Below are 57,169 nucleotides of genomic sequence, written 5' to 3'. Positions count from 1 at the left end.
GTGCCGTCGAAGTTGCGGTTCTGCGACAGATAGTGGGCTGCACCCAACAGCATCGTTGTGTGACCGTCATGACCGCAAGCATGCATCTTGCCCGCATGGCGCGACGCGTGATCAAATGTGTTGAGTTCCTGCATCGGCAGCGCATCCATGTCGGCACGCAGGCCGATGGCGCGGCCGGAGGTGCCGTTCTTGATGATGCCGACGACGCCCGTCACGCCCAGGCCCCGGACTACGGGGATGCCCCATTCGGTCAGCCTGTCCGCGACGACGTCGGCCGTGCGCTGTTCTTCGTAGCAGAGTTCGGGATGGGCGTGGATGTCGCGCCGGATCGTTTCGAGCTCGGATTGGTAAGCCAGAATAGGTTCTACTAATCTCATTCGTTCTCTCCATATCCTGTGATGCCTGATAGGCATGCATGTTTTGAACTATTGTAGCCCTTCCATCATGTGCAACGCCAGGGTCCCCACGGTTGATGCCGGAATCGTATAAAGTACTGGTTTATCGACGTTTTTCTGGATGCATCCGATGACCAAGACCATCGTCCGCGGCGCCTGCCCGCATGACTGCCCCGATACCTGCGCGCTCCTCGTGACCGTGGAGGATGGCGTGGCCACGGAGGTCAAGGGCGATCCGGATCATCCGACGACGGCCGGCGTGCTGTGCACCAAGGTCGCGCGCTACGTCGAACGCACCTATCACCCCGACCGCCTGCTGTACCCCATGCGCCGCGTGGGCAAGAAGGGCGAAGGCAAGTTCGAACGTATCACGTGGGAGCAGGCGCTCGACGAGATCGCGGCGCGCCTGCAGCCCATCGCCGCGCGCGATCCGCAGGGGATCCTGCCGTACAGCTATTGCGGCACGATGGGCCTCGTGCAGGGCGAGGCGATGGCCATGCGTTTCTTCCACACGCTGGGCGCCTCGCTGCTCGACCGCACCGTGTGCGCGAACGCCGGCGCCACCGGCTATAAATACACGATCGGCGGTTCGATCGGCACGGATACCGAACAGTTCCAGGATGCGAAGCTGATCTTGATCTGGGGCGGCAATCCGATCGCGTCGAACCTGCATATGTGGATGCGGTTGCAGGAAGCGAAGCGCCGCGGCGCGAAGCTGATCGCCATCGATCCCTACCGCTCCCTCACGGCCGAGAAATGTCACCAGCACATCGCGCTGATGCCCGGCACGGATGCCGCGCTGGCGCTGGGCATGATGCACGTGCTGGTGAAGGAGAACCTGCTCGACCACGATTACATCGAAAAATATTCGTTCGGTTTCGCGCAACTGAAGGACCGCGTGGCCGAGTGGACGCCGGAGCGCACCGCGCAAACGTGCGGCATCACGGTCGACGAAGTCGTGGAACTCGCCCGCGAGTACGGCCGCACGGCGCGCGCGGGCGAGCCGGTCGCGATCCGCATGAATTACGGCTTGCAGCGCGTGCACGGCGGCGGCATGGCCGTGCGCACGATCGCCTGCCTGCCGGCCCTCGTGGGCGCATGGCGCCACGCGGCCGGCGGCGTGCAGTTGTCGACGTCGGGCACGTTCCCGGCCGATAAGGTCACCCTGCAACGTCCGGACCTGTTGCGCGGCAAGCAGCCGCGCACGATCAATATGAACACCATCGGCGCGGACCTGCAGAAGGACGCGTCGCCCGCATTCGGCCCGAAGATCGAGGCCGTCATCGTGTACAACTCGAACCCCCTCGCCATCGCGCCGGATTCGGCGCAGGTGCAGCGCGGCTTCGCGCGCGACGATTTATTTACCGTGGTGCTGGAACACTTCCAGACCGATACCGCCGACTACGCGGACATCCTGCTGCCGGCCACCACGCAGCTGGAACACGTCGACGCGCACCTCGCCTACGGTCATTTGTACATGATGGCGAACAACGCGGCGATTTCTCCGCTGGGCGAAGCGAAGCCGAACACGGAAATCTTCCGCCTGATCGCGAAGCGCATGGGTTTTACGGATCCGGCCTTCGACGAGACGGACGACGAACTGGCGGCCAAGGCGTTCGATACCAGGAACGAGCGCGCCGTGCACTTCGACTGGTCGTCGCTGAAACGCACCGGCTGGCAAAAGCTGAACATGCCGGCCGCGCCGTTCGCCGCGGGCGGCTTTCCGACGCCGTCCGGCAAGTGCGAGTTTTATTCCGCTTCGATGCTGGCCGACGGCCTCGATCCATTGCCGACCTATATTCCGAACTACGAATCGGTCGCGTCCAACCCCGAACTGGCAGAGAACTATCCGTTGGCGATGATTTCTCCGCCGGCCAGGAACTTCCTCAACTCAACCTTTGTCAATGTCCAGAGCCTCCGCGCAACGGAAGGTGAACCGCACCTGGACATCCATCCCGACGACGCGGCCTCCCGGGGCATCGCGGACGGCGAGATGGTGCGCATCTTCAACGACCGGGGCGCGTTCGTCGCGCGCGCTCGGGTCACCGCCCGCGCGCGGGCCGGCCTTGTCGTCGGCTTGTCGATCTGGTGGAAGAAGCTCGCCAGCGACGGCAAGAACGCCAACGAAGTGACCAGCCAGCGCCTGACCGATATGGGTAGGGCGCCCACCTTTTACGACACGCTGGTGCAGGTTGAAAAGGCCGCACCATGATCCGGAAAAATGAAACTCATGCGAATCACCCCGTGGTTCCGCACCGTGCTGATCGCAGGCACGGCGGCGGGGCTGCTGGCCAGCTGTTCCACGCTGAACTACTACTCCCAGGCGGCCCAGGGCCAGCTTGAACTCCTGTCGGACGCCCGTCCGATCGATGACTGGATCGCCGACCCCGGCACCAGTACCAAATTGCGCCATCGCCTCGAGACGGCGCGCCAGATCCGCCGCTTCGCAGTTGTCGAAATGGCTTTACCCGACAACAACAGCTACAAGAATTACGCCTCCCTCAAGCGCAAATACGTGCTGTGGAACGTCGTCGCCACGCCCGAGCTGTCGCTGAATCCCCTGCAATGGTGCTTTCCTGTCGCCGGTTGCGTGAACTACCGCGGCTATTACAACAAGGCCGCGGCGGACGCGTATGCGCAGCAACTGCGCGCGGACGGCGACGATGTCGAGGTCGGCGGCGTGGCCGCGTATTCGACGCTCGGCTGGTTCAGCGACCCCTTGATTTCCACGTTCATCAACTACCCGGACGGCGAGCTGGCGCGCATGATCTTCCACGAGCTGGCGCACCAGATCGTGTACGCGCAGGGCGATTCGCAATTCAACGAATCGTTCGCATCGACGGTGGAAGAGGTCGGCGTCGAGCGCTGGATGGACCGCTTCGGCAACCAGCAGATGCGCGACGCCTATGCGCGCTACCGCAGCCGCAAGAAGGATTTCCTCGCGTTGCTGTTGAAGTACCGCAAGGCGCTCGAGCGGAACTACGCTCTCGTCGACCGCAGCGATGCGGAAAAGCGGGCCGTCAAGGCGCGTCTGTTCCAGGAGCTCAAGGACGAGTACCAAGTGCTCAAGGGCAACTGGGGCGGCTATGCGGGCTACGACCGCTTCTTCGACCAGCCGCTGTCGAACGCCCACCTGGCGTCGATCGCGACCTACGAAGACTTCGTGCCGGCGTTCCGCGCCCTGTTGCAGCGTGAAGGCACCTTCCCGAGGTTTTATCAGGCGGTCAAGCAACTGGCCGACATGGACCGCACGGACCGTCACCGGGTGCTGAACGCGATGGTGCCGCCGCTCGTGGCGGCGCCGCTGATGGTACAGCGCAGCGACACCCAGCCATAGGCGGCCTCGATAGAGTCGTTGTTCGAATTTCGCAAAAGTGCTTGCGTCCACGCGCGCTGCCCGATAGCATCTTGCTTATTAATATCAGCACGACCGTGCGATTTTTTGACGGGGTGTCGCGCGCGGCGGCTCGTTGGTAAGATCTTGCCAGACTCAGAACGATAACGACACTGGAGACAGAGGCACGATGGACAAGATTTGGCTCAAGGCTTATCCGCCCGGCGTGCCGGCGGAGATCGATCCCGACCAGTATGGTTCGCTGGTGCAGCTGCTGGAGGAATCGTTCCGCAAGTATGCGGCAAACAACGCTTTCGTCTGCATGGACAAGTTCCTCACGTACGGGGAACTGGACAATATGTCGAAGCGGCTGGGCGCCTGGCTGCAGAGCCGCGGCATGAAGCCGGGCGCGCGCGTGGCCGTCATGATGCCGAACGTGCTGCAATATCCGGTGGCGCTGGCCGCCATCCTGCGCGCGGGTTATGCCGTCGTCAACGTCAATCCGCTGTACACGCCGCGCGAACTGGAGCACCAGCTCAAGGATTCGGGCAGCGAAGCCATCATCGTGCTCGAGAACTTCGCGCACACGGTCGAGCAGGTGCTGCCCAGGACGGCGGTGCGCCACGTCGTCGTCGCGAGCGCGGGCGAACTGCTGGGCGGCGTGAAGGGCATGCTGGTGAATTTCGTCGTCCGCAACATCAAGAAACTGGTGCCGGACTTCACGATCCCGCACATGGTGCGCTTCAAGGACGCGCTGGCGCAGGGCGCCAGGATGCCGTTCCAGGCGGCGCAGCTGAAGAATACGGACGTCGCCTTCCTGCAGTACACCGGCGGCACGACGGGCGTGTCGAAGGGCGCGACGCTCACGCACCGCAACGTCATCGCCAACATCCTGCAGACGGAGGCGTGGTCGAAGCCGGCGATGAGCCAGCCGCCGCTCGCCGAATTCCCGACCATCGTGTGCGCGCTGCCGCTGTACCACATCTTCGCGCTGACGGCGTGCGCGCTGTGGGGCATGCGCGTGGGCGCGTTGAACATCCTGATTCCGAACCCGCGCGACATCGCGGGCTTCATCAAGGAACTCAAGAAGTACCGCATCAACATGCTGCCCGCGGTGAACACGCTGTACAACGCGCTCGTGAACCATCCCGATTTCAAGGACGTCGACTTCAGCGCGCTGAAGGTGTCCAACGGCGGCGGCATGGCCGTGCAGCAGGCCGTCAACGACAAGTGGAAGGCGCTCACGGGCACCAACATCATCGAGGGCTACGGCCTGTCGGAGACGGCCCCCGTGGCCACGTGCAACCGCTGCGACGTGCCGGGCTTCACCGGCACGATCGGGCTGCCGGTGCCGTCGACGGAGATCGCCATCGTCGACGACGACGGCAGGCCGCTGCCGCTGGGCAGCGTGGGCGAGATCGCGATCCGCGGCCCGCAGGTGATGGCCGGCTACTGGAATCGCCCGGACGAGACGGCGAAGGTGATGACGGCGGACGGCTTCTTCAAGTCGGGCGACGTCGGCATCATGGACGAGAACGGGTACGTGAAGATCGTCGACCGCAAGAAGGACATGATCCTCGTGTCGGGCTTCAACGTGTACCCGAACGAACTGGAAGCGGTGATCGCGGCGCATCCGGGCGTGCTGGAATGCGCGGTGGTCGGCGTGCCGGACGAGCACTCCGGCGAAGCGGTGAAGGTGTTCGTCGTGCGCAAGGACGCGCACCTGACGGCCGAGCAGCTGATGGACTACTGCAGGCGCGAGCTCACGGGCTACAAGAAGCCGAAATACATCGAATTCCGCGACGAGCTGCCGAAGACGAACGTCGGCAAGATCCTGCGCCGCGCGCTGCGCGACGAAAAGCAGGCGGCATAGCCGAGGCGGCAGCACGGCACGAACCGCCCGTCTGCCGGGCGGTTTTTTTGCGCACACGATTGAATGATTGAGAACTAGCGAGGCAATGACATGGACAAATTCTGGCTGAAGTCGTACGAGGCGGGCGTGCCCGCGGAGATCGACTGGACGCAGTACCGCTCCCTTACGCACCTGCTGGAGGACGCCTTCCGCAAGTACGCCAACCGCGACGCCTTCGCCTGCATGGGCAAGTCCATGACGTTCGCGGAGCTGGACAGGATGTCCGGCGCGATGGCCGCGTGGCTGCAGCAGAAAGGTCTGGCGCCGGGCGCGCGAGTGGCGATCATGCTGCCGAACGTGCTGCAGTATCCGGTGGCGATGGCCGCCATCCTGCGCGCCGGCTACACCATCGTCAACGTCAACCCGCTGTACACGGCGCGCGAACTGCAGCACCAGCTGAACGACTCGGGCGCCGAGGCCATCGTCGTGCTGGAGAACTTCGCGCACACCGTCGCCGACGTCCTGCCGAACACGAAGGTCAAGCACGTCATCGTGGCCACCATGGGCGACCTGCTGGGCGTGAAGGGACTGCTCGTCAACTTCGTCGTGCGCACGGTGAAAAAGATGGTGCCGGCGTGGTCGCTGCCGGCGGCCGTGCCGTTCAAGCGCATGCTGGCCGAAGGCGCGCGCCTGGCCCGCAAACCCGTCGAGTGCGGCAGCGACGACGTCGCCTTCCTGCAGTACACGGGCGGCACGACGGGCGTGTCGAAGGGCGCCGTGCTGAAGCACCGGAACGTGATCGCGAACATCCTGCAGAACGAAGCCTGGTTCGCGCCCACGCTGGCCAGGATCCCGGCCGGCGCGACACCGCAATTCGTGTGCGCGCTGCCGCTGTACCACATCTATGCGCTGACGGTGTGCGCGCTGCTCGGCATCCGCCTGGGCGGCACCAACCTCCTGATCCCGAACCCGCGCGACATCGGTGGTTTCATCAAGGAGCTGAAGGGCCGCCGCATGAACATCTTCCCGGCCGTGAACACGCTGTACAACGGTCTCCTGAACCATCCGGACTTCGCGAGCCTGGATTTCTCGGACCTGCTCGTGTGCCCGGGCGGCGGCATGGCCGTGCAGAAGGCCGTGGCCGACAAGTGGCTCGCCGTCACGGGCATCCCGATCGTGGAAGGCTACGGCCTGTCGGAGACGTCGCCCGTGGTCGCCGCCAACCGTTGCGACATCAAGGAATTCACGGGGACCATCGGCTACCCGCTGCCGTCGACCGAGCTGCGCATCCTCGACGATGCCGGCAACGACGTCCCGTTCGGCACGCCCGGCGAGATCGCCGTGCGCGGGCCGCAGGTGATGAGCGGCTACTGGCAGCGTCCGGACGAGACGGCGAAGGTCATGACGGCGGACGGCTTTTTCAAGACGGGCGACATCGGCGTGATGAACGAGAGCGGCGCCGTCAAGATCGTCGACCGCAAGAAGGACATGATCCTCGTGTCGGGCTTCAACGTGTATCCGAACGAAGTCGAGGACGTCGTCGCGTCGCACCCGGGCGTGCTGGAAGTGGCGTGCGTGGGCGTGCCGGACGAGCACTCCGGCGAGGCCGTCAAGCTGTACGTCGTCAAGAAGGACAAGGGCCTCACCAAGGACGAGCTGCTGGCTTATTGCAAGGAGCAGCTGACCGGTTATAAACGGCCGAAGTACGTCGAGTTCCGCGACAGCCTGCCCAAGACGAACGTCGGCAAGATCCTGCGGCGCGAGCTGCGGGACGAGAAGCAGCCGGCTTAAATCGCCGTAATCTCCACGCCCGGCTTCCCATCCTCGACCCGGAAGGCCGCCAGCTCGCGCTGGGCGGTCTTCGGGTCGCGCACCTCGTCCAGCCCCAGGAAGCGCGTGCGCGTTTCCGCCGGGGTGATCTCCATCAGCATGTAACCCCGCTTGTCGCTGCGCCCGAACTTGATGTGCGGGTTCATGGCCACGTATTCCGCCGTGCGCTGCTGCGGGCGCGAGTTCGACGTGACGGACGTGCCGACGAATTCCGTCGCGACCACCGGATTCGCCTTCGACACGGGCCGGTCGAAATCGCGCCGCAGCTCCGTCGCGTAGAACGTGTGGACGTCGCCGCCCAGCACGAGCGGATTCGCGGCGCCCGTCCCGGCGAGCGTGTCGAGCAGGCGCCGGCGCGCGATCGGGTAACCGTCCCAGCCATCCGTCCAGAAGCGGCCGCCGTCCGGTGCCGTCACGGGAATCTGCGACGACTGCGCCATCAGCGTCTGCTGCGCGAGGATGTTCCAGCGCGCCCGCGACGATGCCAGCCCGGCCTCGAGCCACGCTTCCTGCTCGAGCCCCAGCATCGAGCGGCGCGGGTCGCGCAGGTCGGGGCAGGCGCGCGGCGTGACGGAATTCGAGCCGCCGCGGCCGGGACGCGGGCAGGCTTCGTAGGCGCGGTACTGGCGGTCGTCCAGCACGAACAAGCGCGCGAGGCGCCCCCAGTCGTAGCGCTGGAACATGCGCACGTTCGCGAAGTTGCGCGGCGGCGGCAGGCGCAGCGGCATGTGCTCGTAAAAGGCCTGGTAGGCGGCCGCGCGCCGCGCCGCGAAGTCGGGGGCCAGCCGCTCGTCGCGGTCGGCCGCGTAGTCGTTCGCCACCTCGTGATCGTCCCAGGTGACGATCCACGGCGCGGCCAGGTGCGCGGCCTGCAGGTCGGGGTCGGTCTTGTACTGGGCGTAGCGGCGGCGGTAGTCGTCCAGCGTGAACGATTCGTCCCGGCGCACGATCCGCTCCCCCGGCGCCGGATGCCGCAGGCGGTAGGCGCCCCATTCGTAGATGTAGTCGCCGAGGAAGGCGACCAGGTCGGGATTCGCCTGCGCGATGTGGCGATGCGCCGCATAGCTGCCGAATTCCCAGTGCTGGCACGAGGCCACCGCGAGCTTGAGCGCGTCCGGCAGGCTGTCCGGCGCGGGGGCCGTGCGCGTGCGCCCGACGGGGCTGACGGCGTCGCCCAGCATGAAGCGATACCAGTACCAGCGCGCGCTCTGCAAGCCGCGCACGTCCACGCGCACGCTGTGCGCCAGCTCGGGCGTGGCGAGCACGCTGCCCTTGGCGACGACGTTGCGGAATGCGGCGTCGTGCGCCATTTCCCATCGCAGCGTCAGCGCGAGCGGCGGCGTCTTCGTCGCGTCGAGCGGATCGGGGGCGACGCGCGTCCACAGGACCACGCCATCCGGCAGCGGCGCGCCGGATGCGACGCCGAGGCTGAACGGATAGCCGGCCGCGTTCGACGGCCGCGCGAGCAGCAGGGAAGTCGACGCCGCCGCGAGCCGCGCGGCGTTCAGCAAAAACAGGCGGCGCGGCCAAGTCATCGATAACGGCGGCTTACTGCGCGATCAGCGCTTCCAGCGGCGGCAACTGGCGCGGCTTGCGGTCCGGGCCCGTGGCGACATAGGTCAGCGTGGCTTCCGTCACCTTGACGACGTCCGTCTGCAGGCGGTTGCGCTCCGCGTACACCTCGACGTAGACGGTGATCGAAGTATTGCCGACCTTGACGATGTCGGCGTAGAACGACAGCAAATCGCCGACGAACACCGGGTTCTTGAACAGGAAGGAATTCACGGCGATGGTGGCGACGCGGCCATTCGCGCGGCGCACGGCCGGCAGCGAGCCGGCCACGTCGACCTGGGCCATGATCCAGCCGCCGAACACGTCCCCGTAGACGTTCGCATCGGACGGGGCGGGCATCATCCGCAGCACGGGCATCTTTCCTTCGGGCAGGCGGCTGATGGACGGGGACTGGTTTTCGGGCTGGGTCATCTTGAAATCTCGGTAAAGGCTACAATCCTCTCGATTGAACCATAAAAGCCGAAGCCCTGCCATGCGACGCTCTTCTCCAAACTCCCTGCCGCCCGCGGCCGACCCGAACGCACGCCGGAACGACTGGGCGACCATCGCCACCTTGCTGCCCTACCTGTGGGTCTATAAATGGCGCGTACTGGCCGCGCTGATCTGCCTCGTCGGCGCCAAGATGGCCAACGTCGGCGTGCCGCTCGTGCTGAAAAAGCTCATCGACGCGCTGACGATCAACCCATCGAACCCGCACGCGCTGCTCGTGCTGCCGCTCGGCGCGCTGATCGCCTACGGCCTGCTGCGCTTTTCCACGACCCTGTTCACCGAGCTGCGCGAATTCCTGTTCGCGCGCGTGACGCAGCGCGCCGTGCGCACGATCGCCCTGAAAGTGTTCCGGCACCTGCACGCGCTGTCGCTGCGCTTCCACCTGAACCGCCAGACCGGCGGCATGACGCGCGACATCGAGCGCGGCACGCGCGGCGTCAGCTCGCTCGTGTCGTACTCGCTGTTCTCGATCCTGCCCACGCTCGTCGAGATCACGCTGGTGCTGGGCTACCTCGGCACGCACTACGACGCCTGGTTCGCGGGCATCACCGTCATCGCCCTCGTCACGTACATCACGTTCACCGTGACCGTGACGGAATGGCGCACGCATTTCCGCCGCACGATGAACGAGCTGGATTCGAAGGCGAACACGAAGGCGATCGACTCGCTGATCAACTACGAGACCGTGAAATACTTCGGCAACGAGGACTACGAGGCGCAGCGCTACGACGAAGGCCTGCAGCGCTACGAGCAGGCGGCCGTGCGTTCGCAGACGTCGCTGTCGTTGCTCAACAGCGGCCAGTCCCTGATCATCGCGGCGGCCGTCACGGCGATCCTGTGGCGCGCGACGCAGGGCGTGATCGACAAGACGATGACGCTGGGCGACCTCGTGCTCGTGAACTCGTTCATGATCCAGCTGTACATCCCGCTGAACTTCCTGGGCGTGATCTACCGCGAGATCAAGCAGAGCCTCGCCGACATGGAGCGCCTGTTCGGCCTTCTCGAGCAGAACCGCGAAGTGGCCGACTCCCCTCATGCGAAGCCGCTCGCGATTCAAGGAACCCCGGGCGCGAAGGTGGAGTTCTCGCACGTGGAATTCAACTACGACCCGAAACGCCAGATCCTGTTCGACGTCGACTTCACGATCGCGCCCGGCACGACGACGGCCGTCGTGGGCCACAGCGGTTCGGGCAAGTCGACCTTGTCGCGCCTGCTGTTCCGCTTCTACGACGTGCAGCAGGGCGCCATCCGCATCGACGGCCAGGACGTGCGCAACGTGACGCAGGATTCGCTGCGCCACGCGATCGGCATCGTCCCGCAGGACACGGTGCTGTTCAACGACACCATCGAATACAACATCGCCTACGGCCGTCCCGGTGCGAGCAAGGCTGACATCGTGGCGGCCGCGCGTGCCGCGTCGATCCACGACTTCATCGAAACCCTGCCCGACGGCTATGCGACAATGGTGGGCGAACGCGGCCTCAAATTGTCCGGCGGCGAAAAGCAGCGGGTGGCCATTGCGCGCACGCTGCTCAAGAACCCAGCGATCCTGATCTTCGACGAAGCGACGTCGGCGCTCGATTCGAAGTCGGAGCAGGCGATCCAGGCGCAGTTGAAGGAAATCGCGAAGCAGCGCACGACGCTCGTCATCGCGCACCGCCTGTCGACCATCGCCGACGCCCACCAGATCCTCGTGCTCGACCACGGCCGCATCGTCGAGCGGGGCACGCACGCTTCCTTGATCGCGGCGGACGGCCTGTACAAGCAGATGTGGGACCGCCAGCAGGCAAGGCAGGACGAGGACCTGGCCTCACCGCCGGTCGAAGTCGTACAAGATTAGGATTGAACAGAATGGAAAAACAGATCGTCGAGATCGACATGGCGGATGTCGGCCACGGCAACCCGGCCTGGATCGCCGCGCTGGAAGCGGGCAAGGTGCTGTACTTCCCGAACTTCGGGCAGCACGGCTTCGCGCCGCAGAAGGAAGAGCTGACGCTGTTCCGCGAAGACATCCGCGACCCCAAGACCCGCAACATCAGCCTGTCCGCGAGCGGCGACCTGAAAGGCGTCACCGGCGACGATGCGACGCGCGCGCTGATGGCCGGGATGATCGGGCGCTTCCGGGCCGAAGCGGAAGGCCTGCTGGCCAACCTGGTGCCGCGCTACGGCGAGCATCTGCGGCGCGGCGCGACGAGCTTCCGGCCAGCAGTCGTGCAGAATCGCGTGCAGTCGTGGCGCGCGGACGACCGCCGCATGCACGTGGACGCGTTCCCGTCGCGCCCGAACTACGGCGAACGCCTGCTGCGCGTGTTCACCAATGTGAACCCGGAAGGCGCGCCGCGCGTGTGGCGCGTGGGCGAACCGTTCGAGGACGTGGCCCGGCGCTTCCTGCCGAAGGTGAAGCCGTATTCGGCCTGGCAGGCCAGGGTGCTGAAGCTGCTCCACGTGACGAAGTCGCTGCGCAGCGAATACGACCACATCATGCTGCAGCTGCACGACGCCATGAAGTCCGACCTCGACTACCAGAAGAACGCGCCGCAGGTCACGTTCGACTTCCCGCCGGGCTGCGCGTGGGTGTGCTTCTCGGACCAGACCTCGCACGCCGTGATGGCGGGGCAGTACATGATGGAGCACACGCTGCAGCTGTCGCCCATGCACCAGTACGACAAGGATGCGAGTCCGCTGGCGATCCTTACGCGCATGAAAGGGCATGCGCTCGTTTGATATCGCGTGCGTCACGGGTAGGGTGGGCACTCCGTGCCCACGCGTTCAACCAGCTTGTGAATGAACGCGCTGATTGAATTCTCGCGGGTCGACCTCCGGATGTGAAAAAGCCGCCCTGGTAGAGCGGCTTTTTCGTCCCGAGCTGGCGCCAATCGAGTGACACCGCAAGGGGGGAGTGGTCGAAGTATGGTCGCAAATCCCGGAGACCAAGTCAAGAAGGCTCGGTCTTCGTCGATCTAAGCAAATCGGCCGTTCGTGCGTTGGTTGACCCCATCCTACCCTAACGCACCCTTCACCTTAATACGTGTAGAACATCCGCTGAATCTCTTTGGTGTCGTGCGTCTTGGTCAGCGCCAGCATCAAGAGGATGCGCGCCTTCTGCGGATTGAGCGTGTCGGCCACCACGAAGTCCAGCTGGTCGTCATTGGCTTCGCCGTTGCGCGCCACGATGCCGTGGCCCACGCGGCTCGCGCGCACGATGATCACGCCCTTCTTGCGCGCGGCCGAGAGGGCCGGGCGCACCTTGATCGGCAGGCTGCCGTCGCCCACGCCCGCGTGGATCAGGCCCTCGTCGCCGGCGGCGACCAGTGCGTTGACGGCCGTCGGGCCCACGTTCGCGTAGGTGTAGGCGATGTCGACTTGCGGCAGCGACGTCAGGTTGCTCACGTCGAACTCCGTGTCGACGGTGTTCTTGCGGGTCGAGGCACGGTAGAAGTGCGGCTTGTTGCCCACCACGTAGCCGAGCAGGCCCAGTTCCGTCGACTTGAAGGTGTCCGTCGTCGTCGTGTTGGTCTTGCTGACGTCGCGCGCGGCGTTGATCTGGTCGTTCATCACGACGAGCACGCCCTTGCCCACGGCTTCCTGGCTGCCGGCGACGAGCACCGCGTTGTACAGGTTGATCGGGCCGTCGGCCGAGATCGCGGTCGACGGACGCATCGCGCCCACCACCACCACCGGCTTGCGGCTCTTGACGACGAGGTCGAGGAAGTACGCCGTTTCCTCGATCGTGTCGGTGCCGTGGGTGATCACGATGCCGTCCACGTCAGGCCGGGCCAGCAGCGTGTTGACGCGCTTGGCCAGGGTCAGCCAATGCTCGTTGCTCATGTTTTCGCTGGCGATCTGGAACACCTGTTCGCCGGTCACGTGCGCGACCTGCTTCAGTTCCGGGACGGCCTTGATCAGGTCATCGACGCCGACCTTGGCGGCCGTGTAGCCGACCGTCGTCGTGCTGGTGGCGCCGGTGCCGGCGATGGTGCCGCCGGTGGCGAGGATCACGACGTTGGGCAGGCGGGCGGCCGTCTGCGCTTGCGCGGCCGCGGCCCACACCGAAAACAGGAACAGTGCGAAGAGTGCGCGTATGGATTTTAAAAACATTGGATCTCCTTTTTTAACAATTTTTGGAAGGCAAAAAAAAGGCTCCTGCGGAAGGAGCCTGGTTTCGGGAGCCGCTCAGCGCAAGGGCGCGGCGGCGATGTCTTTCTCGGCAGGTGTTGGATCGGTGAGGTCCCCCTCCCACTTTGCGACGACCGCGGTGGCGATGCCGTTGCCGATCACGTTCGTGGCCGATCGGCCCATGTCGAGAAAATGGTCGATCCCGAGCAGCAGCAGCAGGCCTGCTTCCGGGATGTGGAACTGGCTCAGGGTGGCGGCGATGACGACGAGCGATGCGCGCGGCACGCCGGCCATGCCCTTCGACGTCAGCATCAGCACGAGCATCATGGTCAGCTGCGTGGACAGCGGCAGCTCCATGCCGTAGGCCTGGGCGATGAAGACGGCGGCGAACGTGCAGTACATCATCGAGCCGTCCAGGTTGAACGAGTAGCCGATCGGCAGCACGAACGCGGCCAGGCGGTTCTTGACGCCGAAGCGCTCCAGGCCTTCCAGCGTTTTCGGGTACGCGGCTTCCGACGAGGCGCAGGTGAATGCGAGGATGGTCGGTTCGCGCAGCAGCCCGAGAAGCTTGAACAGGCGCGGTCCGACGAACAGCACGCCGATCGTGATCAGCACGGCCCACAGCAGCAGGATGCCGAGGTAGAACTCGGCCATGAACTTGCCGTAGGTGCCGAGCACGCCGACGCCGCTCGTCGCGACGACGTCGGCGACGGCCGCGAACACGGCGAACGGCGCGAAGTTCATCACGTAGCCGGTCACCTTCAGCATCACGTGCGCGGCGCCATCGATGGCGGCGATCATCGGCGCGGCGCGCTCGCCCACGGCGGCGGCGCCGGTGCCGAAGAAGATCGAGAAGATCACGATCTGCAGGATTTCGTTCTTGGCCATGCCCTCGAAGATCGAGGTCGGCACGAGGTGGGTGACGAAGTCCTTGAGCGTGAGGCCGGATGCGGTGACGCCCGACGAGGCGCCCGTCGCCGGCAGGCCGCCGGCCAAGGCCATCGCATCGCCCGGACGGAACAGGTTCACGAGAATCAGGCCCAGGGTGAGCGAGAGCAGGGAAGCGACGATGAACCAGCCCAGCGCCTTGACGCCGATGCGGCCGACTTCCGCCGCGTCGCCCATCTTGGCGATGCCGACCACCAGCGTGGAGAACACGAGCGGCGCGATGATCATCTTGATCAGGCGGAGGAACAGGGTCGTCACCAGCGACATGGTGTCGGCGAATCCCTTGGGATCGGCAATATGGGTGTTCGCCACATAGCCGACGGCGACGCCGAGGACCAGGCCCACGAGGATCCAGGTGGTGAGACGGTTTCGTTTGTTCATAAGCTTCCTCTGTGGTGGCGGGACAGGGGGAGATCGTCCGTCCTGTTCCGGCGCCGTGGCACAATCTCGTGCAAGATCAGGTAATTGCCGGGTGCCTGGTGCTGTGATATTGACAAGTCCCGGCAGTATCCTAGGCGTTGATGGTACTGTCAAGCACACTCAAACCCGGCGCAACGAATGATCGACATCGACAACGTCAGCAAGTGGTACGGCACTTTTCAGGTCCTGCGCGACTGCACGACGCGCGTCGCGCGCGGCGACGTCGTCGTCGTGTGCGGGCCGTCCGGCTCCGGCAAGTCGACGCTCATCAAGACCGTCAACGGCCTCGAGCCCTTCCAGCGGGGCGCGATCCGCGTGGACGGCACGTCCGTCGGCGACCCCGCCACGCACCTGCCGGCGCTGCGCGCGCGCATCGGCATGGTATTCCAGAATTTCGAACTGTTCCCGCACCTGACGGTGCGCGACAACCTGAACCTGGCCCAGGTCAAGGTGCTGAATCGCTCGCGCGACGAGGCGACCGTCAACGGCCTGGCCTACCTGGACCGCGTGGGCCTGCTGGCGCACCAGGACAAATTCCCGGCCCAGCTCTCGGGCGGCCAGCAGCAGCGCGTGGCGATCGCGCGGGCGTTGGCGATGGATCCCGTCGCGATGCTGTTCGACGAGCCGACGTCCGCGCTCGACCCGGAAATGGTGGGCGAAGTCCTCGACGTGATGACGGACCTGGCCGGCGACGGCATGACGATGATGGTCGTGACCCACGAGATGGGCTTCGCGCGCCGCGTAGCGGACCGCGTCCTGTTCATGGACGAGGGGCGGATCGTCGAGGACAGCTCGGCGGAGGCGTTCTTCGAGGCGCCGGCATCGGAGCGGGCCAGGGCGTTCCTGGCCAGGATCATCCACTGATCACAGGTTGCGCAACACCAGGCTCGCCCCGCCCGCGATCAGCACGACCCACACCGCCTGCCTGACCTGCTCCGCCGGCATCCACTGGTGCAGGCGGTTGCCCAGGTACAGCCCGCCGAGCGCGAACGGCAGCAGCACGGTGGCCAGCAGCGGCAGCGTCGCCTGGCGATACAGCCCGGCGCCCGTGAACAGCACGAGGCGCGCGACGGCGCTGAAGAGCAGCACGCCGCTGATGGTGGCGCGCAGGGTCAGCTTGTCGTGCAGCCGCCGCGTGAGGAAGATCGTGTAGAACGGGCCGCCCGTCCCGAACAGCGCCGTGAACATGCCGCCGACGACGCCGAACGGCCCGGCCCACGCGCTCGCCAGCGGCCGCGGCTTGCCGTGCACGAGCAGGCTCCAGGCCGAATAGCACAGGATGAACAGGCCGAGCACGAGCAGCAGCAAGTGCTCGGGCGCGCGCACGAGGGCGAGCACGCCGAGCGCCATCCCGGCCAGCATGAAGGGAATCAGGCGCAGCGCTTCCCGTTTTTCGATGAAGCGGCGGTTCCTGAGGCCCAGCAGCAGGCCGGACACGAGATCGAACACGAGCATCAGCGGCACCGCCATGCGCAGCGGGATCAACAGCACGAGCAGCGGCATCGCCGTCACGGACGAGCCGAAACCGGTGAGGCCGTACACCGTGTACCCGAATACGATGATGCACGCCAGCAGGGTGAGCGTGGTCAAATCGAATGCCATGTTTGCGCGGGCCGGTTGACAATATGCCGATTCTAGTCCTAAAGATATTTTTGTTCTGTATTGCAATGTATCGTGCGCAGGCACACGGCCTGCCCGGCGCGGGTGCGTGCGAGTAAAATGTCGGGGTTCGCAATCCGAGATCCGCCATGTCCACCATCGAATCCCCCGACACCCTCACCCTCATCCGCCCCGACGACTGGCACCTGCACCTGCGCGACGGCGCGGCCATGGCCAGCGTGCTGCCGCACAGCGCGCGCCAGTTCGCCCGCGCCATCGTCATGCCGAACCTCAAGCCGCCCGTCACGACGGCCGCGCTCGCTGCCGAATACCGCGCCCGCATCCTCGCCGCGTTGCCGGCTGGCATGAGTTTTGAGCCGCTGATGACCTTGTATCTCACCGACAACACGGAACCTGACGAGATCCGCCGCGCGCGCGACACCGGCTTCATCCACGGCGTCAAGCTGTACCCGGCCGGCGCGACGACCAATTCCGCGGCCGGCGTGACCGACCTGCGCAAGTGCTACAAGACGCTGGAAGTGATGCAGGAGCTGGACATGCCGCTGCTGACGCACGGCGAAGTGACGGACCAGCACATCGACCTGTTCGACCGCGAAGCCGTGTTCATCGAGCGCGTGATGCGCCCGCTGCGCCACGACTTCCCGGAACTGCCGATCGTGTTCGAGCACATCACGACGAAGGACGCGGCCGAGTACGTGGCCGAGGCCGAAGGCCCGATCGCGGCGACGATCACGGCGCATCACCTGCTGTACAACCGCAACGAGATCTTCCGCGGCGGCATCCGCCCGCACTACTACTGCCTGCCGGTCCTGAAGCGCGAGGAACACCGCCTGGCGCTGGTGACGGCTGCGACGAGCGGCGACGAGCGCTTCTTCCTCGGCACCGACTCCGCGCCGCACGCCGTGCACACGAAGGAGACGAGCTGCGGCTGCGCCGGCTGCTACACGGCGCTGCACGCGATGGAGTTGTACGCCACCGCCTTCGAACAGGCCGGCGCCCTCGATAAACTGGAAGCGTTCGCGAGCCTGAACGGCCCGAACTTCTACGGCCTGCCCGTCAACGAGGGCACGATCACCCTGAAGCGCGAAGCGTGGAACCTGCCGGCGACGGTGCCGATGGGCGAGCACGACCTCGTCCCGCTGAACGCGGGCGAACAGATCACCTGGAAGATGCTGTAACGGGGATGTTCGCGGACATCGACTGGACGCGGCCGTGGTTCGACACGGTCCGTCCCGCTTTCGAGAGCCTGGCTGCCGGCCCGTTCATTGACACGTTCAATGCCAATGCGGCGCGGCTCGGGCTTGCGAATGCCGGCGGCCAGCCGATCCGCTTCGTGCCCCAGGCCGAGCTGCCGGAAGGGATGGCGTACGAAGCCTTCATCGGCGCCACGGGCCGCGTGCCCACGCGCGCGAACCTGCACGATTTTTTCAATGGCCTCGTGTGGCAGACCTTCCCGCGCATCAAGCGCGCGCTGAACGCGCTGCAGGCCGCGCAGATCGCGCAGGCGGGCGTCGGCAAATCGCGCGGATCGGCGCGCGACGCCGCCACCATCTTCGACGAGAACGCGGCGCTGCTCGTCGTGCGCGGCGATGCGGAAGGCCGCGCGCTCGTCGACGACCTGCGCGCGCACCGCTGGCGCGACGCGCTGTTCGACAAGCGCGCGATGTTCGGCCGCGACGCCGAGCCGTGGCTGTTCGGGCACGCGCTGATGGAAAAGCTCGTCGCGCCGCGCAAGGCGATCACGGCCCACGTGCGCGTCGTGTTCGCTACTGACGACTTTTTTGCGTTTGAGCGCGACGGGCGCCGCGACTGGATCGACGTCGTGGTGTCCAAGGAGATCGCGGCCGAGGGCCTGTCCACGGCCGGCTTCACGCCGCTGCCCGTGCTGGGCGTGCCGGGCTGGTGGCCGGACCAGGGCGAGGCCTTTTATCTCGACCACACCGTGTTCCGGCCCAAGCGGCCGGCCAGCCAACCTCAAGGAGGACGCCATGACTGACAAGGTACGTTGGGGCATCCTTGGCACGGGCAAGATTGCCAAGGCCTTCGCCACCGCACTCAAGGACACGCCGGACGCGCAGCTCGCCGGCGTCGGTTCGCGCAATCGCGCCAGCGCCGCGGGGTTCGCGCGCGAATTCGGCGGCGCGGCGTACGCATCGTACGAAGACCTCGTGACGGCGGGCGACGTGGATCTCGTCTACGTCGGCACGCCGCATCCCATGCATTACGAGAACGTGCGCCTCGCGCTGGAAGCCGGCAAGGGCGTCCTGTGCGAGAAGGCATTCACGGTCAACCGGGACCAGGCCGAGGAACTGGTGCGGTTCGCGCGCGACAAGAACCTGTTCCTGATGGAGGCGATGTGGACGCGCTTCCTGCCCGCGCTGGCGGAGGTGCGCCGCATCGTCGACTCGGGCGAGATCGGCACCGTGCGCCAGGTGAACGCGGACCTCGGATTCAAGGCCGACGTCGGTCCCGAACACCGCCTGTTCAATCCCGTGCTGGGCGGCGGCGCGCTGCTCGACCTGGGCATCTATCCGCTGTCGATCGCGCTGGCGCTGCTGGGACCCGTGGAGACCGTGCTGGCCCAGGCCGACCTCGGCCCGACCGGCGTCGACGAGCAGACCGGCATCCTGCTGCGCCACGGCGGCGGCGGCATGTCCGTGTGCAGCTGCTCGCTGCGCGCGCGGCTGCCGAGCGAGCTGACGATCGCGGGGGAGCGCGGCCACGTGCGCATGAACACGATGTTCTACCGCACGCAGACGGTGACGGTGGCGCGCGCCGACGGCATCTCGCGCACCGTGCCCACGCCCTACATCGGCAACGGCTACGTGCACGAGGTGATCGAGGCGCAGCGCTGCTGGCGCGCGGGTCTCGTCGAAAGCCCGGGCATGACGCATGCGGACACGTTGGCGCTGATGGGCGTGATGGACGAAATCCGGCGCCAGATCGGCCTGTCGTATGCCGCCGACCATTCATCGACCACCAAGGAGAATCCATGAAACGCGATCCCCGTTCGACCAGCCGCATGCGGCGCCTGAATGCCCGCCAGCGCAAGAAGCTGCGCGTCGGCGAATTCCGCGAGCACTGCTTCGACGTCGAACTCGTGTTCCACAGCCCGATGCGCGGCGCGCCGTATCACGACTTCATCAACGACTTCTTCGGCGCACTGGAAGAACGGGGACTGCTCGGCGGCGGCTTCGGCGGCCGCGAGCCGTTCAGCGAGACGGAAGGCGTGGTCGCCCGCATCGAACGTGGCTCGCCGTCGGAGGACGACCGCGAGGCCGTGATCGCGTGGCTGCGCGCGCGGCCGGAAGTCGTCGATGCGCGCGCCCGCGAGTTCAAGGATGCCTGGCACGGTTACGGCTTCTAACGGCTGAGATGTAAGGATCTGTCAGCGCGGTAACCGATTGTAAAGCCCGTCAACAGACGGGTGGGCCGCCTCGTTTAAGGGACAAGTGCAGCGCAAACGACGCGCACCGAACCCCAAACACTCTGAGGACCCTTCATCATGAAAAAGACCATCGCTACCCTGATCGCCGGCCTGTTCGCAACCGCTGCCTTCGCCCAGGCGCCCGCGCCTGCCGCCGCCACCCCGGCCAAGACCGCGGCCGCAGCCAAGGTCGAAGCCAAGCAGGAAAAGCAAGCCGCCAAGGCCGACGTCAAGGAAGCCAAGAAGGACGCGAAAGCCGATGTGAAGCACGCCAAGAAGGAAGCCAAGAAGGAAGCCAAGGCCGACGTGAAGGAAACCAAGAAGGAAGCCAAGGCCGACGTGAAGGAAGCGAAGGCCGAGCACAAGGCCACGAAGGTCGCGGCCAAGTAATCCCGGTCCCCGCACTTCAAAAAGCCCGCGCGATGCGGGCTTTTTCCGTTTACGCAGGCGCGCGCTCAGCCCGCGACGACCTGTCCCGGGCGCAGTGGAGCATACGTGGCCCGGTAGTTCTTCGGGCCGACGAACGGCAGCAGCAGGTTCCGGATGGCCGCCGGCAGGCGGGCAGCCCTGGACATCTTGTCCGTCATCGCCTGCACGTGGGCGACGCGCTGGCGCCTGACCGTTTCGAAGCGGGCCGCCGCCTGCGACCAGTCGCTGCCGTCCGCCAGGATGCCGGACAGCGCGTTCGCATCCTCGAATGCCAGTGCCCCGCCCTGGGCCCAGACGGGCGCCGTCGCGTGTGCGGCGTCCCCGATCAGCACGACGCGCTCGTTGCCCCACGACGGTATCCGGACTTCCTCGAGAGGGGAATGGTGGATGTTGCCGGGATGCGCGTCGAGGAAGTCGGCCGTGCGCCGCACTTCGGGCGGAAATTGGCGGAACACGTGCGCGAGGCCGTGGCTGCCGTCGACGTCGCTGCTGGCCCAGCCATACACTTCGCCGTTGCCCAGCGGGATCAGCAGGAACAGCCCGGACGGCCCGGCCCACACCGTCCAGCAATCGATGCCGGGGTCGGGCGCGAGGAAACGCCAGCTCGACGGGGACAGCATGGCGGCGCGCGTGGCCGCATCGGGAAACACGAGTGCCCGCGTGCGCGAATGCACGCCGTCCGCGCCGATCGCGATCCGGCCGGTGAAGGCCTGCTGGCCGGCGGTCGTCACGGTGACCGCGGACGCATCCGCCGCAATGCCCTCGACCTGGCTCGACATGCGGAACATCGAGTCGGGCAGGCCGTCGCGCAACAAGTCCATCAACTCGTTCCGCTTCACGCACCGGGGCCGGCAATCCTGTCCCCAGAACGCATCCTCGTCGATGTCGAACAGCATCCGGCCGCGATGGTCGCGGTATTCGCGCCGCTTGGTCGGCCGGCCCATCCCGGCGATCCTCTCGCCGAGTCCCATCTCCTGCAACGCCGCAATCGCGTTACCGGGAAGATTGATGGCGAAACCTTCGTTCGCAAACGCTGCGCGCCGTTCGAGCGTGACGACGCCGATGCCCGCCTCGTGCAGCTGCCGGCTGATCGCCAGTCCGGCCAGGCCGCCGCCCACGACGATCGCATCGAAATGATGAGTTGACTTCATGTTGGATTGTTATATGAAAACAATAATCATCCCACAAGTCCCGGCGGCGGAACGCGGATGATGCCGGCGTAAGCATCTGTCAACGCAGTAACCGTTTGTAAAGCGCGTCAACAGACGGACGGAAGGGCTCGTTGAAGGGATAAGTGACACGCAGACTATGTGCACTGGACCGACAACCTAAGAGGATCCTTCATCATGAAAAAAACCATCGCTACCCTGATCGCCGGCCTGTTCGCCACCGCAGCGTTCGCCCAGGCGCCCAGCGCCAAGCAAGCCGTGCTCGTCAACAATGCGGATTTGAAGGCAGAGAAGGCCGAGGCCAAGGCACCGAAAGCCGAGACGACGACGCATGCCGATGCGAAGGTGGCCAAGACGCATGCCAAAGCCGCGAAGTCGAGCGCCAAGCATGCGCAGCACAAGGCCAAGCACGTCGCGAAGACCGAGACCATGAAGGAAGACGCGGCCGCCACGGCGACGCCGACGCCGGCGGCGGAAGCCGCTCCGGCAACTGCCGCCACGCCGGCAACTCCCGCCGCTCCGGCGACCCCGGCCGCACCCGCTGCACCCGCTGCACCCGCTGCGGCGCCGGCCGATGCGGCCACTCCAGCCACTCCAGCCACCCCGGCTACTCCGGCGACCCCGGCCGCCCCGGCACCTGAAGCGGCCCCGGCGCCTGCCGCGCCCGTCACCCAGTAAATCCGTCGTCCGACGGCGCGCGGACGCGGTTCACGCGCTGTCGGCCCCGACGCTCGCCGTGGCAAGCATGCCTGCCGATTACGCCGGCATGATCCTGCGTGACCGGGCACCATGGCGCGCATTACCGGCCGGCCCGCCCGTCGCTTCGACGATTTTGCGCATGCGGCGGCCGAGGTGTGGGCAGTCCGGTAAGCACAGGGCGTCCGGGTCGCTTGGCCCGGAATGCTGTACTTTCCACGCCTCATCCACGGCTCTCGTCTTCAATCCGCCGGCAGATACTTCACGCATGTCCCCATCTGCGCGCGCGGCACGAACACCGTTGGTGTGCCATCCGCGTACCCGCCTACCTCGTACAAATTGAAATGAAAGGCGACACCGCCCGAGGTGGGTGTGAACGGGACTGTGCCCCGTCCGTCCAACCCGCCCCTTCCGGCCTTGGGCATCGCTTTCGCACGCAGCCTGGCGACCAGATACGCCGAGATTTTCGCCCGGCAGGTGTCGTCCAGGTCGATGAAGGCGTCCAGGCCGAGTGGCGTCATGGTTCGGCCGTCGATACGGTACTGCCGGGTCTCGAACTGCCCGTCGCCGTGAGCGCCGCCCGAATCGCCCCACACCGTCGCCATGAGCGACACCAGTGAACGCGAGCGCCACCGGATACGGACATCGTTCCTGCATTCGCCCTCGTCGCGGCAGATGCCGGCCCGTTGGCGGATCCAGGCGTCCGCGTCCGGATCGCCCAGCGTCGGGAAGAAGGCCGAGAACACGAAACCGTTTTGCTTGTAGTAGGGATTGTCGGCCAGGTCGGGTGGTGCAGGCCGCGTCACCACGATGCCGGTGTAGGGCACGCTGCGTCGCAGGGTGAACGAACGCGGCTTGCCGCCCGGCGCGGTCACGGTGCCTTGGCCCGATGCGCGGTCAGGCGCCAGCGTGATCGTATAAATGCTGCCGTTCTCCGCGCTGCGCTCATCCAGCACTTTCAGGCGGATGTTGGAGCCGACGGCATCGACGGCAAACAGATGCGACGGCTCGCCCTGGTAATGGCGCGGTTCCCAGACCGTCTGGACGAAGCTGTCGGCATCGCGCTTCGACACCCCTGCCGGTGCCGGATAGGCGACCTCGATCTCCAACGCGGCGCCGTCTTCGAATCGGCCGTCGTACAACGCGCCGGCGTTCCATTCGATGCGGTCAGGCGCCGCCATGAAATTTTCTGCCAACGGCACGTCGGCATAGGCGGCATGCGCCTTTACGAAAAGCAAGACGCCGAACGTCAACGCTTTCATCGAGACCTCGCACGAGAAATTGAACAGCAGCCCGGCGATTGTACGTCGCTCATGTAACGGCTTTATTTCCGAGAAACGGGACACAATGAATCGATTTACTATTCTTGATTGGTTTCGGACCGAGTTAACCTAGATCAACGAAATTCACTGCCCAGGTCAATATACTGCATGCATGGCTAAAAAATTTCCCATCCATCCAATACACCCGGAGCGTGTGTGCTGGGGATGTGACAAGTATTGCCCTGCGGATTCACTCGCATGCGGAAACGGTTCGGTGCGCACGCAGCACCCGGCCGAATTATTCGGCGATGATTGGCAGGAGTGGGGACTCGATTCGACCAATGACGACGATTCTGCCCCCACGTGAATGCAAGATTCCCTCAAGCGCCCGGATTCCGCGCTGGAGTTTGTAAGCAATTGTCAGCACGGTAAGCGTTTGTAAAGCTCGTCAACACCCACCCGGCCGACCGCGTTTCAGGAGCAAGTGACACGCAAACGACGTGCACTGCCCCGACAAACTTCAAGGACCGTTCACCATGAAAAAGACCATCGCTACCCTGATCGCCGGCCTGTTCGCCACCGCAGCCTTCGCGCAAGCCCCGGCGCCTGCCGCCACGACGACGCCGGCTGCGACGCCCGCCGCCGTGAAGACCGAGGCGAAAGCCGACGTGAAGGAAGCGAAAGCCGATGCGAAGGCCGCCAAGGTCGATGCGAAGGAAGCCAAGGCCAGCGCCAAGCACGCCAAGCACGCCAAGCACAAGGCCAAGCACCACGTGGCGAAGACGAAAGCCGCCAAGGACACGACCGTCGCCGCCGCAGAGCCGGCACCGGCACCGGCCGCCAAGTAATTCCGTAGTCCCCCCGAAAAGCCCGCGCGACGCGGGCTTTTCGCATTTCGGCCGCTTGCCCCGGGCAATTCATGGCGTCGCCGCGTCGCGGTGCATTGCGCGAAACAGCCCGGGGCTGATGCCGAAGCGGCGCGCGAACGCCTTCGACAGCTGGGCCGGCGTCCCGTAACCCGTCTGCGCGGCGACGGTCTTCAGTGCCAGTGACGTCTGCAGCAGCGTGCGCGCATGGTCCAGGCGCAGCGTCTCGACGAAGCGCGCCGGCGTCTCGCCCAGCGCGTCCGTGAAGCGGCGGTGGAACGTGCGGGGCGACATGCCCGCGCGTTCCGCCAGGCCGGCCACGTCCAGTGTGTCGTCCAGGTGCGTGCGGATCCAGTCGACGAGGTCGGCGAACGGACTGTCCGCCTTTTCCTGCGCCGCCAGCACGGTGCTGAACTGCGACTGGTAGCCGGGCCGCCGCGCGTACAGCACGAGCCGGCGCGCGATGGCGTTGGCGACGGCGTCGCCCAGGTCGCGCGCGACGAGCGCGAGGCACATGTCGATGCCGGTGGTGACGCCGGCCGATGTCCACACGCGGCCATCCTCCACGTAGAGCGCGTTTGCGTCGACCTCGATGGCCGGATGCTTGCGGCCGAGGATGGCCGTCGCCTCCCAATGCGTGGCGACGCGCTTGCCGTCCAGCAGGCCGCACGCGGCCAGCGCGAAGGCGCCCGTGCACACGGAGCCGTAGCGCCGCGCCCGCGCGCAGGCGCGCCGCAGCCACGCGCTTGCCGCCGCGTCGCGCGCGAGCGCCTGCAGGCCCTGCTTGCTGCCGCCGGCCACCAGCACGGTGTCCAGCGCTCCCGGCTTGACGCTCGCCAGCGACGCCGTCACGACGGCCAGCCCGCAATTGCTCGTCACGTGACCGCCCTGCGGCGACAGGATGTGCATGCGGTAGAACGGTCGGCCGAGGCGATGCATGGCGGCGTCGTTGGCGGCGCCGAACACGGCGGCGGGGCCGGTGACGTCGAGCACCTGGACGTCGTCGAAAGCGATCAGCGCGATCTGGCGGGATGTGGAAGGCATTGGCAGGATTCGACACAAGATTGACATTGCTGCCAATGCTAGCCCATTCCTAGAATGGCGTCATTCATCATCGACAATGACCCGGAGCCCGCCATGAGTGCACCCCTTCACATCGGATTTCTGCTGTTCCCCCACGTGACCCAACTCGACCTCACCGGTCCCGCCCAGATCCTCAGCCGCGTGCCCGGCGCCCAGGTGCATCTCGTGTGGAAGACGTGCGACCCCGTGCCGACCGACGTCGGCTTCACGATCAATCCGACGACCACGTTCGCGGACTGCCCGCCGCTCGATGTGCTGTGCGTGCCGGGCGGTTTCGGCATCGAGCACCTGTTCGGCGACGCCACCACGCTGGCCTTCCTGCGCCGCCAGGGCGGCCGCGCGCGCTACGTCACCTCCGTCTGCAACGGCTCGCTCGTGCTGGGCGCGGCCGGGCTGCTCGCGGGTTATCGGTCCGCGTGCCACTGGATGTGGTTGCCGTTGCTGGAGCACTTCGGCGCCATTCCGGTGGCCGAGCGCATCGTGCGCGACCGCAACCGGATCTCCGGCGGCGGCGTGACGGCCGGGATCGACTTCGGCCTCGCGCTGGCGGCCGAACTGGCCGGGGAAGACGTCGCGCGCACGATCCAGCTGGCGCTCGAATACGATCCGCAGCCGCCGTTCGACGCCGGCTCGCCGCACAGCGCCGGCCCGGAGCTGGTCGCCAAGCTGCGCGCGTTGCAGGCGCCGCGGCTGGCGCGGGTCGAGGCGGCGCTGGCGAACACGGTCGCGCTGTAAGCATTTGTAAAACGCGTCAACAGGGCGGCGGGGTGGGCCGTTTTCAGGCACAAGTGATACGCAAACGTGATCACCGACACCCAACGCTACCGAGGACCCTTCATCATGAAATACACCATCGCCACCCTGATCGCCGGCCTGTTCGCCACCGCCGCCTTCGCCCAGACCCCGGCACCGGCGACCGCCCCGGATTCGGCCACGCCGCCGGCCGTCGCCAAGGCCGAAGCGACGCACGACAAGCAGGAAGCCAAGGCGACCAAGAAGCATGTGAAGAAGGCCAAGCACCACAAGAAGGCCGCGGCCAAGGCCGAGCAGAAGGAAGCCGCGAAGGATGCGGCGGCCGATACCACGGCGCCGGCTGCGGGCAAGTGATGCATGGTGGGCACGGGGTGCCCACCCTACGGCCACGAGGAACAGGTAGGGGCACACCGTGCCCACCAATCAAACCTTGAGGAATTCCTCGCGCCCGCCCAGCCAGCGCTGCAGGTGGGCGTCCACGATCGCCTCCATCTCCGGCCGGTCCGATCCGAGCAGCCACGCCGCCACGTCGCGCGCCTGTTCGACGATCCACTGGTCCGTCTCCAGGTTCGCGAACCGCAGCATCGCCTGGCCGGACTGGCGCGCGCCGAGGAATTCGCCGGGACCGCGGATCTCCAGGTCGCGCCGTGCGATCTCGAAGCCGTCCGTCGTCTCGCGCATCGTCATCAGGCGCTGCTTGGCCACGGGGCCCAGCGGGCTCTGATACAGCAGAAGGCAGGCGCTGGCGGCGGAGCCGCGGCCCACGCGGCCCCGTAGCTGGTGCAGCTGCGACAGGCCGAAGCGCTCCGCGTGCTCGATCACCATCAGCGACGCGTTCGGCACGTCCACGCCCACCTCGATCACCGTCGTCGCCACGAGCACGTGCACCGCGCCCGCCGAAAACGCATCCATGATCACCTGCTTTTCCGCCGGCTTCATGCGGCCGTGCACGAGGCCGACGACGAGGTCGGGGAGGGCTTCGGCCAGCGTCTCGTAGGTCTCGGTGGCCGTCTGCAGCTGCAGCGCTTCCGATTCCTCGATCAGCGGGCAGACCCAGTACACCTGCCGGCCTTCCTGCGCGGCCGCGTGCACCCGTTCGATGACTTCGTCGCGTCGGTTCTGGTCGATGGCGCGCGTGACGATGGGCGTGCGGCCCGGCGGCAGCTCGTCGATGATCGACACTTCCAGGTCGGCGTAGTACGTCATCGCAAGGGTGCGCGGGATCGGCGTCGCCGACATCATGAGCTGGTGCGGCACCAGGCCGTCGCTGCCCTTGTTGCGCAAGGTGAGCCGCTGGCCGACGCCGAAGCGGTGCTGTTCGTCGACGAGCACGAGGCCCAGCTTCGCGAATTGCACGGAGTCCTGGATCAGGGCGTGCGTGCCGATCACGAGCTGCGCTTCGCCCGACTCCGCCATTTCGCTGGCCGCCGTCTTTTCTTTCTTTTTCAGGCTGCCCGTCAGCCACGCGACCTTCACGCCCAGCGGTTCCATCCAGGCCGCGATCTTGCGGAAGTGCTGCTCGGCCAGGATCTCCGTCGGCGCCATCAGCGCGGCCTGGTAGCCGCTGTCGATGGCCTGCGCGGCCGCCAGCGCCGCCACGACCGTCTTGCCGCTGCCGACGTCGCCCTGCAGCAGGCGCTGCATCGGGTAGTCCTCGCGCAGGTCGCGGCGGATTTCTTCGACCACGCGCTGCTGCGCATTGGTCAACTTGAACGGCAAGGCCTGCAGGAATGCGGAAGACAACGCGCCCACGGCGCCCAGGATCGGCGCGCCTTTTTCGCGGCGCGCCTGCTGCGCGCGTTTCAGGGACAGCTGCTGCGCGAGCAGCTCGTCGAATTTCACGCGGGTCCAGGCCGGGTGCGTGCGCTCCGTCAGCGCGTGCTCGTCGACGTCCGGCGGCGGGTAGTGCAGCAGGCGCACGGCCGGCTGGAACTCGGCCAGGTTGAGTTTTTCGCGCACGGCGCGCGGCACCGTGTCGGTCCAGTCCACGCGCTTCATCGCGTCCGCGATCGCCCTCCGCAGCACCGTCTGCGACAGGCCTTCGCCGGACGGGTACACGGGCGTGAGGGCGTTGGGCAGCGGCGCGCCCTCGTTGACGATCTTGTACACCGGGTGGACCATCTCGGCGCCGAAGAAGCCGTGCCGCACCTCGCTGCGCGCACGCACGCGCGTGCCCTCGGCCAGTTGCTTGACCTGGCTGCCGTAGAAATTCATGAAGCGCAGCTGGATGTCGGACGTGTCGTCGGCGATGGTCACCAGGAGCTGGCGCCGCGGCTTGTACGCGATTTCGTTCTTGATCACGACGCCTTCGACCTGGGACACGTGGCCGCCGCGCAGGCAGGCTTCGCGGATGGGCACGATCTGGGTCTCGTCCTCGTAGCGCATCGGCAGGTGCAGCACGAGATCCATGTCGGTATGCAGGCCGAGCTTGGCGAGCTTGCTCTCGATGCTTTTCGGTGCTGTCTTGGCTGCGGCTTTGGCCGCCGGTTTCGCGTTCGTGGCTGGCATGGCGGTTCGTTGGCGCGTGTTGTCGGCTTATCAGGATTCGGACATGATGGTGATGGCCTGCGCCCCTTGTGCCGGAATCCGGGTGTAAAATAATGGGTTCGCCGCACGCTGTAGCCCATATTGTAAGGCGCCACGCCGAGTTTTTCCCAGATGAGCAAAACGTACTCCCTCTCCGATTTCGATTTCGACCTGCCACCCGAGCGCATCGCCCAGGTGCCGCTGCCCGACCGCAGCGCGTCGCGCCTGCTGCAGCTGGACGGCGACCGCATCACCGACCGCACATTCTCCGACATCGTCGACCGGCTCCAGCCCGGCGACACGCTCGTGATGAACGACACCCGGGTGCTGAAGGCACGCTTCTTCGGCCAGAAGGACACGGGCGGCCAGGTCGAGGTGCTGGTCGAGCGCGTGCTCGATCCGCGCACGGTGCTGGCGCAGGTACGCGCGTCGAAGTCGCCGAAACCCGGTTCGCGCATCCGCCTGGCCGATGCGTTCGAGGTCGGTGTCGGCGAGCGCGCCGGCGAATTCTTCACCTTGCACTTCGACGGCGACGTGTTCGAGCTGATCGAGGCCCATGGCCGCCTGCCGCTGCCGCCGTACATCGAGCACGACGCCGACGATTTCGACGAGCAGCGTTACCAGACCGTCTATTCATCGGCGCCGGGCGCCGTCGCCGCCCCGACGGCCGGCCTGCACTTCGACCGGCCGCTGCTCGACAAGGTCGCCGCGAAGGGCGTGCGCATCGCCTACGTCACCCTGCACGTGGGCGCCGGCACGTTCCAGCCCGTGCGCGTGGAGAATCTCGCGGAGCACAAGATGCACAGCGAGTGGTACACGATCCCGCAGGAGACCGTCGACGCCGTGCGCGCCGCGCGCGAATCCGGCCGCGACGTGGTCGCCGTCGGCACGACGTCGCTGCGCGCGCTGGAATCGGCGTCGCAGTCGGGCGAGCTCGCGGCCGGCAGCGGCGACACGAACCTGTTCATCACGCCGGGCTACCGCTTCAAGACGGTCACGCGCTTGATCACCAACTTCCACCTGCCCAAGTCGACGCTGATGATGCTCGTCTCGGCCTTTGCCGGCTACGATGAAATCCGCAAGGCGTACGCCCACGCGATCGCCAGCGAATACCGCTTTTTCAGTTACGGCGACGCGATGCTGCTCACCACGCAAGCAACCGAGCGGGCACGCGCAACCAAGGACACGATGTAACCCATGCTCGAATTCACCCTCCTCAAGAAAGACACGAGCGGCCTGTCGCACGCCCGGCGCGGCCGCCTGAAACTGAACCACGGCACCATCGAGACGCCGATCTTCATGCCCGTCGGGACCTATGGCTCCGTCAAGGCGATGGCGCCGAACGAATTGAAGGAAGTCGGCTCGCAGATCATCCTCGGCAATACCTTCCACCTGTGGCTGCGCCCGGGCACCGAGGTCATGGACAAGTTCGGCGGCCTGCACGGCTTCATGGGCTGGGACAAGCCGATCCTCACCGATTCCGGCGGCTTCCAGGTGTTTTCGCTGGGCGCGATGCGCAAGATCACGGAAGAGGGCGTGAAGTTCGCGTCGCCCATCGACGGCTCGCGGCTGTTCCTGTCGCCCGAGATCTCGATGCAGATCCAGCGCTCGCTGAACTCGGACATCGTCATGCAGTTCGACGAGTGCACGCCGTACGAGATCGACGGCCGCCCGGCGACCGCCGAGGAAGCCGCGAAGTCGATGCGCATGTCGCTGCGCTGGGCCCAGCGCTCGATGAACGAATTTAACCAGGGCGAGAACCCCAACGCGCTGTTCGGCATCGTCCAGGGCGGCATGTACGAGCGCCTGCGCGACGAATCGCTGGCCGGGCTGGAAGAGATCGACTTCCCGGGCCTGGCCATCGGCGGCCTGTCGGTGGGCGAGCCGAAGGAAGACATGATGCGCGTGCTGCAGCACGTCGGCCCGCGCCTGCCGGAACACAAGCCGCACTACCTGATGGGCGTCGGCACGCCGGAAGACCTGGTCGAGGGCGTGGCGAACGGCGTCGACATGTTCGACTGCGTGATGCCGACCCGGAACGCGCGCAACGGCTGGCTGTTCACCCGCTTCGGCGACCTCAAGATCAAGAACGCCCGCTACAAGGACGACCCGGCGCCGCTGGACGAGACGTGTTCGTGCTACTGCTGCAAGAATTTCTCGCGCGCCTATCTGCACCACCTGCACCGCTCCAAGGAGATCCTGGGGGCGCGGCTGAATACCATCCACAACCTGCATTATTACCTGAACCTCATGCAGGAGATCCGCGATGCGATCGATGCGGATCGGTTTCATGCGTTCCGGCTGCAATTCAACGCGGAGCGCGCGCGGGGCGTCTAATTTGCCCACCATGGCGTCGCGTTGACGCATGCGCTTGGTGGGCGCGGGGCGTCCACCCTACGAAATGCGGATCGCATATCGCGCCGGTGCGGTCATAATTAAATTTCCAACAACGTCTTGCATTCGGGCATGCCGTTCCCACATGGCGGAAACTGGCTGTTGACAGTTTGCCGGTGCTAGAATACAGCGCTTGTTTTTTCATCTCATACAATCGGAGTCCTTGTGTTCATTTCCAACGCGTACGCGCAAACCGCCGGTGCCGCCGATCCGGGTCTGATGGGCAACCTCACCACGTTCGCCCCGCTGGTCCTGATGTTCGTGGTCATGTACTTCCTCATGATCCGTCCGCAGCAAAAGCGCCAGAAAGAGCTGAAATCGATGATGGATGCGCTGGCCAAGGGCGATGAAGTGATCACCGCCGGCGGCATGCTGGGCCGCGTCACCAAGGTGACCGACACTTACGTGAACATCGAAGTGGCGGCCGGCACCGAAGTGGTCGTGCAGAAGAACGCCGTGACCGCGCTGCTGCCCAAGGGCACGCTGAAGTCCCTGTAATCCGGCCGCGCGGCCCGCGCCGCGCTTCCCGCCCGATCCTGACCGCTGGAACATCATGAATCGTTACCCCCTCTGGAAATACATACTGATCCTTGTGGCAGTGCTGCTCGGCCTGCTGTACACGGCGCCCAACTATTTCGTCGATTCGCCGGCGTTGCAGGTGACGACGTCCAAGGCGACAGTCAAGATCAACAGCGACACGGTCAGTCAGGTTGCCGACGCGCTCAAGCGCGACGGTATTCCCACCGACGGCGTGGCGCTGGAAGGTTCGGGCGACAGGAGCGCCGTGCGTGCGCGCTTCGCGACCCCGGACATCCAGTTCAAGGCCAAGGCGGCGCTGGAGCGCGACCTGAACCGTGACCCGGCCGACCCCGACTACATCGTCACCGTCAACCTGGTCAAGAACACCCCTGCCTGGATGCAGGCCCTGAACGCCAAGCCGCTGAACCTCGGCCTCGACTTGCGCGGCGGTGTGCACTTCCTGCTGCAGGTGGATGCCAAGGCCGTGCAGGAAACGCGCATCAAGAACGTCCTGTCCAGCGTCCGCACCGAGCTGCGCGAAAAGAACGTGCGTCACGCCGGCATCGAACGCGTCGGCAACAATATCGAGATCAAGTTCCGCGACGAAGCCACCCGTACCGAGGCACGCAACCTGCTGGCCGGCCAGAATCCCGACCTGGCGTTTGCGGAAGCCGCCGACGGCACCGACCTCAAGCTGCTCGTCACCCTCAAGCCGGAAGCGCTGCAACGCGCGGTGGAGCAGGGCGTCAAGCAGAACATCAGCGCGCTGAGCAAGCGCATCAACGAACTGGGCGTGAGCGAGCCCGTGATCCAGCAGCAAGGCCGCGACCGCATCGTCGTCCAGCTGCCGGGCGTGCAGGACGTCGCCCACGCGAAGGACATCATCGGCCGCACCGCCACGCTGGAATTCCGCGTGACCGACGATACCGTCACCCCGGGCACCGAACTGTCCGCCGCGATCCCGCTGAATTCGGAACTGTTCACCGAAGGCCCGGGCGCGCCGGTCGTCGTGTCGAAGGACGTCCTCGTCTCCGGCGACTCGGTCGTCAACGCCGTCGCCAGCTTCGACCAGAACCAGCGTCCGGCGGTGAGCATCGAGCTGAACGCCGACGGCGGCCGCAAGATGCGCGCCATGACGCGCGAGCGCGTCGGCAAGCGCATGGCCACGCTGCTGAAGGAAAAAGGCAAGTACACCGTGCTGCAGGTCGCGACCATCCAGAGCGAATTCGGTTCGAACTTCCAGACCACCGGCATGGCCAGCCCGCAGGCTGCCGCCGAGCTGGCGCTGCTGCTGCGCGCCGGCGCGCTGTCGGCACCGATGGAATTCGTCGAGGAGCGCGTCGTCGGCCCGCAGCTGGGCGCCGAGAACATCGCCAAGGGCCTGCATTCGACGCTGTGGGGCTTCGTGGCGATCGCCATCTTCATGATGATCTACTACCAGCTGTTCGGCTTCTTCAGCGTCCTGGCGCTGGCCTGCAACCTGCTGTTCCTGCTGGCCCTGCTGTCGATGCTGGGCGCGACCTTGACCCTGCCGGGTATCGCGGCAATCGCGCTGGCGCTCGGTATGGCGATCGACGCCAACGTGCTGATCAACGAGCGCATCCGCGAGGAATTGCGTGCGGGTAACACGCCGCAGGCATCGATCGCGGCCGGCTTCAGCCACGCCTGGGCGACCATCCTCGACTCGAACGTGACGACCTTGATCGTCGGCCTGGCGCTGCTGGTGTTCGGTTCGGGCCCCGTGCGCGGCTTCGCCGTCGTCCACTGCCTGGGCATCCTCACGTCGATGTTCTCGGCCGTGTTCGTGTCGCGCGGCGTCGTGAACCTGTGGTACGGCCGCCAGAAGAAGCTCGGCAAGATCGCCATCGGCACCGTCTGGAACAACGGTGCGGCAGCCGCGGGCGCCAAGCCGGCCGTCAAGAAATAAGGAGCGGGTAGAACATGGAATTTTTCAAGATTAAACGGGACATCCCGTTCATGCGCCACGCGTTGATCTTCAACGTGATCTCGGCGCTGACCTTCGTCGCCGCGGTGTTCTTCCTGGTGACCAAGCACCTGAACTTCTCGGTCGAGTTCACGGGCGGTACGGTGATGGAACTGCGCTACCCGCACGCGGCCGACCAGGAAAAGATCCGCCGCACGCTGGAAAAGCTGGGTTACGAGCAGCCCGAGGTGTCGAGCTTCGGCACCGCGCAGGACGTCATGATGCGCCTGCCGATTCGCCAGGGCGTGCCCGGTTCGGGCACGTCGGCCACGGTGTTTGGAGCGCTGTGCGCGGCGGAATCCGGTACGCCGAAGCAGGTCGAGCAGACCACCGCCAAGGGTGAAACCGTCGCCCACACGAGCTGCGTCAATGCGGCGGGCGCCGAAGTGCTGAGCCAGCAGCGCGTGGAATTCGTCGGCCCGCAGGTCGGCGACGAGCTGGCGCAGAACGGCCTGAACGCGCTGGTCATGGTCGTGATCGGTGTGATGATCTACCTGGCCGTGCGCTTCGAGTGGAAATTCGCGGTGGCGGCGATCATCGCCAACCTGCACGACGTCGTGATCATCCTGGGCTTCTTCGCCTTCTTCCAGTGGGAATTCTCGCTGACCGTGCTGGCCGGCGTGCTGGCCGTGCTGGGTTACTCCGTGAACGAATCGGTCGTGATCTTCGACCGGATCCGCGAGACCTTCCGCAAGGAGCGCAAGCTGTCCGTGACCCAGGTCATCGATCATGCGATCACCAGCACGATCTCCCGTACGATCATCACCCACGGCTGTACCGAGATGATGGTGCTGTCGATGCTGTTCTTCGGCGGCGAGACGCTGCACTACTTCGCGGTCGCGCTGACCATCGGTATCCTGTTCGGTATTTACTCGTCCGTGTTCGTGGCGGCCGCCATCGCGATGTGGCTGGGCGTCAAGCGCGAGGACCTGATCAAGCCGATCAAGGCGAAGGACGAAACGGACGGCGCCGTCGTCTGATTGCGATCGCCCCCGACAAAGCCGCCCGGCCTGGCCGTGGCGGCTTTTATCTTTATGGGGTAGATCAAAACGGCACTGCTTTGATATAAAAGATTTTTCTTTGTGTGAAGCAGCGCACAGAGCGCTCATGCGGGGCTGCCTTACCATGGGCTCGTCTCTTTCAGGACATCCCTAGTTTTGGACTTCACCCGCTCCCGCAAGGAGCGGGTTTTTTTTGTCTGTCTCCCCGCTTGCATACTCCTGCGTAGGCATTTTTACAGATGGGTAGGAAAATTTAACAGAGTGTGAGTCAGCGCACAGAGTGCCGAGGTGGCGGACACTAAGATGGACTCGTCTCTTTCAGGACATCCCTAGTTTTGGACTTGGCCCGCTCTCGTAGCGGGCATTTTTTTGGGCTGTGTTCGCGTTATTTCAGTAACCCGACTGCAATGGACTAACCGGGCTGGACCGCGGCGCGGAGCAGATGCCCGGGCGTCGTCAGGTGCCGCGCATCCAGCATGCGCTGCCATCCCGAGTAATTGATCAGGTAGCGGCTCGCGACGCCACGGAACCGGACCAGCCAACTCTTGAAGCGGCTGTGCCAGCTGTTCACATTCTGGATGTGGATCGCGCCACGCGCCCGGATGCCGGCCTTTACGTTCACCCACTCGTGCGTGATGCCCGCTTGCGCGGCGAAATGTCGATAAGCGACGGCACCGTCGCTGATCAGTAACACATCGGCCGGCAACACCGGCTTGAGGCAGCGATCAAGTTGCGCGGCCGTCACTTGACCTCGCCCGGTGTGAAAATCGAGCGTCTGGCCGCTGCGGTCGCGCGCGACCAGCAGGCAATCGTGTTCTCGATTGATGCCGCGCCGTCTCGCCACGCCGCCGCGCTTCCTCGGCTTGCGCGTCAAATGGCGCGAGCCCTTCTGCGATTCGAGGCGATACGTTTCGTCCGCCTCGACGATGGCCGACAGCGTCGCAGGCCGGTCGCGCATCGCGCCGGGCACGAAGCGATGGCGCCACCGGAAGCTGGTCGTGCGGTGCACGCCGACGACGCGCGCCGCGTCACGGACCGTGCGCGATTCCAGGATGCATTGCAGATACGTCAGCCAGCACTCTTTTTTGCGCAGCCGCGCGAGTGGCGTGCCCGTCAGCGCGTTATAGCTGCGTCCGCAGCCGAGGCAGCGAAAGCGCTGCAAGCCGCTGGCCTGGCCGCAGCGGTGGACGTGGCCGCAACCGCAGCGCGGACAGGGCCGACCTCTGGCCGCGGTCTCGATCAGCGCGATGCACTCCGTCGGATCTGCGATGCTCGCGATCCATTCCCGCAACCGGACCAGGTCGGTTGCCGACAACGGTACCGCGGTCAACGTGGCAAAGATTTCGTCGAACTGCAGGCTGCGCATCGCCGCTCCCCATGAGTTAACTCGACGATGCGTATGACCGCTGCAACCGGATTCCGTTCGCAGAACTAACGCGAACACAGCCCAATAAAAAACGTCGTCCGTGCTCGCGCAGGGACGACGTCGGTGCAGCAGACCCGTCGCCGGGTCCGGGGAGGGAATCAGAAACCGTATTTCAGGCCGACCGTGTACACGTCCGCCTTGGCGCCGAACGCCTTGTCCTTGCCATAGCGCTCGTACTCGGCGTTCACGGCCAGCTTCTCGTTCAGCTTGTACTCGACGCCGACGCCGCCATACAGGCCCGTGTCGTAGTTGTTGACCTGCGTGCCCAGGTTGCTGCTGAACTTGCGCTCGTTGTAAGCGACGCCCACCTTGCCGTAGCCGGTGAAGCGTTCGCCCAGCGGCATGCTGTACTTGCCGGCGACATAGGTGCCGGAACCCTTCACGGTGCCGCCGGCGACGTTTTCCTTGTCGAAGTTCGTGTAGCCGGCTTCGACGCCCCAGTTCTGGTCGAACTCGTAACCGCCGTAGACCTTGGCGTTCGTCTTGTAGTCGTCGGTCGACTTGTTGTCGGCGGTGGCCGCGCCGATGCCGACGTAGGCGTGCGGTGCGGTGGTCTGGGCTTGGGCGCCGCCGGCGACGGCGGACGTGGCGATCAATGCGAGCAGCAGTTTTTTCATGGTTCACTCCTTAGTGTTCTCGGGCTCGCGATTCGTCGTGAATCGCAATGTGGCCAAGATAGCACCATGTTTCCCTAAGAGAAGTTCTTAATCGGTAAGGAATGTAACAAGATGAAAGTAAATGACTGAAAAGTCACATATGCATGAAGTGACGCCGGCCGCGCAAGCGGCGGCCGGTATCGACACGCGAAAAAGGGGTCAGGCCAGGGCGGCCGTGAGGCTGTTGACCTCGTCCTCCGATTCCTGGAGGATCGTGCTCAAGGTGCCTTCGCCGACGGCGAAGTCGATGGTGGCGCCGACCTGCACGCCGGGGATGCCCGGATCGCGTTCCAGCAGGGGCGAGGGGACGGGCGACAGGTCGTTCGCCAGCAGCAGCGTGTCGCCCAGGGTTTCCGGCGGCAGGGCGCGCATGCCGTTCCACAGCGCTTCGATGGCGCCCATCACGGGGGCCGGCACGCCCAGCTTGAGCAGGACGCCGCGGCCGATGGCCGTCTCGCCATGCTCGATCCATTCGTCGGCGCCGCCTTCCAGCAGGCCCGGGAATTCGGCGGCACGCGACAGCAGGTAAAAACCGCCGACCTCGTGCACGATGCCGGCGAACATCGCCGTTTCCGGATCGACGAACGACACGCGCCGCGCGATGACTTGCGACAGCGCCGCCACGTGGGTCGAGTGCAGCCACAATTGGTCGGCCTTGGCGCGCAACTCCGGGTCGTGGATCTCGCTGGCCAGCTGGCGCACGATGACGGCCGCGGCCAGCGCGCCCAGCGTGCGGAAACCCACGCGCGACACGGCCGCCTTGACGTTGGTGACGTCGTTGCCGAAGCGGTTATAGGCGGCCGAATTGGCGATGGCGACGGTGCGCGCGGCCAGCAGCGGCTCCGTCTGCACGAGGCGCGCCGCTTCGTCGATGTGGCAGTCCGGGTCGGCCAGCGCGCGCTGCAGCTTCAGCGTCGCGTCGACGTGGGTGGGGAAGTGGAGGTCGCCGCGCCCGGCTTGCGCGGCAATGCTCTTGAGGGCGTCGATTCTGTCCATGGGAAAAAATTATACCCCCGGGCAGGTCGTCAAGGTTCGCTGAAAATGGCGTCGCAGCCGTCTTTCGGTTCCTCGGTGTCCTCCAGTTCGTCGATGAGGCCGAGGTCGAACAATTCCTCGACCGCGTTCATGAAGCTGTTCAGGGTGGCGGCGCCGATCAGGCGGTAGATGTCGCCGGCCTCGTTGCGCACGCCGATCAGCATCGGCTCATCGCGCACCTCGGCGGGCGAGGCCACGTCCAGCAGCAGGTTGCCGATGATGTGTTTGTCGAAATGCGGAGGCTTTTTACCTTCGAGCAGTGCTGTCTTCATAAGATCCTTCGTCGGCGGGAATGTGCCCGCCCTGGGTGGACAGGCCCGGCGCGTCGAGCCGGGTGCGCAGGCGGAGCAGCGCGTGGTCCAGTTGTTCGAAATCGCCGTCGCCATAATCGGCGAACAGCTGCTTGCCGTGAGCGACCACGGCCGGAAACACATTATGGAACACGGACTCCCCCGACGCCGTCAGGCGCACGAGAAAAGAACGCTTGTCGTCGCACTTGCGCACGCGTTCCACGAGGCCCTTCCGTTCCAGGCGGTCGATGACGCCGGTCAGCGTCCCCTTCGTGATCAGGGTTCGCTCGCCCAGTTCCTTGTAAGTCATGCCGGGCGTGTTGCCGAGGGTGGCGATGATGTCGAATTGCGGATGCGTCAGCCCGTGCCGGCGCACCGGTTCGGCGACGAAGCGCTCGAACCCTTGCAGGCACTCGGCCAGCAGGCGCACACTCTTCAGATATCGTTCACCCATGAAACGATTATAGCCTCTGCGCGGGGCGACCCCGCTGCTTCGCGCGCCGTGCTTCTCCGTTTGCGCCCGCGCCCGTTACCATAGCAATCTTGCCAGGCTTTATTGAACGCTTCATGACCCAGCATCTGCGCGGCATCGCCGCCCTCGTCGTCGTCGTCCTCGTGTGGGGCACGACGTTTCCTGCGATGAAGGAATTGACGGCATACTTTTCTCCCGTCTGGATCATCCTGACCCGATTCGCCATTGCGACGGTGCTGCTGACGCCTTTCCTGTGGCGCGCGCGCCGCGCCGACCTCGCACTGGGCGCGACGCTCGGTCTGCTGCTGTTTTTCTGCTACGTGTTCCAGGTGGAGGGTCTCGCCCTGACGACCTCCAACCGCAACGCCTTCATCTGCGGCCTGAACGTGCTCGTCGTGCCGTTGCTCGGTCTGCTCGGTGGACGCCTGCCGGAGCGCCGCATCGTCGTCGCATTGCTGCTCGCGATCGCCGGGCTCGTCTCGCTGTGCTGGGACGGCGGCGGCGGCTGGGGCCGCGGCGACACGCTCGCGCTGCTGGCCGCGCTCACGTTCGGCAGCTACATCAAGGTCATGGAGATCTACACGCGCCGCGCCGTCCGGCTGATGAGCGTGACGGCCGCGCAGATCGGCACCGTCGCCGTGTGCGCCGCGCTATGGCTGCTCGTGCGCGAGGTGCCGCGCGGCGGCATCGGCGTCGTGGAAGCGGGAGCGAATTACTGGTCCTACATCGGCCAGGGCCTCGCGCATTACTGGCTCAATTTCGCCTATCTCGGCGTGCTGTGCACGGCCGCCATCATCTCGATGCAGGCCTGGGGCCAGGCGCGCACGAGCGCCAACGAGGCGGCCGTCATCTATGCGTTCGAGCCCGGCGGCGCCGCGTTTTTCGCCTACGTCTGGCTGGGCGAGGCGATGGGCGCCCGCGGGTGGCTCGGCGCTGCATTGTTGATCTCCGGTATGATAGTCAGTCAATGGAATGCCGAAAGCCGGCCGGCCGCCGCGCTCGCCCCCGAGTGATGATCCCTGTCTTGTCCGATGCAGCACGCTGACTTGTCCCGTCTCGCGCAGGAGGCGCCGCTGCGCGTGCTGCTCGTGCATGCGGGCGAGCCGGATTCGCTGACGTGGTCGGGCCTCGTGCAGCCGCTGCGCCTCGCGGCCAAGATGCTGGGGCCCGGGCGCCTGCACGTGGACGTGCGCAGCCCGGACAAATTCACGGCCGACCAGCGCCACTGGCACCTCGTGCTGCTCGTCGCGGACGAGGCCGAGGCCGGCCTGCGTCCCGCCAACCTGCGCACTGTCGTCGGCCGCTGCCGCGCTGCGCCCTGCTGGGGCGGCGTCGGCGCCGGCGTGCTGTGGCTGGCCGAGGCGGGCGCGCTGAACGGTGCGCGGGCCGCGCTGCCGTGGTCGCTGTATCCCGACGTCGACATGCATGCCGACCAAGCCTTGCTGAGTCCGCACCTGTACGAGATCGACGGGGCCCGCATCACCTCATGCGGCGGCGCGGCCAGCATCGACTTCGCGCTGACCCTCGTCGACCTGCTGTTCGGCGCGACGGTGCAAGCGCAAGTGAAGGAAATCCTGTGCGTGGACCGCGTGCGCGGCCCGGACGAACGCCAGCGCGTCGCGCTGCAGGCCCGTTTCGGCGTGCTGCAGCCCAAGCTGACGGAGGCCGTCACGCTGATGGAAGCGAACATCGAGGAGCCGCTGTCGACCGACGACATCGCCCAGCTGGCGGGCGTGTCGCGGCGGCAGCTGGAGCGTTTGTTCAAGCAATACCTGGGCAGCCTGCCGTCGCGCTACTACCTCGAACTGCGCCTGCAGCGCGCCCGCCAGTTGCTGCGCGACACCAACCACTCCATCGTGCAGGTGGGGCTGATGTGCGGCTTCTCGTCAGGCTCCCACTTCTCCACCGCCTTCGGCGCCCTGTTCGGCAACACCCCCCGCGAAGAACGCCAACGCAAGCTCAGCCAATAAATTCGGGGTCAGAGCACACTGTTTTTTCGAATTCGACGACGTTGGCCGGCATAGGCCGATCATGCCTGCGGCTTTGGCGAAGTTTGCAAAATTAAAGCAAAATAAAGGGGTCTGACCCCGAATTTGAGCAATTGTTGCTCGTCCAAAAATGAAAATGCCTGTCGCAGTTTGGAAAGAACGGCAAGGTTTGGCTTCTCTATAATGGGTCGCTCGGCGCGGCTGCTGGAGTCCGCGCAATCTTTAATTTGGATGAGGAAAACGTCATGAATGCTAAGCTCGAATCGGGTGTCACCACGCGGCCTGTCACACGCCAGACTTTCGACGAGGTGCTCGTCCCGACCTATGCGCCGGCCGCGATGGTCCCGGTGCGCGCTTCGGGCCTGGACGTCTGGGACCAGGAAGGCAAGCATTACCTCGACTTCACCTCCGGCATCGCCGTGTCGAGCCTGGGCCACTGCAACCCGGTGCTGGTCGACGCGATGACCCGCCAGATCAACACGCTGTGGCACCTCGGTAACGGCTACACGAACGAACCCGTGCTGCGCCTGGGCACCGCGCTGACGGAAGCGACGTTCGCCGACCGCGCCTTCTTCTGCAACTCCGGCGCGGAAGCCAACGAAGCCGCGCTGAAGCTGGCCCGCAAGTACGCGCACGACAATTTCGGCCCGCACAAGTCGCGCATCGTGTCGTGCTATTCCTCGTTCCACGGCCGTACGCTGTTCACCGTGTCGGTCGGCGGCCAGTCGAAATACACCGAAGGCTTCGAGCCGCTGCCGCCGGAAATCAACCACATCAACTACAACGACATCGAATCCGCGCGCGCCGCGATCGGCGACGACGTGGCGGCCGTGATCGTCGAGCCGATCCAGGGCGAGGGCGGCGTGATCCCGGGCGACGTCGAGTTCCTCAAGACGCTGCGCGAACTGTGCGACAAGACGGGCGCGCTGCTCGTGTTCGACGAAGTGCAGTCGGGCGTGGGCCGCACCGGCGCGCTGTACGACTACATGAACGTGGGCGTGACCCCGGACATCCTGACGTCCGCCAAGGCGCTGGGCAACGGCTACCCGATCGGCGCGATGCTGACGACGAACGAGATCGGCCAGCACTTCACGGTCGGCACGCACGGCACGACGTACGGCGGCAACCCGCTGGCGACGACCGTCGCGCTGAACGTGATCGACCAGATCAACCAGCCCGCGTTCCTCGCCCGCGTGCGCGAAGCCGGCGCCAGGATCATGGCGAACCTGGAGAAGCTGGCGGCCGACTACCCGCAGCTGTTCACCAAGCCGCGCGGCAAGGGCCTTCTCATCGGCCTGCCGATGGCCGCCGACAACAAAGGGCGCGCCAAAGACTACACGAAGGTCGCGGAAAAACTGGGCCTGATGCTGCTGATCGCCGGTCCGGACGTCGTCCGCCTGGCCCCGGCGCTGATCGTCTCCGACGAGCAGATCGCCGAAGCGGATCGCCTGATGCGCCAGGCCGCCGACGCGTTCCTCGCCGGCTGACCTCCGCACCACCCGGCCGGAAGGGGGGGCACCCCAGCCCGGCCGGCTCCGTCCGATTGACGCCTTTGTCGGGAGTTCCCATGTACGTAGTTCGTCCGGTAGAACCAGCGGATGTCGGCGCCCTCGAGACGCTGCTCGCCGCATCCACGCCGGGAGTGCACACCCTGCCGCGCACGCGCGAAAAAATCGCCGCGTTCGTGGAGCGTTCGGTGGCGTCGTTCGCCGCCCACGTCGACATCCCCAGCGAGGAGTCCTACCTGTTCGTGCTCGAAGACGTCGACCGCCGCGAACTGGTCGGCACCGCCTCGATCCACGCGTCGGCCGGCTCGAACGGCACTTATTTCGCGTTTCGCAACGACGTGATCCAGCAGGTCTCGCGCGACCTGAACATCAGCCACAGCGTGCACGCGCTGACCTTGTGCTCGGAGCTGACGGCGTATTCCCAGCTGTCCGGCTTCTACATGCGCGACCGCGACACGGCCGGGCGCGAGGCGGCGCTGCTGTCGCGTGCCCGCTTGCTGTACGCCGTGCTGGCGCCGCACCGCTTCGGCGACCGCTTCTTCGTGCCGCTGGCCGGCGTCACCGACGAACAAGGCCAGTCGCCGTTCTGGGACGCGCTGGGCCGCAAGTTCTTCAAGATGGATTTCCTCGACGCCGAGCGCACGATCGGCGGCGCCCGCAACCGCACCTTGATCGTCGAGCTGATGCCGCACTACCCCGTGTACGTGCCGCTGCTGCCCGGCCCCGCGCAGGCCGTGATGGGCCAGATCCACCCGAGCGGCCAGCTCGCGTTCGACCTGCTGACGGACGAGGGCTTCGAGGCCGACGAATACATCGACATCTTCGACGGCGGCCCGATCCTGCAGGCGCACAAGCACGCGCTGCGGTCGTTCTCCGGCTCGATGGTGAGGAAGGTCGCGAACGCCGAACTGCAGCCGCCCACGCGCGGCGGCAAGGCGGCGATGGTGAATTACGCGGTGGCCAGCAGCGAGCGCAAGTTCCGCGCGATCGTGCTGCCGTGCGACCCGGCCGAGAGCTCGGACACGATCTGCCTGCCGCCCGCGGCGCGCGAGGCCCTGTCCGTCGCGACCGGCGACAGCGTCATCTGCGTACGCATCTGACGTCTTGGAAAACAATGAGGAACCCATGCTCGTAATCCGCGCAATCACCCTGAACGACATCGATCCGCTGATCGAGATGGCGCGCCAGGTCGGCAGCGGCATGACCACGCTGAAGCCGGACCGCGCCATGCTGGGCGAACGCGTCGAGACCGCGGTGGCGTCGTTCGCGCAGACGATCCCGCCCGAGGAACGCGACTACATGTTCGTGATGGAAGACACGTCCAATGGCCGCCTGGCCGGCGTGTGCGCCATCAAGGCCGCCGTCGGCCTGACCGAACCGTTTTATAACTACCGCATCGGCACGCTCGTGCATTCGAGCCGCGAACTGAACGTGTTCACGCGCATGGACACGCTGTATTTGTCGAACGACCTGACCGGTTCCACCGAACTGTGTTCGCTGTTCCTGATGCCGGAATACCGCACGGGCCACAACGGCAAGTGGCTGTCGAAGAGCCGCTTCCTGTTCATCGCCCAGTTCCAGCACCTGTTCACGGAAAAGATCATCGCCGAGATGCGCGGCTACCAGGCGGAGGACGGCACGTCGCCGTTCTACGAAGGCCTCGGCCGCCATTTCTTCAAGATGGATTTCAACCACGTCGACGGCCTCACGGCGCTGGGCAAGAAATCGTTCATCGCCGAACTGATGCCGCGCCAGCCGCTGTATGTCGCGTACCTGCCGGAAGACGCGCAGACCGTGATCGGCCAGGTGCACCGCTCCACGCTCCCCGCGCGCAAGCTGCTGGAGCAGGAAGGCATGCACTATGAAGGCTACGTCGACATCTTCGACGCGGGCCCCGTGCTGCAGGGCCGCGTGTCCGAGCTGCGCGCCGTGCGCGACAGCGTGCTGACCGCGGCCGAGGAAGGCCAGCCTGGCAGCGAATGCGAAGTCACGCTGGTCTCCAACACGAAGCTCGACGATTTCCGCATGGTCCTCACCCAGGCCTGCGACGGCGGCCGCAAGGTCGCGCTATCCGTGCGCGAACTCCAACTGCTGCATTGCCAGCCGGGCGATCCGATCCGCTCGCTGGCCCTCAATGTAAGGAAGAACAATGGCTAATGTCTCTAACTACATCGGCGGCGAATGGCTGCCCGGCAGCGGTCCGCTGCTCGCGACGATCGATCCGTCCAACGGCCGCCAGACCTGGACCAGCAACGAATCCACGGCGGACGACGTCGCCGGCGCCGTGCAGGCCGCCCACGCCGCCTTCGAAGGCTGGGCGCTGACGCCGCTCGACGAGCGCATCGCGATCTGCCGGCGCTTCCGCGACCTGCTCAAGGAGCACAACGAGGACCTCGCCGCGATCATCGCCGAGGAAGTGGGCAAGCCCTTGTGGGAAGCCCGCACCGAAGTGACGACGATGGCGAACAAGGTCGACATCTCCGTGCAGTCGCATGCCGCGCGCACGGGAGAAACGAGTACCAAGGTCGCGGACGGCAACGCCGTGCTGCGCCATCGTCCGTACGGCGTGTTCGCCGTGTTCGGACCGTACAACTTCCCGGGCCACCTGCCGAACGGTCACATCGTCCCCGCGCTGATCGCCGGGAACACGCTCGTGTTCAAGCCCAGCGAATACGCGCCACGCACGGCCGTGCGCACGGTGCAGTTATGGGAAGAGGCCGGCCTGCCGAAGGGCGTGCTGAACCTCGTGAACGGCGGCCGCGCGACCGGCGTCGCGCTGGGCCAGGCGGACGTCGACGGCATCCTGTTCACGGGCAGCAGCCAGACGGGTGTCGCGCTGCATAAACAGTTCGGCGGCCAGCCGGGCAAGATGCTGGCGCTGGAAATGGGCGGCAACAATCCGCTCGTCGTGTGGGACGTGCAGAACGTGGACGCGGCCGTGCACCATGCCGTCATGTCCGCGTTCATCTCGGCCGGCCAGCGCTGCACGTGCGCGCGCCGCCTGATCGTGCAGGACACGCCGCAGGGACAAGCCTTCATCGATCGCCTCGTGGACGTGGCGGGCAAGCTCGCCGTCGGCCCGTCGAACGCGGACCCGCAGCCGTTCATGGGCCCCGTCGTTTCGGCCGCCGTCGCGCACCGCCTCGTGCAGGCGCAGGAGATGATGGAAGCGCAGGGCGGCAAGGTCTTGCTGCGCATGCGCCAGCTGGATCCGAACGCGGGCTTCGTCACGGCGGGCATCGTCGACGTGACCGATGCGACGGGCATTCCGGACGAGGAGTGGTTCGGTCCCCTGCTGCAGGTGATCCGCGTGGCCGATTTCGACCGCGCCATCGAGGTCGCCAACGCCACCGAATTCGGCCTCGCGGCGGCGCTCCTGTCGCCGTCGGAAGACCTGTGGAAGCGCTTCGCGGTCAAGATCCGCGCCGGCGTCGTCAACTGGAACCGGCCGACGACGGGCGCGGCCAGCTCCGCGCCGTTCGGCGGCGTGGGCAAGTCGGGCAACCATCGCCCGAGCGCGTATTACGCGGCCGATTACTGCGCGTACCCGGTCGCCTCCATCGAAACGTCCGAGCTGGACATGCCGGCCAAGCTGTCGCCCGGTCTCACTTTCTGAACGATATGCGCAACGCACGCGAATTCAACTTCGACGGTCTCGTGGGCCCGTCGCACAACTACGCCGGCCTCTCGTTCGGCAACGTGGCCTCGTTCAACAACGTGAGAAGCGCGTCGAACCCGCGCCAGGCCGCATTGCAGGGCCTCGCGAAGATGCGCGCCCTGGCCGCGCGCGGTTTCGCGCAAGCCTTGCTGCCGCCGCAGGCGCGCCCGAATTTCCGCCTGCTGCGCCGCCTCGGCTTTTCCGGCACGGACGCCGACGTGCTGGCGCAGGCGTACCGCGAATCCCCGGTGATCCTGGCCTGCGCCTACTCCGCGGCGCCGATGTGGACGGCGAACGCCGCCACCGTCAGCCCGTCGGCCGACACGGCGGACGGCCGCGTGCACTTCACCGCGGCGAACCTGAACAACAAGCTGCACCGCGCGGAAGAACACGTGCAGGCCACGCGCACCTTGCGCGCCCTGTTCGCGAACACGGACCGTTTCGTCGTGCACGATCCGCTGCCGTCGACGCCCGCGTTCGGCGACGAAGGCGCCGCCAACCACACGCGCTTTGCGAGCAGCCACGGGGCGGCCGGCGTCGAGTTCTTCGTCTACGGCCGCGTCGAGTTCGACCCGTCCGCGCCCGCGCCGACCAAATACCCGGCCCGCCAGACGCTGGAAGCGTCGCAGGCCGTCGCCCGCCTGCATGGCCTGGACGCGGCGCGCACCGTGTTCGCGGCGCAGAATCCGGACGTGATCGACCAGGGCGTGTTCCACAACGACGTCATCGCCGTCGGCAACGGCAACGTGCTGTTCTACCACGAGCAGGCGTTCGCCGACGAAACCGCGACGCTGGATGCTCTGCGCCGCGCGCTCGGCACGACCGGCACCGACCTGCGCGCCGTGCGCGTGGACACGGGCATCGTCCCCGTCGCCGACGCCGTCGCCAGCTATCTGTTCAACAGCCAGCTGCTGTCGAAGCCGGACGGCGGCATGGCCCTCGTCGTGCCGCACGAATGCCGCGAGACGCCGACCGTCGCCCGCTACCTGGAGCAGATGGTGGCATCGGGTGGCCCGATCGACGAGTTGATCGAATTCGACCTGCGCCAGAGCATGCGCAACGGCGGCGGCCCCGCGTGCCTGCGCCTGCGCGTCGCGCTCACGGACGAGGAGGCGGCCGCGATGCACCAGGGCGTGCTGATGACGGAAGACCTGTACGCGCGCCTCGTGCCGTGGGTCGAGCGCCATTACCGCGACCGCGTCGAGCCGAAGGACCTGGCCGATCCGCAGCTCGCCATCGAGTGCGCGGCCGCACTGGAAGACCTGGAACGCATCCTCGGCCTGCCGGGGCTGTACGACCTGTCGTAAAAGGATCATGATGATGCCGTGAGCGGTAACGCATGGTGGACACAGGGTGCCCAGAGCGGTAGGGTGGGCGGCCCTCCGCCCACCAGACGCATGAGCCGCGGTAACGCATGGTGGGCACGGGGGTGCCCACCCTACTTAAATGGTTTCCGGAGACAGGAAGCACGAGATTTGGACGGGACAACCCCGTCCGTACCAGCCGGGAACATGTGGCCACAAGCCGCGCCGAACCCGGCGCAACAACCAGCTTTTGGAGAAGCTAACATGAACAAAGACATGCCTCACGACCTGCGCACCCAGACCCTCGCGCTCGTCAATGAGAACAAGCCGGTGGGCGCCGCCGAGACGGTGGGCGCGCTGATCGGCGCCTGGATCGGCGCCCTGGACGAGGACGACCTCGCCGGCATCGACCCGCGCAACCTCGCCGCCATCCTGTGGGACGCCTTCGCCCAGGTGGCGCAGCGCACGACGCCAGGCTGCCAGATCGCGCAAATGCGCTATACGGACGGGCGCTGCGGCATGTCGACCGCCTTGCTGATCCTGAACGAGGACATGCCCTACCTCGTCGACTCGTTCGTGATGGCGCTGCGCCGCCAGCGCGTCGTCGCGTCGGGCGTGATGAATGCCGTGCTGCCCGTGCGCCGCGACGAAGCGGGCCGCGTGGTCGCCGTCGGCGAGGCCGGCGCGCCGCTGGAATCGTACGTCCTGTGCCTGCTGGCGGAAGACCTGCCGCAGGACGAACTGTCCGAATTGATCGGCCGTATCCAGATGGTCGCGCGCGACGCCGCCATCGTGCACCGCGACGCCGTCGCCATGGCCGACCGCATGACCTTTGTTGCCGCCGCCGCGGCCGAGAATGGGAAAAATGCGGGCACGCCGTCCGGCCAGGAAGTGGCCGCCTTCCTCGACTGGGCCAAGAACGAAGGCTTCGAGCCGTTCGGCTACGCCTATTACTTCGTGAAGCCGGGCGCGCGCGAACTGGAACGCGACATCCCGAGCCGCATCGGCGTGCTGCAGGACACGTCGCACCCCGTGTACGGCACCTGCCTGCAGAACATCCCGGGCGATTTCGAGATCCTGTCCAAGCGCGACGAAACGCTGTCGATCGTGAAGGCCGATGTGGCCGGCACCTTGCACCGCGACCAGCCGCTGGACTTCATCGGCGTGCGCGACACCGACACGCAGGGCAATACGATCGGCGAACACTGCTTCGTCGGCCTGTTCACCCGCGCCGCCACGTCGACGCCGCTGGCGCGCCTGCCGTTCGCGCGCGGCCGCGTGGCCAAGGTGCTGACCATCGCCGGCGTGCGCCAGGAAGGCTTCCGCGCCGAGAAATTCCTCGAGATCCTGGAATCGCTGCCGCGCACGGAAGCGCTGGAAGCGGAGCCGGACTGGCTCGCCCAGGTGTGCAGCTCCGTCGTCTCGCTGTACAAGCAGCCGCGCGCGAAAGTGTTCGCCCGCCGCGACGTGTACCAGCGCCACCTGAACGTCCTCGTCTACCTGCCGCGCGAGCGCTACAGCGCCGCCGTCGTGGCCGCGCTGGCGCAGGCGCTGAAGGAGAGCTCGGGCGCGGTCGACGTGCGCACGCAGACCCTCGTCGCCGACGGCCCGCTGGCCCGCGTCTACCTGATCGCCCAGGCCGCGCGCTATCCGCTCGACCTCGAAACCGACATCCAGAAGCCGCTGCTGTCCGTGCTGGACGGCTGGCATGACCGCTACACGGCGCTGACCGACACGGTCGAAGACGCCCCGATCCGCAACGCGCTGCGCAAGCTGCTGCCCACGCTGCCCGTGAACTACGTGGCCGCGACGGCGCCGGAAGTGGCGTTCCGCGACGCCACCGCGATCATCGAGAACGGCCAGCCGGGCCATATCTCCGTCCGCATCGAGACCGACGAAGCCGGCGTGACCTCGCTGCGTCTGTACTCTACCGGCACGGTGCCGTCGCTGTCGCGCATCCTGCCGGCGCTGCAGAACGCCGGCGTCGCCATCGACCGCGAACAGAGCTTCTGGATCGACACGCCCGACGGCGCGCGCCACTACATCACGAGCCTGATCGTCGATGCGGATTCCGCCGCCAAGCTGGCCAAGCCGGGCGTCGCCGACGTCGCCGACGAGCTGTTCGCCGCGCTGTTCAACGACGAAGCGGAAGACGGCCGCCTGAACGGCCTCACCATCGAAGGCGGCCTGTCGATGCGCGAAGTGCAGCTGGTGCGCGCCTACATCAGCTACTGGCGCCAGGCCGGCAGCAAGTTCTCGACCCGCTACATGGCGGAGACGCTGCGACCGCGCGCGCGCCTCGTGAAGGAACTCGTCGACGGTTTCGAACTGCGCTTCGATCCTAAACTGTCGGACGAGGAACGCGCGTCGGGCGACGCCAAGCTGGCCGTGCTGAAGGCCGGCCTGGCCCAGGTCAACCATGCGGACACCGAGGAAATCATGGCCGCGCTGATCGACCTCGTGATGGCGACCGTGCGCACCAATTACTTCCAGAACGACGGCGAAAAGATCATCTTCAAGTTCGACACGAGCCACCTGGCGCTCGTGCCGGAACCGCGTCCGTTCCGCGAAATCTATGTGTTCTCGCGCCGCTTCGAAGGTCTGCACCTGCGCGGCGGCCCGGTCGCCCGCGGCGGCCTGCGCTGGTCCGATCGCATGGAAGACTACCGCACCGAAGTGCTGGGCCTCGTGAAGGCGCAGATGGTCAAGAACGCCGTCATCGTGCCGGCCGGCTCGAAGGGCGGCTTCGTGTGCAAACAGATGCCCAAGGATGCCGCCCGTGACGTCGTGGCGGCCGAAGGCGAAGCCGTCTACCGCCTGTTCGTCGCGAGCCTGCTGGAGTTGACGGACAACCGCGTGCGCGGCGAGATCGTGCCCCCTAGCGACACCGTCCGCTACGACCAGGACGACCCGTACCTCGTGGTCGCCGCCGACAAGGGCACCGCGACGTTCTCCGACATCGCCAACAGCATCGCCGTCTCGCGCGGCTTCTGGCTCGGCGACGCGTTCGCGTCCGGCGGCTCGAACGGCTACGACCACAAGAAGATGGGCATCACGGCGAAGGGCGCGTTCGAAGCCGTGAAACGCCACTTCTACGAGATGGGCCACGACATGAGCACGACCCCCGTGACGATGGTCGGCGTGGGCGACATGTCGGGCGACGTGTTCGGCAACGGCGTGCTGCTGTCGCGCCAGTTGAAAGTGCTGGCCGCGTTCGACCACCGCCACATCTTCCTCGACCCGAATCCGGACGTCGTCGTGTCGTTCAACGAGCGCAAGCGCATGTTCGCGCTGCCGCGCAGTTCCTGGGACGACTACGACAAGGAGCTGATCTCGGAAGGCGGCGGCGTGTTCCCGCGCACCGCACGCCATATCGAGCTGTCGCCGCAGGTGCGCGAGGCCCTCGCCATCGAAGAGACCTCGCTGACGCCGGAAGATCTGATGCACCGCATCCTGCTGGCGCCGGTCGACCTGTTCTACAACGGCGGCATCGGCACCTACATCAAGGCGTCGACCGAAACCAACGCGCAGGTGAAGGACCGCGCCAACGACAACATCCGCGTCAACGGCAACGAGCTGCGCGTGAAGGTCGTGGCGGAAGGCGGCAACCTGGGCGCGACCCAGGCCGGCCGCATCGAATTCGCACTGGCCGGCGGCCGCATCTTCACGGACGCGATCGACAACTCGGCCGGCGTGGACTGCTCCGACCACGAGGTCAACGTCAAGATCTGGCTCGACACCGAAGTCAACGCGGGCCAGCTGGACGAGGGCGAGCGCAACCGCCTGCTGACGGAAATGACGAGCGACATCGAGAAGCTGGTCCTGCGCGACAACACGTTGCAGACGCACCTGCTGGTGCGCGAGGCGCAGGCGCAGAGCAACGGCGCCGTGGTCGACGGCTATGCCGCGCTGATCGCCAGCCTCGAGGCGGAAGGCGCCGTGTCGCGCGAGCTGGAACAGCTGCCGAGCGAAACGGAACTGCAGCGCCGCAAGGCCCTCGGCCTGGGCCTCACGACGCCGGAACTGGCCGTCGTCGTCGCCAACGTCAAGAACCGCTTCAAGCGCATCCTCGCCGCGCTGCCGCTCGCCGGCCAGCCGTGGGCCGAGACCATCCTGCGACCTTACTTCCCGGCGCAGCTGGTGGCGACGCGCGATCCGCTGGCGCACCCGCTGGCCAATGCGATCCTGGCGACGGTGCTGGCCAACGAATCCGTCAACCGCTGCGGCCCGCTGATGCTGCGCGACCTGGCGCTGGAACACCGCATCGACGACGCCGAAGTCGTGAAAGCGTGGGGCCAGGCCTGGGCCGCGCTGCACCTGGCGCCCGTGTTCGAGGCGCTGGACCATGACGCGCTGGTCGTGCCGCGCGACGTGTCGCAGACGGTCGACGCGCGCACTCGCGTGATGCTGCGCACCGTGATCGAAGGCGTGCTGTCGCTGCCGGCCGAACAGGCGGGCGCCGGCGGCATGGAAGAGCTGTCGAACCTGTTCGCCCAGCCGGAGCAACTGCGCCAGCTGATGCCGGCGAAGTCGGAAGCGGATACGCAGGCGGGCCTGTCGCCGTCGTTCGTGCAGGCGTGGAAGGCCGTGGACACGGTCGAATCGCTGGCGGCGTTCCTGTTCGCGGCCGTGTCGGTGCAGCGTCCGCAAGGCATGTCGCTGGCCGAGTTCCTGCAGGTCGGCATGCTGCTGCGCGAGCAGGCCGGCATCGACACGCTGGAGCGCGGCCTCAAGCTGCCGGCCGTCAGCAAGTCGCAGGAACAGCTGCGCAACTATGCGCTGCAAGCCCTGCGCCGCACGCAGCAGCGCCTGCTGCTGGAAGTGCTGGCGGCCAGCCGCGGCACCGGCGACATGCAGTCCGCCGTGCGCGAGCTGACGGCCGCGATGGGCCTGTCCGGCGGCTACGTCCAGCCCGTCGACCTGGAACAGGCGATGCTGGCCGTGTGGTCGCTGTCGGAAGGTTCGAGCCCGGACCGTATCGCGTCGGGCACCGCCGCGACCACCGTCGCGAACCTGGCCTGACGCGATGGCCGCCGCTTCGTTCGCTCAGTTGGGTACCCTGCCGAAGGAGATCCGGGCGCTGGCCCAGGCCGACTTCGGCGAGGTGGCAGATCGCTTCGCGGCAGCCGGCTTCGACGTCAAGCAGCCGGCGAAGGGCGTGCTGACGGTGAAGGCGGCCGCACCGACGCCGGACCGGCCTGCCGTGCTGCTGTCGGTGGGCGTGCACGGCGACGAGACGGGCCCGATCGAGATGGTGGCCTACGCCATCGAGGCCCTGTCGCGCGCACCGTCCGAACTCGCGGTGGACCTGATGCTGTGCGTCGGGAACATCGATGCCATCGCGGCCGGCAAGCGTTTCATCGACGCGGACCTGAACCGCATGTTCCGCGACCAGCGCGGCGACCTGGCCGGCACCTTTGAGGCCGGCCGGGCCGACACGCTGATCGCGGCGACTGGCGCGTTCTTCGAAGGCAGCGGCCCGCGCCGCTGGCACCTCGACCTGCACACGGCGATCCGCGGCTCGCGCTATCCGCGCTTCGCGATCGTGCCGGAGCTGATCGCGATTGAAACGCGGCGCGAACTGATCGCCTGGCTGGGACTGGGCGGCATCGAGGCCGTGATCATGAACCCGGCATCCGCCGGAACGTACAGCTGGTGGACGGCCGAGCGGCACGGAACCGCGGGCACCACCGTGGAGCTGGGGCGCATCGGCACGCTGGGGCAGAACGATTTGTCGCAGTTCGCCGCGATGGCCGACGCGCTGCACGGGCTGCTGCGCGGTTCGACGGCCGGCGAGGGCAAGGCGCCGATCGTGTTCGATACGGCGCAGTCGATCACCAAGCTGTCCGATGCCTTCACCATGAGCTTTGGACGCGATACCGAGAACTTCACGCCGTTGAAAAAGGGCGAGGTCATCGCGCGCGACGGCGATACCGTTTATACCGTTCGGCACGACGAAGAATATGTCGTGTTTCCGAATCCGGACGTGCGGGTCGGACTGCGGGCCGGGATCATGGTGGTCCGCGCCGGTTGGTGACCGTTCGTTCCTTGTTTTCGACCGCCTGTCGCATGCCGCGGGCAGGCGCCGGATGTCCTTGCTACAGTGGCAAGGTCGGCGCTTTTGCGCCATCCAACAACAAGAAGGGACATCCGACATGCGTACATCGCTCGTCATCGCCGTCGTCTGCGCCGTCCTCGGCGGCTGCGCCATCATCGTCAATCCGGACGGCGACGGCGACTACCAGGTCCGCACGCCGTTCTCCAGCGGTTCCATCGAAGGCAACGGCATGCCCGCGCGCGACGAACGCGTGATCGCCACCGTGCCGGGACTGGAAGTGAACGGCACCATCACGGTCGACGTGCGCGTGGGCCCGGCGACGTCCCTGGTCGTCGAGGCGGACAGCAACCTGCTGCCGTTCGTCAGCACCGAGCTGCGCGGCGACCATCTCGTCATCGAGAAGACGCGTTCGTTCCGCACCAATCACCCCGTGCGCGTGACCTATACCGTGCCGCGCCTGACGGACGTGCGCCATAACGGCTCCGGCCACCTGACCGTGCAGGACCTGAACGGCGCGCCGCTCGTCGTGGCGGAGCAGGGATCGGGCTCGCTGCTGTTGACGGGCCGCGTGGCCAACCTGAATGCGGCGTTGAACGGATCGGGGACCATCGATGCCGAGACGCTGCAGAGCGGCGGCGGCACCGTGAGCATGATCGGTTCCGGCCGGCTGGTGGTGGGGCAGATGCAGGGCGAGCACGTGACGGCGAACCTGAACGGCTCGGGCCAGATGCGCGTGGCGGGCGCCGCGCATCGCCTGGTGGCGCGGTCGAACGGGTCCGGTCATCTGGACCTGGCGAACCTCGTCAGCGACCAGGCGGACCTGTCGGCGACGGGATCGGGCGGCATCACGGCGAACGTGCGGCAGTCGCTCGTCGCGCAGAACGGCGGGTCCGGCGGCATCCGCGTGTACGGCAATCCGGCGCAGCGGACCATGAGCGGGAAGCAGATCCAGGTCGTGAATTAAAAAAGCCGGCACGTGGCCGGCAGTTCATGCGATGGTTGAACGCGTGATCAGAGCAGGTGATCCAGCAGCTCCGGCCCGAACACCTCGCGATGCAGGCGCGCCGCCGGCACGCCCGCATGCAGCAACCCGAGCCACTGCGCCTGCATGAACTTGTGCGGACCGCACAGGTACACCTCGGCTTCTTCGCGCGGCCAGGCCGGCAGCTTGGCCACGTCCATGCGGCCTTCGATGACGCCGGTGGCACCCTGCGCGTCTTCGTGAAACGACACGACCGACAGGTTCGGCATCACGGCCTTCAAGGCTTCGACTTCGGCGCGCAGCGCATGGTGGCCCGCGTCGCGCGCGGCGTGGGCGAAGATCACCCGGCGCTGCGGGTTGACGTTCGCCACGCGCTTGAGGGCGGACACCATCGGCGTGATGCCGACGCCGCCCGACAGCAGCACGAGCGCCTTGTCGCCTTCCGTCTCGGGCAGGAATTCGCCGAACGGATGCGACACCTGCAGCGTGGCGCCGACTTTCACGTTGGCGTGCAGCCAGTTCGACACTTCGCCGGCCGGGACGTCGTCCGCGCCGTCTTCGCGCTTGACGGAGATGCGCAGGCTCGCGCCGTCGGGCGCATCCGACAGGCTGTACTGGCGCAGCTGGTGACGGCCGCCCGGCAAGTCGACGGCGACGCTGACGTACTGGCCCGGCTTGAATGCGGGGGCCGGCTTGCCATCGGCCGGAACCAGGCGGATCGACAGCACGTTGACGGATTCCGTCTTCACGTCGGTGACGCGCATCGGACGGGTTTCGCCCGGTTCCACGCCGGCCGTGCTGTACATCTTCGCTTCCGCTTCGATCAACAGCTTGGCGAGGGAGTTGTACGCTTCCTTCCAGGCGTCCAGCAGCGGCTCGGTGGCGGCGTCGCCCAGCGTGGCGGCGATGGATTCCAGCAGGTGCTTACCGACGATCGGGTAGTGCTCGGCGCGGATGCCGACCGACACGTGCTTGTGCACGATGCGCTCGACGACGGGACCCAGCGCGCCCGGATTGCCGATGTTGGCCGCGTAGGCGAACACCGCCGACGCCAACGATTGCTGCTGCGCCCCGCTGGCCTGATTCCCCATGTTGAAGATGCGGGTCAGTTCAGGATGCGCGCCCAGCATGTTCGTGTAGAACAGCTTGGTGATCGTCAGGCCATGCTGGCGCAGGACGGGGACGCTGGCATCGATGTAGGGGCGGGAAGCTTCCGAAATCATTGTGGTTCCTTTAATTATGCATTTAAAATGCAGATTTAAGACTCAAAAAAAAGCCCGCATGGCGGGCGTTGCCATCAAATACTAGTTAATCCTCACTCACCGGCTCGGGCGCGGCCTGGCCGCGTTTCGCGGCGCTGCTCTCCCAGAACATGCGGTGCATGCGCATGACCTGCTCGCCGGTGTTGCCACCCGTCGCGTGGGCCAGGGTGTAGCGGTCCATCGCGTCGTAGAAGGCCTTCATGCCGGTGCGCAGCATGCCGCGCAGCTGGCAATCGAGCTTCAGTGCGCAGTCCGTGCCGTCGCAGTCGACCAGCTCGTCGTCCTCGCCTTCCAGCTTGCGCAGCACCTGGCCGATCGTCAACGTGGCCGGATCCGCGGCGAGGCGCAGGCCGCCGTTGCGTCCGCGCGTCGCCTGCACCCACCCCAACTTGGCCAGTTGCCCGACCACTTTCACGAGGTGGTTCAGCGGGATGTCGAACTGCTTGCCGATCTCGGCCACCGTCACCGGCTGCGTACGTTCTCCCGCGCGTTCCAGATAGATCAGGACGCGCAGGCCAATATCGGAGAATCGTGTGAGTCGCATCGGGTAAGCTCATTGAGTACCGGCGTATTCTACCTGCACGAACGTATTCTACCTAAATCTGCATAAAAAATGCATGTTTAAACGAACTATTTTTTTTCTGCATTGAAGTAGGCCAGGAAACTGGCCCTATAATCGCGGACTTTGGATAGACAACGAGCGCTACCCGCGCCAAGAGGAATCGCCGTGAACCAGACACTGGGCCAAAAGCTCTTCCGCACCAAGACATCCGAGCACAAACTCGATGACGGCAACGCCCACGCCCTGGGCCGCTCGCTGGGCTTGTTTCCCCTGACCATGATCGGCGTCGGCGCCACGATCGGCACCGGCATCTTTTTCACGATGGTGGAAGCCGTGCCGAAGGCCGGTCCGGCCGTCGTGCTGTCGTTCCTGATGGCCGCCATCACGGCGGGCCTCACCGCGCTGTGCTATGCCGAGCTGGCCAACCGCGTGCCGGCCGCCGGATCCTCGTATTCCTTCGCCTATGCCACGGTGGGCGAGTTCGCCGCGTTCGTCGTCGCGGCCTGCCTGCTGCTGGAATATGGCCTCGCCGCCAGCGCGACCGCGATCGGCTGGTCGGATTACCTGAACAACTTTTTGCAGAACGCGCTCGGCTGGCAGATCCCCGACGCGCTGCGCTCGCCCATGATCGTCGCGGGCAAGAACGGCGGCGTCGAATTCCAGGCCGGCCACGTCAACCTGCCGCCGATCCTGCTCGTCGTGCTGTGCTGCGTGCTGCTGATCCGCGGCACCAAGGAATCGGCGACGACGAACGCCATCATGGTGCTCATCAAGCTGGCCATCCTCGTGTTCTTTTCCGTGATCGCGCTGTCCGGCTTCGACATCCACAACTTCCACCCGTTCGTCTGGCCGGCGAGCGGCAAGGGCGTCGGCGGCCTGGCGGGCGTGACGGCCGCCGCGGGCACCGTGTTCTTTTCGTTCATCGGCCTGGACACCATCGCCACGGCCGGCGAAGAGGTCAAGGACCCGACGCGCGACGTCCCGATCGGCATCCTGGCCGCCCTCGGCATCGTGACCGTGTTCTACATGCTGGTGGCGATCGCCGCCCTCGGCGCCCAGCCGGCCTCGATGTTCGCGGGCCAGGAAGCGGGCCTCGCCGTGATCCTGCAAAACGTGACGGGCAAGGCGTGGCCGGCGCTGGTGCTGTCGGCCGGCGCCGTCATCTCCGTGTTTTCCGTGACCCTGGTGACGATCTACGGCCAGACGCGCATCCTGTACGCCATCGCCAAGGACGGCCTCGTGCCCAAGGCCTTCCGCGCCGTCAATCCGCGCACGCAGTCGCC

Annotated in this window: 50 protein-coding genes (2 of these 50 running past the window's edge); 33 read left to right on the top strand and 17 right to left on the bottom strand. The window is 66.2% G+C overall.

Translation table 11 applies throughout. The annotated features are described in order from the left end of the window. On the bottom strand, positions 1-377 hold the 5' portion of the coding sequence (locus ISF28_RS05625) for a M20 aminoacylase family protein (RefSeq protein WP_198116151.1). Its footprint begins 826 nt before the window's first position; only the first 377 of its 1,203 coding nucleotides appear in the window; it begins with the start codon at positions 375-377; its stop codon lies beyond the left edge, outside the window. A gap of 148 nt (positions 378-525) precedes the next feature. On the opposite strand from ISF28_RS05625, the gene ISF28_RS05620 reads away from it, so the two are divergent. The 4 genes from ISF28_RS05620 to ISF28_RS05605 all read left to right on the top strand — a co-directional run bounded on the left by ISF28_RS05620 (position 526) and on the right by ISF28_RS05605 (position 7,372). Further along, positions 526-2,607, top strand: a complete 2,082-nt coding sequence (locus ISF28_RS05620; RefSeq protein ID WP_198116150.1) for a molybdopterin-containing oxidoreductase family protein — start codon at positions 526-528, stop codon at positions 2,605-2,607. An 18-nt stretch (positions 2,608-2,625) separates the two neighbouring features. Continuing rightward, on the top strand, positions 2,626-3,732 hold the full coding sequence (locus ISF28_RS05615; RefSeq protein WP_198116189.1) for an aminopeptidase: 1,107 nt from the start codon (positions 2,626-2,628) through the stop codon (positions 3,730-3,732). A gap of 187 nt (positions 3,733-3,919) precedes the next feature. Continuing rightward, positions 3,920-5,602 carry a long-chain-fatty-acid--CoA ligase gene (locus ISF28_RS05610; protein ID WP_198116149.1) on the top strand — a complete coding sequence of 561 codons (1,683 nt, stop codon included), beginning with the start codon at positions 3,920-3,922 and terminating at the stop codon, positions 5,600-5,602. 90 nt (positions 5,603-5,692) lie between these two features. Further along, a complete protein-coding gene (locus ISF28_RS05605) occupies positions 5,693-7,372 on the top strand; it encodes a long-chain-fatty-acid--CoA ligase (RefSeq protein WP_198116148.1) in 1,680 nt (559 codons plus the stop codon). Here the strand turns inward: ISF28_RS05605 and ISF28_RS05600 are convergent. Further along, positions 7,369-8,946, bottom strand: coding sequence for an alkaline phosphatase D family protein (locus tag ISF28_RS05600; protein ID WP_198116147.1), 1,578 nt, complete (start codon positions 8,944-8,946; stop codon positions 7,369-7,371). The genes ISF28_RS05605 and ISF28_RS05600 overlap by 4 nt on opposite strands. Before the next feature lie 13 nt (positions 8,947-8,959). Continuing rightward, positions 8,960-9,394, bottom strand: a complete 435-nt coding sequence (locus tag ISF28_RS05595) for an acyl-CoA thioesterase (RefSeq protein ID WP_198116146.1) — start codon at positions 9,392-9,394, stop codon at positions 8,960-8,962. Positions 9,395-9,455: 61 nt separating this feature from the next. On the opposite strand from ISF28_RS05595, the gene ISF28_RS05590 reads away from it, so the two are divergent. Together ISF28_RS05590 and kdoO are read left to right on the top strand one after the other, a co-directional pair. After that, positions 9,456-11,312 (top strand): ABCB family ABC transporter ATP-binding protein/permease, encoded by a 1,857-nt coding sequence (locus ISF28_RS05590; protein WP_229518883.1) that lies wholly within the window; start codon positions 9,456-9,458, stop codon positions 11,310-11,312. A gap of 11 nt (positions 11,313-11,323) precedes the next feature. Continuing rightward, positions 11,324-12,196, top strand: a complete 873-nt coding sequence (gene kdoO / locus ISF28_RS05585; RefSeq protein ID WP_198116145.1) for a Kdo hydroxylase KdoO — start codon at positions 11,324-11,326, stop codon at positions 12,194-12,196. A 297-nt stretch (positions 12,197-12,493) separates the two neighbouring features. Here kdoO and ISF28_RS05580 read toward each other — a convergent pair whose 3' ends face one another. Continuing rightward, positions 12,494-13,570, bottom strand: coding sequence for a type II asparaginase (locus ISF28_RS05580; protein ID WP_198116144.1), 1,077 nt, complete (start codon positions 13,568-13,570; stop codon positions 12,494-12,496). A gap of 75 nt (positions 13,571-13,645) precedes the next feature. Beyond that, a complete protein-coding gene (locus ISF28_RS05575; protein WP_198116143.1) occupies positions 13,646-14,917 on the bottom strand; it encodes a dicarboxylate/amino acid:cation symporter in 1,272 nt (423 codons plus the stop codon). Between the two features lie 177 nt (positions 14,918-15,094). Here ISF28_RS05575 and ISF28_RS05570 point away from each other — a divergent pair, with 177 nt between their 5' ends. After that, the gene (locus ISF28_RS05570; protein WP_198116142.1) at positions 15,095-15,820 is read left to right on the top strand and encodes an amino acid ABC transporter ATP-binding protein; all 726 of its coding nucleotides are present in this window, start codon (positions 15,095-15,097) and stop codon (positions 15,818-15,820) included. On the opposite strand, the gene ISF28_RS05565 is transcribed toward ISF28_RS05570, so the two are convergent. Continuing rightward, positions 15,821-16,558: a sulfite exporter TauE/SafE family protein gene (locus ISF28_RS05565; RefSeq protein WP_198116141.1), complete on the bottom strand. Its 738-nt coding sequence runs from the start codon at positions 16,556-16,558 to the stop codon at positions 15,821-15,823. It lies immediately after the preceding gene. A 146-nt stretch (positions 16,559-16,704) separates the two neighbouring features. Here ISF28_RS05565 and pyrC point away from each other — a divergent pair, with 146 nt between their 5' ends. The 5 genes from pyrC (at position 16,705) to ISF28_RS05540 (ending at position 20,393) form a co-directional block, all read left to right on the top strand. After that, on the top strand, positions 16,705-17,754 hold the full coding sequence (gene pyrC / locus ISF28_RS05560) for a dihydroorotase (RefSeq protein WP_198116140.1): 1,050 nt from the start codon (positions 16,705-16,707) through the stop codon (positions 17,752-17,754). A gap of 5 nt (positions 17,755-17,759) precedes the next feature. Then, a complete protein-coding gene (locus ISF28_RS05555) occupies positions 17,760-18,572 on the top strand; it encodes a DUF3025 domain-containing protein (RefSeq protein ID WP_198116139.1) in 813 nt (270 codons plus the stop codon). Continuing rightward, on the top strand, positions 18,565-19,572 hold the full coding sequence (locus ISF28_RS05550; protein WP_198116138.1) for a Gfo/Idh/MocA family protein: 1,008 nt from the start codon (positions 18,565-18,567) through the stop codon (positions 19,570-19,572). The genes ISF28_RS05555 and ISF28_RS05550 overlap by 8 nt, the downstream gene beginning before the upstream one ends. Beyond that, the gene (locus ISF28_RS05545) at positions 19,569-19,943 is read left to right on the top strand and encodes a 50S ribosome-binding protein YggL (RefSeq protein ID WP_198116137.1); all 375 of its coding nucleotides are present in this window, start codon (positions 19,569-19,571) and stop codon (positions 19,941-19,943) included. The genes ISF28_RS05550 and ISF28_RS05545 overlap by 4 nt, the downstream gene beginning before the upstream one ends. A 138-nt stretch (positions 19,944-20,081) precedes the next feature. Continuing rightward, positions 20,082-20,393 carry a hypothetical protein gene (locus ISF28_RS05540; protein WP_198116136.1) on the top strand — a complete coding sequence of 104 codons (312 nt, stop codon included), beginning with the start codon at positions 20,082-20,084 and terminating at the stop codon, positions 20,391-20,393. A gap of 65 nt (positions 20,394-20,458) precedes the next feature. Here the strand turns inward: ISF28_RS05540 and ISF28_RS05535 are convergent, their stop codons facing one another. Continuing rightward, positions 20,459-21,583 carry an FAD-dependent oxidoreductase gene (locus ISF28_RS05535; RefSeq protein WP_198116135.1) on the bottom strand — a complete coding sequence of 375 codons (1,125 nt, stop codon included), beginning with the start codon at positions 21,581-21,583 and terminating at the stop codon, positions 20,459-20,461. Positions 21,584-21,778: 195 nt separating this feature from the next. Here ISF28_RS05535 and ISF28_RS05530 point away from each other — a divergent pair, with 195 nt between their 5' ends. Beyond that, positions 21,779-22,279 (top strand): hypothetical protein, encoded by a 501-nt coding sequence (locus tag ISF28_RS05530; protein WP_198116134.1) that lies wholly within the window; start codon positions 21,779-21,781, stop codon positions 22,277-22,279. Positions 22,280-22,539: 260 nt separating this feature from the next. Here the strand turns inward: ISF28_RS05530 and ISF28_RS05525 are convergent, their stop codons facing one another. Further along, the gene (locus tag ISF28_RS05525; RefSeq protein ID WP_198116133.1) at positions 22,540-23,559 is read right to left on the bottom strand and encodes an RsiV family protein; all 1,020 of its coding nucleotides are present in this window, start codon (positions 23,557-23,559) and stop codon (positions 22,540-22,542) included. Positions 23,560-23,731: 172 nt separating this feature from the next. Between ISF28_RS05525 and ISF28_RS05520 the strand changes: the two genes are divergently transcribed. Continuing rightward, a complete protein-coding gene (locus ISF28_RS05520) occupies positions 23,732-23,926 on the top strand; it encodes a DUF3079 domain-containing protein (protein ID WP_198116132.1) in 195 nt (64 codons plus the stop codon). Between the two features lie 169 nt (positions 23,927-24,095). Then, positions 24,096-24,407 carry a hypothetical protein gene (locus tag ISF28_RS05515; RefSeq protein ID WP_198116131.1) on the top strand — a complete coding sequence of 104 codons (312 nt, stop codon included), beginning with the start codon at positions 24,096-24,098 and terminating at the stop codon, positions 24,405-24,407. Positions 24,408-24,476: 69 nt separating this feature from the next. On the opposite strand, the gene ISF28_RS05510 is transcribed toward ISF28_RS05515, so the two are convergent. After that, positions 24,477-25,469, bottom strand: coding sequence for a GlxA family transcriptional regulator (locus ISF28_RS05510; RefSeq protein ID WP_198116130.1), 993 nt, complete (start codon positions 25,467-25,469; stop codon positions 24,477-24,479). A 93-nt stretch (positions 25,470-25,562) separates the two neighbouring features. On the opposite strand from ISF28_RS05510, the gene ISF28_RS05505 reads away from it, so the two are divergent. Together ISF28_RS05505 and ISF28_RS05500 are read left to right on the top strand one after the other, a co-directional pair. After that, positions 25,563-26,243: a DJ-1/PfpI family protein gene (locus ISF28_RS05505; RefSeq protein WP_198116129.1), complete on the top strand. Its 681-nt coding sequence runs from the start codon at positions 25,563-25,565 to the stop codon at positions 26,241-26,243. A 105-nt stretch (positions 26,244-26,348) separates the two neighbouring features. After that, a complete protein-coding gene (locus ISF28_RS05500) occupies positions 26,349-26,615 on the top strand; it encodes a hypothetical protein (protein ID WP_198116128.1) in 267 nt (88 codons plus the stop codon). Between the two features lie 69 nt (positions 26,616-26,684). Here ISF28_RS05500 and recG read toward each other — a convergent pair whose 3' ends face one another. Then, a complete protein-coding gene (gene recG / locus ISF28_RS05495; RefSeq protein ID WP_198116127.1) occupies positions 26,685-28,769 on the bottom strand; it encodes an ATP-dependent DNA helicase RecG in 2,085 nt (694 codons plus the stop codon). A gap of 150 nt (positions 28,770-28,919) precedes the next feature. Between recG and queA the strand changes: the two genes are divergently transcribed. The 5 genes from queA (at position 28,920) to secF (ending at position 34,664) form a co-directional block, all read left to right on the top strand. Continuing rightward, positions 28,920-29,981 carry a tRNA preQ1(34) S-adenosylmethionine ribosyltransferase-isomerase QueA gene (queA, locus tag ISF28_RS05490; RefSeq protein ID WP_198116126.1) on the top strand — a complete coding sequence of 354 codons (1,062 nt, stop codon included), beginning with the start codon at positions 28,920-28,922 and terminating at the stop codon, positions 29,979-29,981. Between the two features lie 3 nt (positions 29,982-29,984). Further along, positions 29,985-31,124, top strand: a complete 1,140-nt coding sequence (gene tgt / locus ISF28_RS05485) for a tRNA guanosine(34) transglycosylase Tgt (protein ID WP_198116125.1) — start codon at positions 29,985-29,987, stop codon at positions 31,122-31,124. A 222-nt stretch (positions 31,125-31,346) separates the two neighbouring features. After that, a complete protein-coding gene (yajC, locus tag ISF28_RS05480; RefSeq protein WP_198116124.1) occupies positions 31,347-31,679 on the top strand; it encodes a preprotein translocase subunit YajC in 333 nt (110 codons plus the stop codon). 55 nt (positions 31,680-31,734) lie between these two features. Continuing rightward, positions 31,735-33,627 (top strand): protein translocase subunit SecD, encoded by a 1,893-nt coding sequence (secD, locus tag ISF28_RS05475; protein WP_198116123.1) that lies wholly within the window; start codon positions 31,735-31,737, stop codon positions 33,625-33,627. A 14-nt stretch (positions 33,628-33,641) separates the two neighbouring features. Next, entirely contained in the window at positions 33,642-34,664 is a 1,023-nt protein-coding gene (secF, locus tag ISF28_RS05470; RefSeq protein WP_198116122.1) for a protein translocase subunit SecF, read from the top strand. A 433-nt stretch (positions 34,665-35,097) separates the two neighbouring features. On the opposite strand, the gene ISF28_RS05465 is transcribed toward secF, so the two are convergent. The 5 genes from ISF28_RS05465 to ISF28_RS05445 all read right to left on the bottom strand — a co-directional run bounded on the left by ISF28_RS05465 (position 35,098) and on the right by ISF28_RS05445 (position 38,546). Next, a complete protein-coding gene (locus tag ISF28_RS05465; protein WP_198116121.1) occupies positions 35,098-36,051 on the bottom strand; it encodes an IS1595 family transposase in 954 nt (317 codons plus the stop codon). A gap of 158 nt (positions 36,052-36,209) precedes the next feature. Continuing rightward, the gene (locus ISF28_RS05460; protein WP_198116120.1) at positions 36,210-36,728 is read right to left on the bottom strand and encodes a porin family protein; all 519 of its coding nucleotides are present in this window, start codon (positions 36,726-36,728) and stop codon (positions 36,210-36,212) included. A 198-nt stretch (positions 36,729-36,926) separates the two neighbouring features. Further along, positions 36,927-37,763, bottom strand: coding sequence for an HDOD domain-containing protein (locus tag ISF28_RS05455; RefSeq protein ID WP_198116119.1), 837 nt, complete (start codon positions 37,761-37,763; stop codon positions 36,927-36,929). Positions 37,764-37,792: 29 nt separating this feature from the next. Beyond that, positions 37,793-38,074, bottom strand: coding sequence for a hypothetical protein (locus ISF28_RS05450; protein WP_198116118.1), 282 nt, complete (start codon positions 38,072-38,074; stop codon positions 37,793-37,795). Further along, positions 38,049-38,546, bottom strand: coding sequence for a MarR family winged helix-turn-helix transcriptional regulator (locus tag ISF28_RS05445; protein WP_198116117.1), 498 nt, complete (start codon positions 38,544-38,546; stop codon positions 38,049-38,051). The genes ISF28_RS05450 and ISF28_RS05445 overlap by 26 nt, the downstream gene beginning before the upstream one ends. 113 nt (positions 38,547-38,659) lie before the next feature. Here ISF28_RS05445 and ISF28_RS05440 point away from each other — a divergent pair, with 113 nt between their 5' ends. The 10 genes from ISF28_RS05440 (at position 38,660) to ISF28_RS05395 (ending at position 54,044) form a co-directional block, all read left to right on the top strand. Next, positions 38,660-39,577: a DMT family transporter gene (locus tag ISF28_RS05440; protein WP_198116116.1), complete on the top strand. Its 918-nt coding sequence runs from the start codon at positions 38,660-38,662 to the stop codon at positions 39,575-39,577. 18 nt (positions 39,578-39,595) lie between these two features. Continuing rightward, the gene (locus ISF28_RS05435) at positions 39,596-40,534 is read left to right on the top strand and encodes a GlxA family transcriptional regulator (RefSeq protein WP_198116115.1); all 939 of its coding nucleotides are present in this window, start codon (positions 39,596-39,598) and stop codon (positions 40,532-40,534) included. Between the two features lie 263 nt (positions 40,535-40,797). Next, entirely contained in the window at positions 40,798-42,039 is a 1,242-nt protein-coding gene (locus ISF28_RS05430) for an acetylornithine/succinyldiaminopimelate transaminase (RefSeq protein WP_198116114.1), read from the top strand. Between the two features lie 80 nt (positions 42,040-42,119). After that, positions 42,120-43,160: an arginine N-succinyltransferase gene (locus ISF28_RS05425; protein WP_198116113.1), complete on the top strand. Its 1,041-nt coding sequence runs from the start codon at positions 42,120-42,122 to the stop codon at positions 43,158-43,160. A gap of 25 nt (positions 43,161-43,185) precedes the next feature. Then, positions 43,186-44,217 (top strand): arginine N-succinyltransferase, encoded by a 1,032-nt coding sequence (astA, locus tag ISF28_RS05420; RefSeq protein ID WP_198116112.1) that lies wholly within the window; start codon positions 43,186-43,188, stop codon positions 44,215-44,217. Then, complete coding sequence (gene astD / locus ISF28_RS05415; protein ID WP_198116111.1) at positions 44,210-45,676, top strand: succinylglutamate-semialdehyde dehydrogenase; 1,467 nt, start codon at positions 44,210-44,212, stop codon at positions 45,674-45,676. Before astA ends, astD begins: the two co-directional genes overlap by 8 nt. A 5-nt stretch (positions 45,677-45,681) precedes the next feature. Further along, positions 45,682-47,025 (top strand): N-succinylarginine dihydrolase, encoded by a 1,344-nt coding sequence (gene astB / locus ISF28_RS05410; protein ID WP_198116110.1) that lies wholly within the window; start codon positions 45,682-45,684, stop codon positions 47,023-47,025. A 261-nt stretch (positions 47,026-47,286) separates the two neighbouring features. Then, the gene (locus ISF28_RS05405; protein WP_198116109.1) at positions 47,287-52,044 is read left to right on the top strand and encodes an NAD-glutamate dehydrogenase domain-containing protein; all 4,758 of its coding nucleotides are present in this window, start codon (positions 47,287-47,289) and stop codon (positions 52,042-52,044) included. A 4-nt stretch (positions 52,045-52,048) separates the two neighbouring features. Further along, positions 52,049-53,059 (top strand): succinylglutamate desuccinylase, encoded by a 1,011-nt coding sequence (locus ISF28_RS05400; RefSeq protein WP_198116108.1) that lies wholly within the window; start codon positions 52,049-52,051, stop codon positions 53,057-53,059. A gap of 118 nt (positions 53,060-53,177) precedes the next feature. After that, on the top strand, positions 53,178-54,044 hold the full coding sequence (locus tag ISF28_RS05395; protein WP_198116107.1) for a head GIN domain-containing protein: 867 nt from the start codon (positions 53,178-53,180) through the stop codon (positions 54,042-54,044). A 47-nt stretch (positions 54,045-54,091) separates the two neighbouring features. On the opposite strand, the gene ISF28_RS05390 is transcribed toward ISF28_RS05395, so the two are convergent. Both ISF28_RS05390 and ISF28_RS05385 read right to left on the bottom strand, forming a co-directional pair. Beyond that, positions 54,092-55,285 (bottom strand): globin domain-containing protein, encoded by a 1,194-nt coding sequence (locus ISF28_RS05390; protein WP_198116106.1) that lies wholly within the window; start codon positions 55,283-55,285, stop codon positions 54,092-54,094. An 85-nt stretch (positions 55,286-55,370) separates the two neighbouring features. Then, positions 55,371-55,868, bottom strand: a complete 498-nt coding sequence (locus ISF28_RS05385; protein ID WP_198116105.1) for an RrF2 family transcriptional regulator — start codon at positions 55,866-55,868, stop codon at positions 55,371-55,373. A gap of 183 nt (positions 55,869-56,051) precedes the next feature. On the opposite strand from ISF28_RS05385, the gene ISF28_RS05380 reads away from it, so the two are divergent. Further along, positions 56,052-57,169, top strand: the 5' portion of a protein-coding gene (locus ISF28_RS05380) for an APC family permease (RefSeq protein WP_198116104.1). 370 nt of this gene lie beyond the right edge of the window; the window shows 1,118 of its 1,488 coding nt (coding positions 1-1,118); its start codon is at positions 56,052-56,054; its stop codon lies off the right edge, out of view.

This window comes from Massilia rhizosphaerae (genome assembly GCF_016093545.1).
Taxonomy (GTDB): Bacteria; Pseudomonadota; Gammaproteobacteria; order Burkholderiales; family Burkholderiaceae_D; genus Telluria; species Telluria rhizosphaerae.
Note: the sequence above shows the minus strand (reverse complement) of the source record. Positions and strands in the feature narration are given on the sequence as shown.

Bases quoted from the DNA above. Each gene is read 5' to 3' on its own strand.
- ISF28_RS05565 (WP_198116141.1), bottom strand. From the start codon at position 16,558: ATGGCATTCGATTTGACCACGCTCACCCTGCTGGCGTGCATCATCGTA.
- ISF28_RS05605 (WP_198116148.1), top strand. From the start codon at position 5,693: ATGGACAAATTCTGGCTGAAGTCGTACGAGGCGGGCGTGCCCGCGGAG.
- ISF28_RS05600 (WP_198116147.1), bottom strand. From the start codon at position 8,946: ATGACTTGGCCGCGCCGCCTGTTTTTGCTGAACGCCGCGCGGCTCGCG.
- ISF28_RS05520 (WP_198116132.1), top strand. From the start codon at position 23,732: ATGGCTAAAAAATTTCCCATCCATCCAATACACCCGGAGCGTGTGTGC.
- ISF28_RS05620 (WP_198116150.1), top strand. From the start codon at position 526: ATGACCAAGACCATCGTCCGCGGCGCCTGCCCGCATGACTGCCCCGAT.
- ISF28_RS05615 (WP_198116189.1), top strand. From the start codon at position 2,626: ATGCGAATCACCCCGTGGTTCCGCACCGTGCTGATCGCAGGCACGGCG.
- ISF28_RS05400 (WP_198116108.1), top strand. From the start codon at position 52,049: ATGGCCGCCGCTTCGTTCGCTCAGTTGGGTACCCTGCCGAAGGAGATC.
- pyrC (WP_198116140.1), top strand. From the start codon at position 16,705: ATGTCCACCATCGAATCCCCCGACACCCTCACCCTCATCCGCCCCGAC.
- astB (WP_198116110.1), top strand. From the start codon at position 45,682: ATGCGCAACGCACGCGAATTCAACTTCGACGGTCTCGTGGGCCCGTCG.
- ISF28_RS05595 (WP_198116146.1), bottom strand. From the start codon at position 9,394: ATGACCCAGCCCGAAAACCAGTCCCCGTCCATCAGCCGCCTGCCCGAA.
- ISF28_RS05535 (WP_198116135.1), bottom strand. From the start codon at position 21,583: ATGAAGTCAACTCATCATTTCGATGCGATCGTCGTGGGCGGCGGCCTG.
- ISF28_RS05530 (WP_198116134.1), top strand. From the start codon at position 21,779: ATGAAAAAAACCATCGCTACCCTGATCGCCGGCCTGTTCGCCACCGCA.
- ISF28_RS05575 (WP_198116143.1), bottom strand. From the start codon at position 14,917: ATGAACAAACGAAACCGTCTCACCACCTGGATCCTCGTGGGCCTGGTC.
- ISF28_RS05555 (WP_198116139.1), top strand. From the start codon at position 17,760: ATGTTCGCGGACATCGACTGGACGCGGCCGTGGTTCGACACGGTCCGT.
- ISF28_RS05465 (WP_198116121.1), bottom strand. From the start codon at position 36,051: ATGCGCAGCCTGCAGTTCGACGAAATCTTTGCCACGTTGACCGCGGTA.
- secD (WP_198116123.1), top strand. From the start codon at position 31,735: ATGAATCGTTACCCCCTCTGGAAATACATACTGATCCTTGTGGCAGTG.
- secF (WP_198116122.1), top strand. From the start codon at position 33,642: ATGGAATTTTTCAAGATTAAACGGGACATCCCGTTCATGCGCCACGCG.
- queA (WP_198116126.1), top strand. From the start codon at position 28,920: ATGAGCAAAACGTACTCCCTCTCCGATTTCGATTTCGACCTGCCACCC.
- ISF28_RS05435 (WP_198116115.1), top strand. From the start codon at position 39,596: ATGCAGCACGCTGACTTGTCCCGTCTCGCGCAGGAGGCGCCGCTGCGC.
- ISF28_RS05405 (WP_198116109.1), top strand. From the start codon at position 47,287: ATGAACAAAGACATGCCTCACGACCTGCGCACCCAGACCCTCGCGCTC.
- astA (WP_198116112.1), top strand. From the start codon at position 43,186: ATGCTCGTAATCCGCGCAATCACCCTGAACGACATCGATCCGCTGATC.
- ISF28_RS05445 (WP_198116117.1), bottom strand. From the start codon at position 38,546: ATGGGTGAACGATATCTGAAGAGTGTGCGCCTGCTGGCCGAGTGCCTG.
- ISF28_RS05500 (WP_198116128.1), top strand. From the start codon at position 26,349: ATGAAATACACCATCGCCACCCTGATCGCCGGCCTGTTCGCCACCGCC.
- tgt (WP_198116125.1), top strand. From the start codon at position 29,985: ATGCTCGAATTCACCCTCCTCAAGAAAGACACGAGCGGCCTGTCGCAC.
- astD (WP_198116111.1), top strand. From the start codon at position 44,210: ATGGCTAATGTCTCTAACTACATCGGCGGCGAATGGCTGCCCGGCAGC.
- ISF28_RS05430 (WP_198116114.1), top strand. From the start codon at position 40,798: ATGAATGCTAAGCTCGAATCGGGTGTCACCACGCGGCCTGTCACACGC.
- ISF28_RS05510 (WP_198116130.1), bottom strand. From the start codon at position 25,469: ATGCCTTCCACATCCCGCCAGATCGCGCTGATCGCTTTCGACGACGTC.
- ISF28_RS05570 (WP_198116142.1), top strand. From the start codon at position 15,095: ATGATCGACATCGACAACGTCAGCAAGTGGTACGGCACTTTTCAGGTC.
- recG (WP_198116127.1), bottom strand. From the start codon at position 28,769: ATGCCAGCCACGAACGCGAAACCGGCGGCCAAAGCCGCAGCCAAGACA.
- ISF28_RS05505 (WP_198116129.1), top strand. From the start codon at position 25,563: ATGAGTGCACCCCTTCACATCGGATTTCTGCTGTTCCCCCACGTGACC.
- ISF28_RS05440 (WP_198116116.1), top strand. From the start codon at position 38,660: ATGACCCAGCATCTGCGCGGCATCGCCGCCCTCGTCGTCGTCGTCCTC.
- ISF28_RS05460 (WP_198116120.1), bottom strand. From the start codon at position 36,728: ATGAAAAAACTGCTGCTCGCATTGATCGCCACGTCCGCCGTCGCCGGC.
- ISF28_RS05590 (WP_229518883.1), top strand. From the start codon at position 9,456: ATGCGACGCTCTTCTCCAAACTCCCTGCCGCCCGCGGCCGACCCGAAC.
- ISF28_RS05385 (WP_198116105.1), bottom strand. From the start codon at position 55,868: ATGCGACTCACACGATTCTCCGATATTGGCCTGCGCGTCCTGATCTAT.
- ISF28_RS05390 (WP_198116106.1), bottom strand. From the start codon at position 55,285: ATGATTTCGGAAGCTTCCCGCCCCTACATCGATGCCAGCGTCCCCGTC.
- ISF28_RS05580 (WP_198116144.1), bottom strand. From the start codon at position 13,570: ATGTTTTTAAAATCCATACGCGCACTCTTCGCACTGTTCCTGTTTTCG.
- ISF28_RS05525 (WP_198116133.1), bottom strand. From the start codon at position 23,559: ATGAAAGCGTTGACGTTCGGCGTCTTGCTTTTCGTAAAGGCGCATGCC.
- ISF28_RS05395 (WP_198116107.1), top strand. From the start codon at position 53,178: ATGCGTACATCGCTCGTCATCGCCGTCGTCTGCGCCGTCCTCGGCGGC.
- ISF28_RS05450 (WP_198116118.1), bottom strand. From the start codon at position 38,074: ATGAAGACAGCACTGCTCGAAGGTAAAAAGCCTCCGCATTTCGACAAA.
- ISF28_RS05455 (WP_198116119.1), bottom strand. From the start codon at position 37,763: ATGGACAGAATCGACGCCCTCAAGAGCATTGCCGCGCAAGCCGGGCGC.
- ISF28_RS05610 (WP_198116149.1), top strand. From the start codon at position 3,920: ATGGACAAGATTTGGCTCAAGGCTTATCCGCCCGGCGTGCCGGCGGAG.
- ISF28_RS05425 (WP_198116113.1), top strand. From the start codon at position 42,120: ATGTACGTAGTTCGTCCGGTAGAACCAGCGGATGTCGGCGCCCTCGAG.
- kdoO (WP_198116145.1), top strand. From the start codon at position 11,324: ATGGAAAAACAGATCGTCGAGATCGACATGGCGGATGTCGGCCACGGC.
- ISF28_RS05515 (WP_198116131.1), top strand. From the start codon at position 24,096: ATGAAAAAGACCATCGCTACCCTGATCGCCGGCCTGTTCGCCACCGCA.
- ISF28_RS05550 (WP_198116138.1), top strand. From the start codon at position 18,565: ATGACTGACAAGGTACGTTGGGGCATCCTTGGCACGGGCAAGATTGCC.
- ISF28_RS05540 (WP_198116136.1), top strand. From the start codon at position 20,082: ATGAAAAAGACCATCGCTACCCTGATCGCCGGCCTGTTCGCAACCGCT.
- ISF28_RS05545 (WP_198116137.1), top strand. From the start codon at position 19,569: ATGAAACGCGATCCCCGTTCGACCAGCCGCATGCGGCGCCTGAATGCC.